A 57,671-nucleotide genomic window follows, 5' to 3' on the forward strand; every position below is an offset into this window, starting at 1 on the left:
AAATCAATCCTTCGGCCGCAACTTCTCGATTTCGGCATCGCTGGGCAGATAGTCCGAGCCCTTGCGATAGGCTGTGTCCACCATGATGCCCTTGCCGTCCTTCAGCGCGGTCTTGCCGGTGAAGGCACCTAACGTCGACTGGTGATCGATCTTGCGGAAGGTGATCTCGCCGAACGGCGACGGCATCGAGATGCCCTCCGCCGCCGCAATCAGCTTCTCCGGATCGCTCGAGCCGGCTTTCGCGAGAATCGCCGCCGCCGCCTTGATGGTCTGGTAGCCGACGATCGAGCCGAGCCGCGGATAGTCGTTGTACTTGGCCTGGTAGGCCTTCAGAAACGCGTCGTGCTCCGGCGTCTTGATCGAATACCAGGGATAGCCGGTGACGATCCAGCCCTCCGGCGTCTCGTCCTTCAGCGGATCGAGATATTCCGGTTCGCCGGTCAGGAAGCTCACCACCGTGCGGCCCTTGAACAGGCCGCGGGTGTTGCCTTCGCGCACGAGCTTGACGAGATCGGCACCGAAGGTGACGTTGAGGATCGCCTCGGGGTTCGCCGCGGCAACCGCCTGTATCACTGGGCCGGCGTCGATCTTGCCCTGCGGCGGCCACTGCTCGTCGACCCACTGGATGTCGGGCCGCTTCTCCGACATCAGCTTCTTGAACACCGCGACCGCGGACTGGCCGTATTCATAGTTCGGTGCAATCGTCGCCCAGCGTTTTGCGGGAAGCTTCGCCGCCTCCTCCACCAGCATCGCGGCCTGCATGTAGTTGGAGGGACGCAGGCGGAAAGTATAGCGGTTGCCCTTCGACCAGGTGATGGCATCCGTCAAAGGCTCGGCAGCGAGAAAGAACACCTTCTTCTGATTGGCGAAATCGCTGACGGCGAGGCCAATATTGGAGAGGAACGTGCCGGTGAGCATCGCGACGTTCTCGCTCGACACCAGTTCGTTGGCCGCAGTCTGCGCATCCGCCGGCTTGCCGCCGTCATCCTTGGAAATGACGACGAGCTTCTTGCCGTTGATTCCGCCGGCCGCGTTGATTTCCTCCACGGCGAGCTGCCAGCCCTTGCGATAGGGCTCGGTGAACGCCGGCAGCAAGGAGTAAGAGTTGATCTCGCCGATCTTGATTTCGCTCTGCGCCAACGCCCGTGTCGTCATGGCGCTCGTTGCCATGGTCGCGACCGCGATCGCCAATCCCGCCCCTACGAAATAACCACGCATCCCGTCCTCCAGTTTTTCTTCAAAGAGATTATCGCAACCCGTCTTCGCCTTTGACTTCAGAAACCGTCAGCCCGCCGACGCGCGGCAGCGGCCGTCCGCTGTCGGTCACCGCCACCGCGACCATGATCTCGTTGGCCCGCGGCGCGTCGTTGATCTGCACCTCCATGCCGTCGAAGTGGCTACGCACGAAGGCTGCGTCCTTGTGCCCGAGCGGAATGTCCAGCGTGGTGCCGGGACCCGAGCGCTTCTTCGACGACGGGATCAGCGCCGCGCCCTTGGAGAGCACCTTGCGCACCGGTGCGCCCATCTTCGGATGCAGGATCGCTGCCGCGTGCTCGAGCTCGCCATTTTCGCCGACGGCGGCGGCCTTGCCGTAGCTGTGCGCCTTGGCGCCGTCGATGCCGAGCGCGGCGACTGCCCGCTTCGAAAGCAATTCGCCGAGTTCCTCGCCGATCGCGATCAACGGCGACAGATCCTCGACATACCGGCCGGCAAAGGGATTTTCGATCACCGCGATCGCGGCAGCACGCCGGGTCGGCGGCGCGATGGTCTTGCCCATCTCCAAATGGGTCTCCTCGACCACGGTGACGATCTTGCGAATGACGGCACTCATCTTGGCTCGCTCCCGGTCATGCCTGCAGCATGTATTCTGTCGTTGTTGCCTGAAACGTGTGCGACACTGGCGTCCCGTTCCCAGTTGCGCCGACAAGCCGCGTTTCGCCCAGTAGACGCAATGCCGCGCCCTCGATCAATCCCGACGTCAGGAGCATGCGCGCCCGCGCCGCCCCCGCCTCGAGCGCCTGCTCGATCTCATGTTCCGTCAGATGTCCGACATCGCGGGTCACGAGCCGTGCGCCGAGGTCGCTGTCGGGTTGCAACTCGCTCGCGGGAATGCGGAGGATCGCGGGATGACTGGGCAGATCGACCGCATTGGCGATCACGGTCGCGGCGGCATCGGCCTGTGAGGCCGTCCGCGCCAGCACGGTGACGGCATCGGCAATGCCGAGCGAGAAGCTGCGGCCATGCCGGCCGCTGGTCGCGATGCCGCGGACCGGCATATCGGCATCGACGGTCATGGTGCGCATCACACCACGGCGGTCCGGCCGGTCCATCAGGCCGACGGTGAACTGTTCGCCATCGCCGAGATGCAGCGCGATGTCACCGCCATTGTTGACATAGGCGCGGTCGAGCGCTGCTGCTCTCAGCATCGCGCCGAGAATTTCCTCAGCGACCGAGCCTGCGACCGCCGCCATCGGCGTAATGAAGCGATCGGCAGCAAACGGCGCGACCGCCGCATGCATACGCCGCGCGACCACGCCCTTCAGCACGCAGTGCTGCGGATCGGCCGCGCTCCGCAGCAACGCGAGTTCGCCGCAGAGCTCGTCAAGCAAGCCAGTGAAGCGTTCCGCCGCCGCCTGATAGGCGGCGCTGACGTCCCGGTCCGTGCCCTTGGCCTCGACAATGAGATCAATGGGGCCGTCCTGCAAATGCAGCCGCTTGCCGTCAGGAAGAAGCGCGATTTGCGGGAGCCGCCTCATGCGCGCCGCCCTGGAAGATGAGGCATCGGCCGGACTTCGGCGCTGTCGCGCAGCGACGACAGCGGCCGGACAAAATCCATATGGCCGCCGAGCGCCGCATAATCCGACAGCCGCATCGTGAACTCGATTGGCGCCACCAGGGCCGGCGTCGGCACGTAGCCGAAGGCGCCGGCCGGCATCTGCGTGACATCGACCATGAAGGTGATGCCGCCGCCCGGCCAGACATAGACCGGCGCGCCGCCGCTGGTCACCCGCGTCAGCGCGTCCTTGACCGAGCGGGTCAGCCGCACCGGATTGTCGGTGACGCCGGCGCGCAGCGAGCCGCCGGCGCCGCCCATGAACAGCACGGTGCACAGCGCCGGCTCGCAATTCTCCTGGATGCGCTCGACCGAGAATTTGAGGTCCGCGGGCATCTCGGTCTCGATCGGCTTCAGCGCTTCGTCCAGCACGTAGTAGGAGGCATGCTCGCCGGTGGTCGAGACCATCAGCATGGTGAGCCCGGGCCGCGCTTCCTTGGCATTGAAGGGGCCGAGGATCGACAGCGGATCGGAGATGTTGGTGCCGCCCCATCCGGTGCCGGGATCGGCGACCTGGAAATAGCGGCCTGGCGTCGAACGGCGGCCCTTCATCTTGATGCCGGTGTCGGCGATATCGAGCAGCTTGCCGGCCTGGTGCTCGCTGAGCACCCCGGTGATGTGGTCGTCGACCACCACGACCTCATCGACCTTGCCGTGCCACTGCTTCGCGAACATGCCGATGGTCGCCGAGCCGCAGCCGACCCGCATCCGCTCTTCCGCCATCCCATTGACGATCGGCGGCTTGCCCGCCTGCACCACCACGGTGGCGCCGCCGTCGATGGTCAACTCCACCGCCTTGCAGTTGGACAGATCCATCAGCGTGTCGCAGGTGACGCGCCCCTCTTTCTTGGAGCCGCCGGTCAGATGATGCACGCCGCCGAGCGAGAGCATCTGCGAGCCGTATTCGCTGGTCGTGACATGGCCGACCGCCTCGCCCTCGGCGCGGACGATCGCGGTCTCCGGCCCGAGATAGCGGTCGGTGTCGATCTTCAGCTTGACGCCGCAATAGGAGAAAATGCCCTCGGTCACCACGGTGACCATGTCGACGCCGTCGACTTCCGACGACACGATGAAGGGCGCCGGCTTGTAGTCCGGATAGGTGGTTCCGGCGCCGATCGCGGTGACGAAAAGTTCGGGATGACGGACGATCTTGCCGTCCCAGTCGCCGCTCGCCTGGAACGGCACCAGCTTGCCGCCATGCGAGACTGTGCGCTCCAGCACGACATGCGGATCGACGCGCACCAGCGTGCCGTCGTGATTGGCATAACGGTCGCACGCGCCGGCCGCGCCCGGCTTGATGTAGCACATCACCGGACAGGCATCGCAGCGAATCTTGTCGCCGGCGGCGACGGTCATTGTGTCAGCCATCGTGACCAAGCCTGGACTTGTGGCGGCGGTCGATCATACTGCGCTTCCGCCTCCCTGCCTATATCGTTCGTATACGAATGATCCTGCGCGCAGGTCTCAAACCTGTCAAGCGGGCTTTGCGATCAAAAGCTGCCATTCGCTTGCGCACCCTGTTCATAAAGCGTGCACTCGCTGCAGCGCGGCATGCCGCCGCTTGCACGTTTGTATACAAACGTTATCCTCATCGGCGAATTTGACGCTGACATTGCAGCGCAAACATCAGGGGAGAACCGGAGCAATGCGCCTGACCGTGAACGGCAGGAATCATGATGTCGACGCCGCTCCCGACACCGCATTGCTTTACGTGCTGCGCAACGATCTCGCATTGAACGGACCGAAATACGGCTGCGGGCTCGGCGAGTGCGGCGCCTGCGCGGTGCTGATCGACGGCGTCGCCGCGCGCGCCTGCGTGATTCCGATCGAAGGCTGCGCGGGGCGCAACATCGTCACGCTCGAAGGGCTCGGCAGCCGCGAGCATCCCGATCCGGTGCAGGATGCCTTCATTCGCGAACAGGCCGCGCAGTGCGGCTACTGCCTCAACGGCATGATCATCACCACCAAGGCGCTGCTGACGCGCAATCCCTATCCGTCCGAGCATGAGGTGCTGGAAGCGCTGCGCTACAATCTCTGCCGCTGCGGCGCGCATATCGAAATCATCCGCGCGGCGATGCGCGCTGCCGGCCACGTGTTCGAGGCGCGCGATTGATGTCGGGCGTACGGCCTCCAGAGCAACGCAAGCGCGGCTCGCTGTCGGTCGTTCGCCCTGCCGTGCTGGGCGCGGAAGGAGCGTTCGAGACCTTCATCACCATCACATCAGACGGTTCGGTCAACGCCTATAACGGCCATGTCGATCTCGGCACCGGCATCCGCACCGCGCTCGGGCAGATCGTCGCCGAAGAGCTCGACGTCTCCTTTGCCCGCGTGGTCGTGATCCTCGGCGACACCGCCGTGGTACCGAACCAGGGCGCGACGATCGCAAGCGAAACCATTCAGATCACCGCCGTTCCCTTGCGCAAGGCCGCCGCACAGGCGCGGCACTTTTTGCTCTCGCGCGCGGCGGAGCGGCTTGAGCTGCCCGCCGATGAGCTCACGATCGAGGACGGCCTGATCCGCGGCCATGACAATCGCAGCATCAGCTATGGCGAGCTGATCGCGGACGAGACCATCCGGCTCGAACTCGCCGACGACGTTCCAGTCAAGGCGGTGAACGCTTATTCCGTGGTCGGCAAGTCGGTGCCGCGGGTCGACCTGCCGGCGAAAGCCACCGGCGAACTTGTCTACGTCCACGATGTGCGCGTGCCCGGCATGCTGCACGGCCGCGTCGTCCGTCCGCCCTATGCCGGCGTCGACGCCGGACCGTTCGTCGGCACCAGCCTGATCGCGATCGATGAAGCTTCGGTGCGCGATATTCCTGGCCTTGTCGCGGTGGTACGGATCGGCGACTTCGTCGGCGTCGTCGCCGAGCGCGAGGAGAACGCGATCAAGGCCGCCGCGCAGCTCAAGGTGAGCTGGAAGCCGGGACCTGTTCTGACCGACCTCTCCGACATCGAGCAGGCGCTGCGCGCCAATCCCTCGACGCCGCGGCAACTGATCGACAGAGGCGACGTCGATGCCGCGATCAAGGCGGCGGCCAAACCGATGCAGCGAACCTACGTCTGGCCCTACCAGATGCACGGCTCGATCGGCCCTTCTTGCGCAGTCGCCGATTTCGGCGACGGAGCCATCCGGGTGTGGTCCGGCACGCAGAACCCGCACATCCTGCGCGGCGATTTGGCACTCTTGATCCAGCGGCCGGAATCCGAGATCGACATCATCCGGATGGAGGCCGCCGGCTGCTACGGCCGCAACTGCGCCGACGATGTCTCCGCCGATGCGCTGCTGCTGTCGCACGCAGTCGGCCGCCCGGTGCGCGTGCAGCTCACCCGCGAGCAGGAACACGCGTGGGAGCCGAAGGGCACCGCGCAGCTGATGGACGTCAATGGCGGGCTCAATGCCGACGGCAGCGTCGCCGGCTACGACTTCGTTACGCGCTATCCCTCGAACGGCGCGCCGACCTTGGCGCTATTGCTCACCGGACGGATCGCACCTGAAGCCACCGTGTTCGAGATGGGCGACCGCACCGCGATCCCGCCCTACGACTACGAGAACATACGCGTGGTCGCCAACGACATGGCGCCGATCGTGCGCGCCTCCTGGCTTCGCGGCGTCTCGGCACTGCCCAATACGTTCGCGCATGAATCCTACATCGACGAGCTTGCCGCCGAGGCCGAGGTCGATCCGATCGAATACCGGCTGCGCTACCTCAGGGATAAGCGCGCGATCGATCTCGTCAATGCGGTGGCCGAGCGCGCCGGCTGGACGCCGCGCCCGGTGCGGAAGGAGCCCGAGGCCGAAGGCGATATCGTGCGCGGCCGCGGCTTTGCCTATGCGCTCTATGTGCACAGCAAGTTTCCCGGCTATGGCGCGGCATGGTCGGCCTGGATCGCCGACGTTGCGGTCAACAAGGCGACCGGCGATGTCAGCGTGACCCGCGTCGTCGCGGGACAGGATTCCGGATTGATGATCAATCCGGAGGGCGTGCGGCACCAGATCGAAGGCAACGTCATTCAGTCGACCAGCCGCGCGCTGATGGAGCAAGTCTCGTTCGAGCGCGGCGCGGTGACGGCGCGGGAATGGGGCGCCTATCCCATCATCAAATTCCCCGATCTGCCTGCGATCGACGTCCTGATGCTGCCGCGGCAGGACCAGCCGCCGCTCGGTGTCGGCGAGTCCGCCTCGGTGCCCAGTGCGGCTGCGATCGCCAATGCGATCTATGATGCGACCGGCGTCCGCTTTCGCGAGCCGCCGTTTACGCCGGAGCGCATTTTGAAGGGATTGCACGGCGAGCAACCCGCAGCGCCCGCGGCGCTTCCCTCACCCGCGCCGCCGGCCGATCTCAACAGGTGGCAAAACCCGTTTGCGAAACGCGGCGGCGTACTCGCCGGCATTGCCGCGCTCTGCGCCGCGGCGATCGGCATCGGCGCGGCGGTGCTGCCGTGGCGCGCTATTGCGCCGATCGCGCCGCCCGATGCCTCGGTCTATTCCGCCGCGACGATCGCGCGGGGCAAGGAGCTCGCCGCGCTCGGCGCCTGCGCGGTCTGCCATACGTCGGAGCACGGCACCCTGAACGCCGGCGGTCGGCCGCTCGAGACACCGTTCGGCACGATCTACACGACCAACATCACGCCCGATATCGACACCGGCATCGGCGCCTGGTCCTATCCCGCGTTCGAGCGCGCGATGCGCGAGGGCATTCATCGCGACGGGCGCCATCTCTATCCAGCGTTTCCCTACACGCATTTTGCGAAGACCACCGATGCCGACCTGCAGGCGCTGTACGCCTATCTGATGGCGCAAGCGCCGGTGCGCGCCGAGACGCCGCCGAACGCGCTGGCCTTTCCGTTCAACCTGCGCCCGCTGCTCGCGGGATGGAATGCGCTGTTCCATCAGCCCAGCACATTCCAACCCGATCCATCGAAGTCGGCGATCTGGAATCGCGGCGCCTATCTAATCGAGGGTCTCGGCCATTGCAGCGCCTGCCACTCGCCGCGCAATGCGCTGGGCGCCGAACGGCAAGCGGCCTATCTCGCCGGCGGCTTCGCCGAGGGCTGGGAGGCGCCGGCGCTGACGTCGCTGTCGAAGGCGCCGATCCCCTGGAGCGAGGACGAGCTCTACGCCTATCTGAGCACCGGCGAGTCCCGCCTGCACGGCGTTGCCGCGGGACCTATGGCGCCGGTCGTGCAGGAGCTCACTGTACTGCCCGACCAGGACATCCGCGCGATGGCGGTCTACCTCGCCTCGTTCAACGAGCCCGCCGATCGGCCCGCGCACGATGCCGTGGCCGCCAAACTCGAGGCCGCCACGGCCGTAACCACCGCGGCCTCGGCCGGCGCGCGGATCTATCAGGGCGCTTGCGCCGTCTGTCACGAGGTCGGCGGCCCGCCGCTGTTCGGCACCCGACCGTCGCTGGCGCTGAACAGCAATTTGCACAGCGACGTGCCGGACAATCTGATCCAGGTGATCCTGCACGGCATCGCCAAGCCGGCCGTGACAGATCTGGGCTACATGCCGGCCTTCAAGGACAGCATGAGCGACGGCCAGGTCGCCGAGCTCGCCTCCTTCCTGCGGCAGCAATTTGCCCCGGGCAGACCGGCCTGGACCGATGTCGCCGCCACGGTCGGCCGTATACGGCAGACCATAGCGCGCTGACCTGCCATGTTCCGCCCGATACCCACTGGGCGGGCGGCGCGGGGCAGGTTAAGGTTCCCGCATGACCGTGACAGACATCGCGACCCGGACCTACAACCACGGCTGGCGGCTCGACCCGATCGTGCGCAGCCTGCTGGACACCGATTTCTACAAGCTGTTGATGCAGCAGATGATCCGGGAAAGCTATCCGGACACACGCACGACCTTTTCGGTGATCAACCGGTCGACCCATATCCGGCTTGCCGAGGTCATCGACGAGGGTGAGCTGCGCGCCCAGCTCGACCACGCCCGCACCATCCGCTTCACCAAGAAGGAACTGATCTGGCTCGCCGGCAACACGTTTTATGGCAAGACCCAGATGTTCTCGCCCGATTTCATCAACTGGCTCTCGACCTTCCGCCTGCCCGAATACGAGCTGCACAAGGTCGACGGCCAGTATGAGCTGCATTTCCACGGGCCGTGGACCCACACCACGATGTGGGAGATCCCGGCGCTCGCAATCCTCAACGAGCTCCGCTCCCGCGCCGCGACCAAGACCTACGGCCGCTTCGCGCTCGATGTGCTCTACGCCCGCGCCAAGGCCAAGCTGTGGGCCAAGGTCGAGCGGCTGCGCAAGCTTGACGGCTTGCGGCTGTCCGATTTCGGCACGCGCCGCCGCCACGGCTTCCTGTGGCAGCGCTGGTGCGTCGAGGCGGTGAAGGAAGGCCTCGGCCCGTCCTTCACCGGAACGTCGAACGTGCTGCTCGCGATGGACAACGACCTCGAGGCGATCGGCACCAATGCGCATGAGCTGCCGATGGTGGCCGCGGCACTCGCCAACGACGACCAGGAGCTGCGCTGGGCGCCCTATCGCATCCTCGACCAATGGCGCCACGCTTATGGCGGCAACCTCCTGATCGCCCTGCCCGATGCGTTCGGCACCAAGCCGTTCCTGCGCGACGCGCCGGATTGGGTCGCCGACTGGACCGGCTTTCGTCCCGACAGCGCGCCGCCGATCACCGCCGGCGAAGACATCATCAAGTGGTGGAAGCAGAAGGGCCGTGACCCCAAGGAGAAGCTGTTGGTGTTCTCCGACGCGATGGATGTCGGCTCGATCGAGGAGACGTTCCATCACTTCAAGGGACGCGTGCGCGTCAGCTTCGGCTGGGGCACCAACCTCACCAACGATTTCGTCGGCTGCGCGCCTGATGGCACCGCCGAGCTCGATCCGATCTCGATCGTCTGCAAGGTGACGTCGGTCGACGGACGCCCGGCCGTGAAGCTGTCCGACAATCCGGAGAAGGCGACCGGCATCCCCACAGAGGTCGAGCGCTATCTGCGCGTGTTCGGCAATGTCGGCCGCGTTCGCACCGCAGTTCACGTTTAAATTCGCGGACCAACCATTTCCCATCGACTGACCTGACGAGCTTCGCATGCCCGCACCCAAGCCGCCTGCCTTCGAAACCCTGAGCCTGCACGCCGGCCAGCGCCCCGATCCCGCGACCGGCGCGCGCGCGGTGCCGATCTATCAGACCACGTCCTACGTCTTCCAGGACGCCGATCATGCGGCGGCGCTGTTCAACCTGGAACGTGCCGGCCACATCTACACCCGCATCTCGAACCCGACGACTGCGGTTCTGGAAGAACGCATCGCGGCGCTCGAATGCGGCGTCGGCGCGATCTGCACCGCCAGCGGCATGGCCGCGATGCATCTCGCCATCGCGACGCTGCTCAATGCCGGCGACCATATCGTCGCCTCCGCCTCGCTCTATGGCGGCACGATCAACATTTTGGCGCACACGCTGCCGCGCTTCGGCATTACCACGACCTTCGTGAAGCCCCGTGCGCTCGACGAGTTTCGTGCCGCGATCAAGCCGAATACGCGGCTCGTGATCGGCGAGACCATCGGCAACCCCGGCCTCGAAGTGCTCGACATCCCGGCGGTGGCACAAATCGCGCATGATGCGAAGATTCCGCTGCTGATCGACAACACCTTTGCAACGCCCTATCTGAGCCAGCCGATCGAGCTCGGCGCCGACATCACGATGAATTCGGCGACCAAATGGATGGGCGGCCACGGCATCGCGATCGGCGGCGTCATCGTCGATGGCGGCCGGTTCGACTGGCGCGCCTCCGGCAAATTCCCGCAGCTCACCGAGCCCTATGCCGGCTATCACGGCATCGTCTTCGACGAGCAATTCGGCAAGGCCGCCTTCATCATGCGCGCCCGCACCGAGGGCCTGCGCGATTTCGGCGCCTGCCTGTCGCCGACCAACGCCTTCCAGCTCTTGCAGGGTATCGAGACGCTCGGCGTCCGCATGGATCGCCACATCAGCAACACCCATGCAGTGCTGGATGCCCTCACCGCGAACAAGGCAGTCGACTGGGTGCTGCATCCGTCGCTGGAGACGCATCCGGACTACGCGCTGGCGAAGAAGCTGTTGCCGCGCGGCGCCGGCTCGATCGTCAGCTTCGGCATCAAGGGCGGCCGCGCCGCCGGCAAGAAGTTCATCGAGCAGCTGAAGCTGATCAGCCACCTCGCCAATGTCGGTGACGCCAAGACGCTGGTGATCCATCCCGCCAGCACCACGCACCAGCAGATGGATGCTGATCAGCTCAAGGCCGCCGGCATCGGCGAGGAGCTGGTGCGGCTGTCGGTCGGCATCGAGACCGCGCAGGACATCATCGACGATCTCGGCCAGGCGCTGCGCGCCTCGCAAAGGACTTGAGGCCATGCAGCTTTCCGTCAACGGGTCAGACACCTTCATCGCTACCGGCGGCAAGCCGTTCGATCCGCAGCTCGCCACGGTGGTGATGATCCACGGCGCCGGCTTCGACTCTTCGACCTGGGCGCTGCACAGCCGCTGGTTCGCCCATCACGGCTATTCCGTTCTGGCGCCCGACCTCCCCGGCCATGGCCGCTCCGCCGGCAAGCTGCTCGCGACCGTCGCCGAGATGGCTGACTGGACCGCCGCGCTGATTACTGCGGCCGGCGCGTCGAAGGCGCGGCTGATCGGTCATTCGATGGGCTCGCTGATCGCGATCGAGACCTCGGCGCGACATCCCGACAATGTCTCCGGCCTCGCGCTGATCGGCACCGCCGCGACCATGACGGTCGGCCCCGATCTGTTGAAGGCGGCCGAGGCCAATGACGTGGCCGCGATCGACATGGTCTCGATCTGGGGACTCGGCTTCAGGGCCGAGCTCGGCGGCAGCCTCGCGCCCGGCCTGTGGATGCACCAGGGCGCGCAGCGGGTGCTGCAGGAGGCCAAGCCCGGCGTGCTGTACAACGACCTCAACGCCTGCAACGCCTACCAGAACGCACTCACCGCCGCGGCCGCGGTCAAGGTGCCCGCGACCTTCGTCCTCGGCGAGCGCGACATGATGACCCCTGCCAAGGCCGGCAAGGCGCTCGCCGCGGCGACGCCGAATGCGCGCGTTGTGGTGTTGCCGGGCGCCGGCCACATGATGATGGTCGAGCAGCCCGACGAGCTGCTGGCGGCGCTGCAGTAATAGCGCTTGAGGTCCCTCTTCCTTCTCCCCTTGTGGGAGAAGGTGGCGCGGATGCAATCCGCGCCGTTGTCTCCGCGGATGGAGACGCCTCAGCCGGCTCCGATGCTTTCGCATTCGAGGTGCGCCGCCAAAATATCGAAAACAACCCCATGCACAGTAACAGGGCTGCCGCCGGCCCTCGGACGAGCAACTTGACACGTCGGGCAACTCAGCGATATCTTCTATTATTCCGAATTTTCGCAAGTACCACCGATCCTTCAGGAAATCCGACTCGCCATCACCAGCAAGGCAGCGAAGCAACCGATCGGTGCGAGATGGGAAAACTCCCGATGTCGCAGGACGGTCAAAGCTGCTGCTGCGAGAATGACGGCGCAGAGGATCAAGCCTGCTGCGCGGGTTGCCGGTAGTGCAACCAGGATGGCGGCCGATATCTCCAATCCGCCGGTGACCCGGCACCACCACGCGGGATACCCCCATCGAACAAAGTCGCTCCGCGTCGTCGACGTCGCGATCGCATTGAACAGACCAGCACTGGCGAAGGCAGCGGCAAGCAGCCTGATGAATATCAGGTGCATGACTTAAGCGACCGCCAACGCATAGGCCCGTAACTCGTCGATGATCGATCCCCGCGAAGGATTCCAGCCGAGTTCGCGCTTTGCCTTCTCGCTCGAGATGATCTGATCGGAGGCGATCGCATCGGCGAAACCCCAGAGGACCTTGCGCGCTTCTTCGAGCGGCCATGCCGCTACTCGGCCCCCGGCACCGCCCAGCTCGCTCGCTGCGCGTGCGATCTCGATGAGCCGCGGCGCCGAACCGTGCGCGCCATTGAAGACGGATCCCGCCGGTGCCCGCGCGAGCGCGAGCGCATAGAGATCGGCCAGATCGTCGGCATGCACGGTCGACCAGCGATTTTGACCGTCACCGACATGAAGCGCCGCACCGTGTTCCTTGGCCGTTGCGACCATCATCATCGCGGCGCCGCCCCAGTTGCCATACACCCAAGCAGGCCGGATAACGACCGGATGGACGCCCTCGGCTTCGGCCGCGAGGATCTCGCGTTCCAGGGCCTGGCGCCAGCGGACCATCTCGACCGGGTTCAGTGGAGTGCGCTCGGTCACTGGCGTGTCACCCGTGGAGCCGTAGACCAAACTGCCACTGGTATAGATGAAGCGCTTACCCGTTCCGCGCTGGGCTTCGAGGATCGCGCGCGTCGCAATCTCATCGAGCGACGCAGCGTTCTGATCGTTGGGCGAAGCGGCATGGACGACGGCGTCCACGCCTCGCACCGCCGAGATCAAGCTCACCGGGTCGGCGAGCTCACCCATCTCCGCTACGAAGCCTCGGTCGAGCAGCTTGGCCGCGCTGGCTTCCGACCGGGCGAGTCCCACGACTTCATGGCCTGCCTCTTTCAATCGGTGCGCTACCGCACCGCCGATCAAGCCAGTCGCGCCTGTTACCAAAACTCGCATGTCGATCACCCTTCAATTTCGGTGAATCCAACAAAGCGGAACGGCAATGCGGATGGAAATCGCGAGTTCTGATGTGGCGCTATCGATCGCGCCGATGGCGTCAGGCCGAGGCGGCGATTCTGGTGATGATGCCGCGCAGCCAGGCAATGGCCCCATGGGTATCCGCCCGCCGGTGCCACATCAGGTGGAGTGGCCAGGTCGGCAGTTCGAGCGGCGGATCATAAATCGCTATGCCTGCTCCGGTACCAGCGAACCTTCGTGCGACCCGGGAGGCCAGCGTCGCGACGAGGTCGGTCCCGGCGATCACGAAAGGGGCGGCCAGGAATTGCGGCAGGCTCAGCACGACCCGCCGTTCGAGACCGAGATCGGCAAGCCTCAGATCGACGATCCCGGAGCGGTCGCCTTCCGGAGAGACCAGAAGATGCGGCGCCGCTGCGAAAGCCTTCAGGCTTGGACCATCCGCGAACGCCGGGTGTCCCTCCCGCACGACGCAGGCGAAACTCTCAAGAAAGAGCGGGCTGCTGATAATGCGCGCCGACGTCTCGACGGGGAAACCGATCGCCAGGTTCGCCTCGCCGCTGTCGAGCAGCGTGATGGCTTCGTCTCGTCCGAAGATCCCGCAGACCCGCACATTGATGTGCGGGGCGTCGATGCTGAGGCGGGCCATCAGCGACGGCAACAAAACGAACGCCGCATAGTCGCTCATCGCGAGCGTGACGGTATTGTCGGCCGTCGCGGGGTCGAAGCTATCGGCCTGTAGCGCGCTCCGGAGCAGCCGGAGCGCATCCGAGACGGGACCAGCAAGGTCATGGGCGCGGGGCGTCGGCTGCATGCCTGAAGGCGTTCGCACGAACAGCTCGTCCCCAAGAAGCTCTCGCAAGCGCGTGAGTGCTCCGCTCATCGCCGACTGGCTGAGGCCGATCCGCGATCCGGCGCGCGTCACGTGGCGCTCCGCGTACAGCGCATCAAAGGCCTTCATCAAATTAAGGTCGAAGCCGGCTATATCCATGTGGCCGACCATAAGCGAATGCGCCGAACGGGCATAGCGGCCATACGTCAAGCGCACGCCGGCGCCGTCTGCAAAAGGTCAATAGGCGCCGTCCTCCTTCCAATCTATGCTAATGTGGTGCGTCATTTGGCGCAGATGGAGCGTGCACTCTCAGGTTAGGAGGCCGATGCATGAAGATGAAGATTGTGACCGTCGTGGGCGCTCTCGGAGCGGCCTTGGTGCTGTGTAGCCTCGGAGCGTCCGACGCTGAAGCCCGGGCGCGGAAGGCACAAGTCGTTCATGAACGAGCGAGGGTCGTTATCTCGACGCCCGTGATAACGCCGACTCCGTGGGACTATTATATTGTTCCACGATATCGCTATCGCCCAGAAGACGACCGCGTCGATCCATATGGGCCGCCTCTGGTGTCGTCTTGGCTCCTCTATGAAGGGTGGCGGTGGCCATACTGGTGATGAACAGCGACCACGCCAAACGGATCGCATTCGGAGAGAAGCCGGTGATGGCCCCCTGACGGACGCGGCGGTGGAGCGTAGCGCCCGGCCGCGCGACGGGAGGGTTCCTTTTTGCTCGCCGCCGGTGTTTCCTCTGTCACGGCGGAGAACGGGCATGCAGGGATCGCTGGGAGAGAAGATCGGCGATGGGCTTTTCGCTGATGTCTACGCCTGGGCGCCCGGTCAGGTCGTCAAGTTGTCCAAGCCAGGTATCCCGCAATGGGTCGTCCAGCACGAGACGCAAATGACCCGCGCGGTCTTCGCCGCCGGCGGCCCAGCGCCGGAGGTGCTCGGCGAAGTCACCCTGGACGGCCGCTTTGGCATCGTGCTGCCGCGGTTCGATGGGCCGACCCTGACGCAGGCTACGCGCACCGGCGCCATCACGCGTGAACAAGCGGGCGCAATCCTTGCGACGCTCTGCCTTGCCGTTCACAAGACGCGACCGCCGCCGGACGCACTCTCGCTGCGCGAGGCGATGGACGCCAGATTGCGGTTCGGCGGCAAAGTGCTTCCAGAGCGCATCACGACCGGCGTCCTCGCGCTGATCGAACACCTCGCGCCCGATGACGTTCTGTGCCATTCCGATCTTCACCCCAGCAACGTGATCATGACGGCGCAGGGTCCGAGACTGATCGACTGGCTCGGCGCGGCTCGTGCGCCCGCCGCCTACGAGATTGCACAGTGCCATATCCTGCTTGCCGAGATTGGCCCGGAACACGCCGACGATCCGGATCGGGCCACGGTCAATTCGGTTCTGCAGGCGGAGTATGCGAGGCTGGCCGGCATAGCCCCTGCGGCGCTGACGGCGGCGATGCAGCCCTATTTGCCGATCGTCCGCGTCTTCCTCCTGCTCGGCGGGGCGATGCCTGACATGCGGGAGCGGCTGATCCAGCGCGTCGAGGCGGCCCTGCGCTCCGTGGGGTGATTACTCTCGGTCATCGCGCTCCGCCTATGGTGATTGACCGTCACAGCAACACGGAGGCTGAAGATGCAGGGATCGCTGGGGGACAAGATCGGTGAAGGCGCCTACTCCGAAGCCTACGCCTGGGCGCCGGGGCAAGTCGTTAAACTGTTCAAGCCCGGCTTGCCGCGACGGATGCCCTGGTTCGAGGTGCAGATGATCCGCGCCATCCACGCCGCCGGCGCTCCGGTGCCGGAGGTGTTCGGCGAGGTGACCCTGGACGGGCGCTTCGGCATCGTGCTGCAGCGCCTCGATGGACCGACCCTGCTGCAGCTAACCCGAACCGGCGCGGTGACGTTCGAACAGGCCGGCGCGATCGTCGCGGCTCTTGCCATGTCCATTCACAAGACACCCCTGCCGCCGGAGGTCCTCTCCATGCGCGAGTACATGGAGGCTCAGCTGGGGCACGACGACGGCAAGCTCCCGAAGCACATCGCGACTGAAATCCTCGCGCTGATCGATCGCCTGCCGCCGGGCGACGGGCTTTGCCATACCGACCTGAGCCCCGGTAACGTGATCATGACAGCGGAAGGCCCAAAGCTGGTCGACTGGATCAGCGCGATGTGCGGGCCCGCCGTCCTCGAGCTTGGGTTCTTGCGCGTGATCCTGTCCGAGCTCGGGCCGGAAGTCGCCGACAATCCGGAGCGGCCGCGCGCGACCAATGCGGCGGCGCAATCCGAATATGCGCGGCTGGCCGGCATGTCTCTCGCGGAGCTAACGGCGGCAATGGAGCCGTATTTGCCCATCGTCCGCACCTTCGCCGTTCTCGGCAACGCGGTGCCTTCGCTGCGGGAGCGGCTGATCCAGCGCATCGAAGCGGCACTGCGCTCGGAAGACTGAATTGCTTTGGTTGCGCGCGCGCGAGCCCAAGTGGCCTGTCGAAGCGAGCCGTCAGCGTCCTCTCGGGCTCACTGCTTCGCGGGCTTCCTCTCGATCGGGTGGATGTCGATCGCGCGCAGGCGGCCGAGACGAAGCACGTCCAGCGACAAAGTGCGGTCGATCCGGCTGTGATCGAGTGCGCGGATCAGGTCGTCGACACCGTGGATCTCGACGCCGTCGAGCCTGATCACGACGTCGCCGGGCAACAGGCTGGCGCGCGCGGCCGGGCTGTCCGGCTCGATCTGCATCAGGAGCGCACCCATCTTGTTCTCGATGCCGGCGAGCACTGCATGCCGCCGCGGCACCGGCGCGGTCTGGCCCGCGACGCCGATATAGGCGCGGCGGACATAGCCGTGGCGGATGATCTCCGACAGCACGAACTGCGCGGTGTTAGAGGCGACCGCAAAGCAGATGCCCTGCGCGCCGTTGATGATTGCGGTGTTGATGCCGATCACCTCGCCGTTCGACGACACCAGCGGGCCACCGGAATTGCCGGGATTGAGCGCTGCGTCGGTCTGGATCACGTCCTCGATCGTGCGCCCGCTGACGGAGCGGATCGAGCGGCCCAGCGCCGACACCACGCCGGCGGTGACCGTCGATTCGAAGCCGAGCGGATTGCCGATCGCGACCACGAGCTGGCCGCGCCGCAGCGTCTTGGAGTTGCCGAGCGAGGCATAGGCCAGATCGCGCGCGCCGTCGGCCCGCAGCAGCGCGAGGTCAGTGTCGGGATCGACGCCGAGCACATGGGCATCGGTGTCGAAGCCCTCGGTGTCGCGCAGGCGGATCTCCTTGGACGATCCGACCACATGGCTGTTGGTCAGCACGAGGCCGTCGGGCGAGATTACGATGCCCGAGCCGAGCCCGCCGCGCTCGCGCCCATTGCGCACCTTGGGTCCGGTTTCGACACGAACCACAGCGGGGCCGACGCGATCGGTGACGTCGATCACGGCATTGGAATAGGCATCCAGCAACGCCCGGTCATCGGTTTGAGCAGCATCAGCCGCCCGCGATGACGGCGTGTCAGCGGCGGTATCTGAGGTAAAATCCAGCATGGCGAGAGTCCTTTGGTCCCCTCAGATGGTGACCTGCTCCCGCCGCCGCAAGTGGTTACGCCTGCACCTGCCCGATCGGCTAGGTCGCCCCGCGCAGCGTGCCGCCGCGCGCCTTGACCGGATCGAGCAGCGACCAGTCGCCGTCCGGCAGCACGTAGCCCTTCGGGAACGGCGCGCGCAGCTCGAGCCCGAGCGAGCGCAGCACGCGGTCGTCGCGGTAGTAGCATTGCAGCACGACGCGGACGAGCGTGGCTGCGGCGGCGCCACGGCTCCGAAACTCCAGCGCGACCGTATCGCGCCTGGCCTCGTCGAGCTCGGCAAGCGGCTTGCCCGCAAGCTGAGCCAGATGATCCAGCGCCTGCGCGACCAGCGCGGTGTCGCGGCCGAGCGTTGCCAGCATGTCAGCCTGGATCACGGCATCATCAGCCCCCGGCACCTTGTACTCTTCACTGGCGGGCACGATCATCGCGGCGACGGTGCGCAGATCGGCGCGCTGGGCTGCGGTCAGTTGTTTGTTTTCGGACATGTCGGTCTCAATCGAACAGATTGGCGAGGCGCTGCTTCATCTGGTCGGCGATGTAGAGCGCAAGGGCCTGGATGGTGGAGGTCGGATTCACGCCGCCCGAGGTGACGAAGATGCTGCCGTCGACGATGAACAGGTTCTTCACGTCGTGCGAGCGGCCCCATTCGTTGACCACGGAGCGTGCGGGATCGGTGCCCATCCGCGCGGTGCCGAGCAGATGCCAGCCGCCCCAGGGGATCGGCGCATTGACGCAAAGGTCGGTGGCGCCGCCGGCTTCGAGAACTTCGCGGCCGCGCGCCAGTGCATGGTCCATCATCTTGCGGCTGTTCTCGCTGATCGTGTAGTCGATCCGCGGTGCCGGAATGCCGTGGCTGTCCTTGCGCACCGGATCGAGTGTGACGCGGTTGTGCTCTTCCGGCAGATCCTCGCAGATCGCCGAGAAGCCGAGCCGATGACCGTTCAACTTGCGGAAAACGCGGTGATGATCCTTGCCCCAGGGCAAGATGCCCTTCTGCTCGCTCGACACGGCCTCGAACACCGGTCCCGCCCCGCGGACGAACTGGACACCATAGCCGCGGACGAAGCCGCGCGAGAGGTCCGTGTCATACCACTCCTTGCTCCACAGGCAGGTCGGCGGCGCGCGGTTGGAATCGGTCGGCTCGGCGACATAGCCGTAGATCTGCGCATAGGGATGGAACATCAGGTTCTTGCCGACCAGGCCGGACGAGTTGGCGAGGCCGTTCGGGAATTTCCCCGACACCGAATTGAGCAACAGCCGCGGCGTGCCGACGCCGTTGCAGGCGACGATGACGACCTCGGCCGGCTGGAATTGCTCGACGCCGTCCTTGTCGTAATAGACGACGCCGGAGGCCATGCCGTGTTCGTTGGTCAGTATCTCGCGCACCCGGCAATGCGTCTTGACCTCGACCCCGGCGCGGATCGCGTGCGGCCAGTAGGTAATGTCGGTCGAGGACTTGGCGCCCTGCGCGCAGGCCGGCGTGCAATGGCCGAGATTGATGCAGCGCGCCCTGCCCTCGTAATCCGTCGTCGCAACCGTCGTGTCCGACGGCCACCAGTGCCAACCGAGCTCGTTCATCGCCTTGCCTATCATCGGGCCGGACAGGCCGAGCGGCTGCGGCGGCATCGGCGGATGCGACAGCGGCGACAGCGGATCGCCGGACAGGCCCGACGTGCCCATCATGCGATCGTTCTCCTCGAAGAACGGCGTCAGTGCGTCGTAATCGATCGGCCAGTCATCAGCGACGCCGTCGAGCGTCCTGACCTTGAAGTCGGAGGGGTGCAGCCGCGGCCAATGCGCGGTGTACATCACGGTCGAGCCGCCGACGGCGTTGAAGTTGACGACCTTGATCGGCGAATTGTCGTCGTTGATCGGATAGTCCTCCGGCCGCTTGCGGATGTTGGGGCTGGACGACCACTCGCCGTAGAATTTCGCCTCCCAGTCACGCCCGGTGCTCGGATACTCGGCAGGGTTCATCCAGCCGCCCTGATCGAGGCAGAGGATATGCATCTTGGTATCGGCGAGGCTCCAGGCTATCGCGGCGCCGGAGGCCCCGGCGCCGATGATCAGGACGTCAACGGGATCGTTCTTCATTCTTGTTTCCTGGTATTGCCTTCATCGTCATTGCGAGGAGCGACAGCGACGAAGCAATCCATCTCTCCACTTGTGGCTCCATGGATTGCTTCGCTTCGCTCGCAATGACGGGGTGATGCGGCTCAATTCACGATTCTCACCGGCAAGCTTCGTATACCGCGGATGAAATTGGAATAGAGCCTTTGCGGCGGGCCCATCAGCTTAAAACGCAGATCGCGCGCCAACACCTCCTCCCAGAGGATGCGCAATTGCTGCTCGGCGAGGCGGTCGCCGACGCAGCGGTGAATGCCGGCGCCGAAGGCGAGGTGCTGGCGCGGCTTGGCGCGGTCGATGATGAATTCGTCGGCCCGTTCGATCTTGTCCTCGTCGCGGTTGCCGGAGATGTACCACATCACCACCTTGTCGCCCCTCCTGATCCGCTTGCCGGCGAGCTCGACGTCGTTGCGCGCGGTGCGGCGCATGTGCAGCACCGGCGTGTGGTAACGGATGGTCTCGGAGACGAGGTTCGGGATCAGCTCGCGCCGGGCGCGGACCAGCCCGAATTGCTCGGGGTTTTCCACCAGCGCCATCAGCCCGGCCGACATCGAATTCCGCGTCGTGTCGTTGCCGCCGACGATCAGGAGCCCGATGGTGCCGATGAACTCGCGCGGCTCCAGATTCCGCGTCGCTTCCGAATGCGCCAGCATCGAGATCAAATCGAAGGTCGGCGGCGCATCGACCCGCGCGTCCCATAGCTTGCGGAAATATTCTCCCATCTTGATCAGCTCGGCGGTGCGTTCAGCCTCCGAATGCACCACCGCGTCGGGGGACTCGATATTGGCGATTGCGACATCCGACCACCAGGTCAGCTTGGCGCGGTCTTCTGCGGGAAAGTCGAACAGCGTCGCCAGCATCATGTTGGTGAGGTCGACTGAGACCCGCTCGGCCCAGTCGAAGGTCTCGTTGCGCGGCAGCGCGTCGAGTACGGCCGCGGTGCGCTGGCGGATCAGCGCATCGAAATTGGCGAGGTTCGACGGCGCCACGATCGGCGCGACCGTGCGGCGCTGCGCGGTGTGGCCGGGCGGGTCCATGCGGATAAAGCTCGGCCGCTCCTGTCCTTTCGGCTGGTCAGCGACCTGGATACCGCCGAGTTCGGAGGCCGAGGAATAGTTCTGATGATCCAGCTCGACCGCGAAGATGTCGTCGTAGCGCGTTACCGACCAATACGGGCCGTAAGGCGAAGCCTCGCAATAATGCACCGGGTCGTCGCGGCGAAGCTGCGCAAACAGCGGCCGCCAGGTGTCGTCCTGATAGAGCCGGGGGTTACTGACATCTGTCGACGTCGGCCTGCGCAGCGCCTCTCCCATCGCCTCACTCCCGCTGGTTCCGTCGCCGCTTGGCGGGCGATCGTCTTGTCGAAGCGACGATAGAGGAAATTCTGCCGCCGAGTAAAGCCGCGGAACGGACCGTCCGCCGCGCGGAATGCGCGCAGGCCGGCGCACCCGGCAAATCGCGATAGCTGCCCCGCTGCTCGATGTTTGTCGGCAGCGGCAAGACCGGCTAGCCTTGCCGGCAATCAACCGATCAGGGAGCGACGACAGGTGGCCGCAACGCGCCAGGACAACAGCCCCGAGAACGCCGCGCTGGACTACGACGTCATCATCATCGGCGCCGGCCTGTCCGGCATGTATCAGCTCTACCGGCTGCGCGAGCTCGGCCTCACGGCGCGCGTGTTCGAGGCCGGCACCGGCGTCGGCGGCACCTGGTACTGGAACCGCTATCCCGGCGCACGCTTCGATTCCGAAAGTTACTCCTACGGCTATTCGTTCTCGAAGGAGCTGCTCGCGGAATGGGAGTGGTCGGAGCATTTCGCCGGCCAGCCCGAGACCCTGCGCTACTGCAACTACGTCGCCGACAAGTTCGATCTGCGCCGCGACATCCAGTTCGAAAGCCGCGTCACATCGGCGATCTACCAGGACGATACACGAAGCTGGCAGGTCACGCTGGAAAGCGGCGCGTGCCACTCGTGCCGTTTCCTGATCACCGCGATCGGCCCGTTGTCGACCCCGACCCTGCCGCGCATCGAGGGCCGCGACGATTTCAAGGGGCAATCCTTCCACACCGCGCGCTGGCCAAAGGAGAAGGTGGATTTCGCCGGCAAGCGCGCCGCCGTGATCGGCACCGGCGCGACCGGTATCCAGACCATCCAGACCATCGCCGGCGAGGTCGGCCACCTCACCGTGTTCCAGCGCACCGCCAACTGGGCCGCGCCGCTGCACAACGGCAAGATCGACGCCGAGACGCAAGCCAGGATCAAGGCCGGCTATCCCGAGATCTTCGCGCGCTGCAAGGAGACCTTCGCCTGCTTCGTCCATACGCCTGACCCGCGCGGCGCGTTCGAGGTCAGCGACGCCGAGCGCGAGGCGTTCTACGAAAAACTCTATGGCGAGCGCGGCTTCGGCATCTGGCAGGGCAACTTTAGGGACATCCTGATCGACCGCAAGGCGAATGCGACGATCAGCGACTTCGTCGCGCGCAAGATCCGCCAGCGCGTCAAGGATCCGGAGGTCGCCGAGAAACTGATCCCGACGAACCACGGCTTCGGCACGCGGCGGCTGCCGCTCGAGACCTTCTATTACGAGGTCTACAACCGCGACAATGTCGAGCTTGTCGATCTCAAGGCGACGCCGATCGAAAAGATCACGCCCGAGGGCATCCGGACGACAGAGAAGGACTACGCCTTCGATATCATCATCTACGCCACCGGCTTCGACGCCATCACCGGCAGCTTCGACAACATCGATCTCCGCGGCGCGCACGGCGTGCGGCTGAAGGAGAAATGGACGCACGGCCCGGAGACTTATCTCGGGCTGATGGTCGACGGCTTCCCCAACATGATGATGCTGATGGGCCCGCACACCGCGCTCGGCAACATCCCGCGCAGCATCGAGTACAGCGTCGACTGGGTCACCGGCCTGATCCGCTTCGCCCAGGAGAGAGGCCTGACCTTACTCGACGCCACGCCCGAGGGCACCGCCGACTGGACCGATCATGTCAAGGCGCTCGGTGTCGGGCTGCTCTCCAACGAGGTCGATTCCTGGATGACCGGCATCAACCGCAACGTCGACGGCAAGCAGACCCGCATCGTCGCCCGCTACAGCGGCAGCGCGCCGGCGTATCGCGCACGGTGCGATGAGGTGGCTGCGAAGGGTTATGCGGAGTTGAGGTTGGGGTGAGCTTGGTCGCTCTCTTGGTGAGACGAGGCGCCTGCCCATCCACCACCGTCGTCCTGGCGAAAGCCAGGACCATAACCACCGCATTCAGTGATGAACGGGATCGTGGCCCCAGCATCGCGCAACGATCAATTTTGGGGTAAGGGGTCCTGGCCTTCGCCAGGACGACGCCGCTGGATCGTTCCCGATTCAAGATGTCAAAGATGCGGTGTCATCACCCGCGAAGCGGGTGATCCAGTATTCCAGAGACAGTAGTTATCGAGCCGAGAGGCCGCGGCGTACTGGATCGCCCGGTCGAGCCGGGCGATGACAGTTGGGGTGGGAACGCAGCCTCGTCCTCCCTACCACGCATCAATGCACGGCCGCTTGCGGTGCGTGCGCGGCTCTACCTTCGGCACCGAGCGCAAGCCCGCCATGATCCAGTGGCGTGTGTCGGCGGGGTCGATCACCTCGTCGATCTCGAGCACCGAGGCGATCGAGACGGCCTTGCCGTTGGCGTAGAGCTCGGCGACCTTGGTCTGGAAATACTTCTCGCGCTCGAGGGGGTCCGCGATCCCCTCCATCTCCTTGCGGAAACCGAGGCGGACATAGCCCTCGAGGCCCATGCCGCCGAATTCGCCGGTCGGCCATGCCACCGTGAAGAACGAGGCGTGGAAGCCGCCGCCGATCATCGATTGAGCCCCTAAGCCATAGCCCTTGCGCAGCACGACGCCGAACAGCGGCACCGTGATGCTGGCGCCGGTGACGAACATCCGTGCGACGTGACGCACGATCGCGGTCTTCTCGGCCTCCGGCCCGACCATGAAGCCCGGCGTGTCGCACAGCGAGACGATCGGGATGTCGAAGGCGTCGCACAGCTGCATGAAGCGCGCGGCCTTGTCGCCGGCGGCAGCGTCGATCGCGCCGCCGAGATGCTTTGGATTGTTGGCGATCAGGCCGAACGGCTTGCCTTCGATGCGGATGAAGGCCGTGATCATGCCGACGCCGAAATCGCGCCGGATCTCCAGCACCGAGCCCTCGTCGGCCATCAGGTCGATCACGTTGCGGATGTCATACACCCGCAGGCGATTTTCCGGGATCGCGCGGCGCAGCAGCCGCTGGTCCGGCGCTTTCCAGTCGGCCACCGCGCCCTGGAAGTAGGACAGATATTTCTGCGCCACCGCGGTCGCCTCTTCCTCGTCCTCGACCAGGATGTCGATCACGCCGTTCGGCGACTGGAACGAGACCGGGCCGACCTCGGCCGGATGATAGACGCCGAGCCCGCCGCCCTCGATCATCGCCGGACCGCCCATGCCGATCGAGGCGTTTTTGGTCGCGATGATGACGTCGCAGACGCCGAGCATCGCGGCGTTGCCGGCGAAGCAATAGCCCGAGACCACGCCGACGACAGGCACGAGGCCGGAGAGTTTTGCGAACTGCACGAAGGACGGGCCGTCGAGGCCGGTCATGCCGAGCCGGTCGGTATCGCCGGGACGGCCGCCACCGCCCTCGGCATAGAACACCAGCGGCATCCGCCACTGCTCGGCGAGGCCAAGCATGCGGTCGATCTTCTTGTGGTTCATATGGCCCTGGGTGCCGGCGAGCACGGTGTAGTCGTACGAGATCACCATGCAGCGCGCGCCGTCGGCGCCAAAATCCTTCGCGTTCACGGTGGCAACGCCCGCGATCAGGCCGTCGGCCGGCGTGTTCTTGATGAGGTCCTCGACCTTGCGGCGGCGGCGCTGTGCCGCGATCGCGAGCGAGCCGTATTCGACGAACGAGCCCTCATCGACCAGCTGCGCGATGTTCTCGCGCGCGGTGCGCTGGTTGGTCTTGCGGCGGCGCTCGACCGAGGCCGGACGGTTCTCGTCCAGCGTGATCGCCTTGCGCGCGATCAGTTCGCCCAAGTCTGCACGGATGTGATCGAGATCGATCGCCGCGGCTTCCTCCGCGGTATGGCCGTCGACCTCGGCCGGTTCGAGGAACAGGATCGGCTCGCCATGCATCAGGGTGAGGCCGGGACCGCCCGCGATCTTCGTCACCCGGCCGCCATGCGGTGCCGTGACGAGATGCTCCATCTTCATCGATTCCAGCACGGCAATCTGCTGGCCGGGACGGACCAGATCACCCTCCGCGACCTCGATCGCCACGATCGTGCCCTGCAACGGCGCCGGCACCGGCAGCGAGCCCTCGGGCGCCGCCTCGATGGCGACGGACTTGGTTACGGCCGCCTCGCTCACCTCGAGGAGCGGCGCAGCATGCTCCTTCGCGGCGCCGACCAGCGCCGCGACATGGGTATCGATGAAGTTGGTGCTGATCTTGTTCCGCGCAAAACTCTGGTGCGCCAGGATCGCGCCGAGGAACGGGATGTTGGTGGCGACCCCGCCGATGCGAAACTCGCGCAAGGTGCGCGATGCCTTGTGCACCACGTCGGTCCATTTCGGGCTCGGCGAATGCACGATGACTTTTGCCAGCAGCGAGTCGAACGCGGCCGAGGTCCTGTAGCCGGAATAGCCGAACGTATCGACGCGGACGCCAGGGCCGGACGGCAGGTCGAACACGCTGAGCGTGCCGCCGGTCGGCTTCGTCACGCCCTTCTCGTCCATCACCTCCATGTTGACGCGGAGCTGCATGGCATAGCCGCGCGGCAGCGGCACGGCTGATTGCGCCAGCCCGAGCGAAGCCAGCGTCGCGCCGGCGGCGACCGCGAGCTGCGAACGGACGAGGTCGAGGCCGAGCACCGCCTCGGTGACGGTATGCTCGACCTGGAGCCGCGGATTGGCCTCGATGAAGGCGAAGGCGCCCTCGCCCTTGCTTTCCTCCGCCTCGTCATCGACAAGAAATTCGAAGGTGCCGAGATTGTCGTAGCGCGCGGCGGAGGCGAGCTGCTTTGCCGCCTCGATGATGCGGGCGCGCAGGCTCTCACTTAATGACGGGCTCGGCGCCACCTCGATCAGCTTCTGGTTGCGGCGCTGGATGGTGCATTCGCGCTCCCAGAGATGGCTGATCGCACCATGACGATCGCCGATGATCTGCACCTCGATGTGGCGCGCTTTCCGGATCAGCCACTCGACGTAGACCGCGTCATTGCCGAACGCCGCCTTGGCCTCCGACTGGCAGCGCGCATAGGCTTCATCCAGCTTGGCCAGGTCCTCGACCACGCGCATGCCGCGCCCGCCGCCGCCGGCGATCGCCTTGACCATCACGGCGGCATTGGCGCCGAGCGAGGCGAAGAAGGCCTTTGCCTCGTCGAGCGTCGTTGCGCCCGAGGTGCCGGCAATGATCGGCACGCCGCACTTTTTGGCCAGCGCCTTTGCCTTGGCCTTGTCGCCGAACAGATCGAGCGCCTCCGGCGACGGGCCGACGAAGGTGATCTTCTCCTCGGCGCAGCGCCGCGCCAGCTGGGTATTCTCGCTGAGGAAGCCGTAGCCCGGATGCAGCGCGTCGCAACCCGTGGCCTTGGCTACCGCAATCACCGCCTCGATGTCGAGATACGCCCGCGCGCCGCGGCCGGGGAGCTCGTGGCACGCATCGGCGGATCGGACATGCAGCGAGGCAGCATCGTCGGCGGGATAGATCGCGACCGTCGCGATGCCGCTCTCTGCCGCGGCGCGGGCAATGCGGATCGCGATCTCACCGCGGTTGGCAATCAGCAATTTCTTGAACGACATGATCATTCCACCAAAGGTCAACGATCCTTCATGGTCGGATCGAGCACGACACGCAAGGATTCCCCAAGCGCATTGAACGCCAGGGAGACGACGAGAATGGCAAGGCCCGGCGCATACATCTGCTCCGGGGCGATTTCCATGTATTGGTAGGCGCGCGCCAGCATGGCGCCCCAGCTCGGGTCCGGCGGCTGGATGCCGAGGCCGAGGAACGACAGGCTGGCCTCGGCCAGGAGCGCCGCAGCGAGCAGCAGCGTCACCTGCACGATGACTGGCTGCAGCGTGTTCGGCAGCACGTGGCGCCACAGCACATGCCAGGTCGGCGCCCCAAATCCCCTCGACGCGTCGACATAGAGCTCCTGCCGCACGATCAGCGTGCGGGCGCGGACGATGCGCGCCAAGGCCGGGAACATCGTGATGCCGATCGCGATCATGCCGTTGGTCAGGCCGATGCCGAGCGCACCGGTGACCGCGATCGCCAGCACGATGGCGGGAAACGACAGGAACGTGTCGATGATGCGGCTGATGATGTCGTCGATCCAGCCGCCGAAATAGCCGGCGATCAGGCCGACCGGCAGCCCGATCAGAACCGCGACGCCGACCGCAAGCAGGCTGGCATAGACGGTGGCCGGCGCGCCGTAGATCAGGCGGGAGAAGATGTCGCGGCCGAGATCGTCGGTGCCGAGCAGATGCAGCGGCCCCGGCGGCGCTAGCATGTTGTTGACGTCCTGCGCGGTCGGCGCATAGGGCGCGATCCAGGGCGCGCCGATCGCGACGACAACCAGCACCGACAGCACCAGGATCGACAGCGCGGCGCGGAGATCGCCGGCGAGCCAACGCAGGAAACGCCGCAGCCGGGTCGGCTTTGCTGATATCTTCAGCGGAGCGAGCGCGGTGTCGGTCATTGCTCGATCCTCGGATCGACCGCGGCACAGAGCAGATCCGTGATCAGATTCACCGCGATGACGACGACCACCATGGTGAAGACGACACCCTGCACGATCGGGAAATCGCGCTGGATCGCGCCGCGCACGATCAGGCTGCCGAGGCCGGGAATGGCGAACACCGCCTCAATCACGACGGTCGCCGCCAGCATGCGGTTGACCAGCAGGCTGATGATCGTGAGCAGATTGACGCCGACATTCTTCAGGCCGTGCTGCCAGAGGATGCGGGACATCGACAATCCCTTGGCATGCAGCGTGCGGACATATTGCGACGACAGCACCTCCAGCAGCGCACCGCGCAACTGGCGCGCGACCTCGGCCATGCCATAGGCCGCGATCGCGATGGCCGGCAGCAGCGCGTGCCGGATCGCGTCGATCGGCGAGACGCTGAAGGATTTCGCGCCGGTCGCCGGCAGCCAGTTCAGCTTCAGCGAGAACTCCGCCACCAGGATCATCGCGAGCCAGAAGCCGGGCACCGCGACGCCGAGCGACGCAATCATGCTGATCAGCTTGTCGACCCAGCCGTTCGGCTTGATCGCGGCCATCACGCCCATCGGAATGCCGGTGACCAGCGCCAGCACCAGCGCGATCACGACGATCAAGAGTGTGTTCGGGAAGGCGCGGCCGATCGAGACCGCGACCTTCTCGCCGGTCAACAGCGATTGCGAGAGATCGCCCTGCGCGACATGGCCGAGCCAGGCGCCATATTGCACCAGGAACGACCGATCGAGGCCGTAGATCTGCCTGATCTCGGTGATCCGCGCATCGGTCGCGTTGTCGCCCGCCAAGGTCACGGCGATGTCGCCTGGCACCAGCTTGAGCAGCGCGAACACCATGAAGGTCGCGAGCAGGATCACGGGCAGCGCCTGCACGAGGCGGCTGCCGATGACCTTGACTGGTGACCGTCGTGCCATGGTTCAGCCTTCGAGCCAGACGTCGTCGTATTTCGGCTTGCCAAGGAGATTGGGCCGATAGCCCTGCACCTTCTTGTTCATGGCGACCAGCTCGAACTGGAACGCCAGCGGCACGACGAAGGCGTTTTCCATCACCAGCCGTTGCACGGTGGCGAACGCCTTGCGCCTGACCTCGATGTCTTCCGATGCGCGCGAGTCCTTGATCGCGGCTTCGAGCTCAGGAGGCACCGGCGCGCGGCCGGCATTGTAGTAGGCGTCCTTGGTGAACATCAGCGAGTAGGTCAAGCTCGGATCGGGCCGCCCGGTCCAGGCCGACAACAACCCGGCCCCCTTCTTCTCCGCACCGAAGAAGGCAGCAGAGGCTTCCGCGACCGTGCCGTTGACAAAACGCACGTTGATGCCCGCCTTACGCAATTGCTCGATCAGGATCTCCTCACGCTGCACCGAATCTTGATCGGTGTAACCGCCGATCTCGATCGGGGTGCCTTCCTTGAAGCCCGCCTCGGCGAGCAGCTTGCGGGCCTTGTCGGGATCATAGGGATAGAGCTTGGCAACCTCGGCATCATAGGCCCAGTGCGACTTCGGCAGATTCATGTAGGCCGGCTCCGCAAGGCCCGCGAGCGCGGCTTTGGCGAAGGACTCGCGGTCGATCGCAAAGTTCAGCGCCTGGCGGACCTTGATGTTGTCGAACGGCGGCTTGGCCCAGTTCAGGAAGATCTGGAACACATAGAGCGTCGGGCCATGCACGACCTTGACGCTGGAAGCACGCTCGATGATCGCCTTCTGCCGCGGCGGCAATTGATAGATCAGATCGTTCTGCCCGGCGGTAACCGAGCGCGCGCCGGTGGTGAGCTCGGGAATGATCGAGAACTCGATGCCGTCGGGACAAGGACGGTCCGGCTTCCAGTATTTCTCGTTGCGCTTGACCACGATCTTCTCGCCGTCGGCCCAACTCACGAAAGCATAGGCGCCGGCGCCGACCGGCTTGCGCGTCACGACGCCACCCTCGGCGACCTTCAGCGCCGTCGGCGACACCATCATGCCGGCGCGATCGGACAGAATGCCCGGCAGCGCCGTATCCGGCGTCTTCAGCTTCAAGGTCACCTGCTGCGGCCCGGTAACCTCGACCGAGGCGACCGAGAGCAGATCGGCCTTGATGTTCGACTTGGCATCGCCCCGGTTGCGATCGAGATTGAACTTGACCGCCTCGGCATCGAGCGGCGTGCCGTCATGGAAGGTGACGCCGGCGCGGATGTTGAGCACCAGCGTATTGGGATCGGTGAACTTCCAGCTTTCGGCGAGCGCCGGCTTCGGCTTCAGCGTCTCGAACTCCCATTCCACCAGCGTGTCGTACATCGTGAACAGGAAGGCGTGATCGGAGCCAGCGCCGCCGGTTGCCGGATCGAGGCTCGACGGATTGGCCGGCGCTGAGATCCGCAAGGTGCCGCCCTTCTTCGGCGTGCCTTGCGCGAACGCACGGCCGCCGAGCGTGGTGCTGGCGAGTGCGCCCGAGAGCAGCGCCATGGCCTCGCGTCGTGTCGTCATCGTCATGGCGTTGTCTCCGGTATGTTTGTCGAAAAATTCGGGCGGTCGGCGAAATGGCAGGCCACCCAGTGATCGGGCTTCAGCTCGCGCCACTCCGGCACACGCTCGGTGCAGAGCGGCTGCACGTGCGGGCAGCGGGTGCGGAACCGGCATCCCGACGGCGGATCGATCGGGCTCGGCACCTCGCCCTGCAGCACGATCCGCTGCGCCTCGCGCATCGTCGACGGCAGCGGCCGCGGCTCGGCCGACAGCAGCGCAATGGTGTAGGGATGCAGCGGCCGCTCGGCGACCTCTTCGGTCGGCCCGAGTTCGACGAACTGGCCGAGATACATCACCGCGACGCGCTCGCTGATATGCGAGACCACGGCGAGATCATGCGTGATGAAGACGTAGGTCAGCCCGAGATCGCGCTGCAGATCGGCAAACAGGTTGAGCACGTCGCCACGGATCGACATGTCGAGCGCAGCCACCACCTCGTCGCAGACGATCAGTTTCGGCTTGAGCGTCAGCGCACGAGCGATCACGACGCGCTGCTTCTGGCCGCCGGACAGCTGATGCGGATAGCGCTCGCCGAATTCCTGCGGCAGCCCGACGCGCTCCAGCGCCTCCCGCCCCAGCCGCTCCCGCTCGGCGCGGCTGCCGACACGGGCGAGTTCCAGCGGCTCCAGCACCGAGGCCAGGATGGTCATGCGCGGATTCAACGCGGCGTTGGGATCCTGGAAGATGATCTGATAGTCGCGGCGATGACTTTGAAACTCCCGGCGCGGCAGCGCCAGCGGGTCGATGCCGTCATGCAGGATGGCGCCGGCACTGGGATTGAGCAGAAACACCAACGCGCGGCCAATCGTCGTCTTGCCCGAGCCGGATTCGCCGATGATGCCAAAGGTCTCGCCGCGCCGGACATCGAAATTGACGCCATCGACCGCCTTCACGGTGGCGCGGCGGTCCGTGGTCTGGAAGCGGACCTGGAGATCGCGCACCGAGATGATGGGTTCGCGGCGGGGCTCGGCTGTAGTTGCGGTCATTGCGTCGCGACCTTCGCAGCCGCCGGCGCATCGGGCGGATGCAACGCGCCCGGCAGATTGAGCTCGGCAAAGCGCCAGCAGCGCACCTTGCGGCCGCCGCCGGCGTCCTGCAGCTTCTGTTCGGCCTCGCAGCCCTTGGTCGCATGCGCGCAGCGGGCGCGGAAGCGGCAGCCCGCAGGCATCTCCGCGATCGACGGCACCCGGCCCGGGATCGACGGCAATCGGCCGTGGCGCGGGCTCAAATGCGGCAGCGAGCGCAAGAGCCCCGACGTATAGGGATGCAGCGGCCGCACCAGCGCCTCGTCGACGGTGGCGTCCTCGATCACCTCGCCGGCATACATCGTGATCATCCGCGTGCAGGTCTCGGCGACGACGCCGAGATCGTGGGTGATCAGCATCAGCGCGGTCTTCGAGGTCTCGCTGATGTCGCGCAGCAGCTCGAGGATCTGCGCCTGCACGGTGACGTCGAGCGCGGTGGTCGGCTCGTCCGCGATCAGCAGCTGCGGGCCGCAAATCAGGCTCGCCGCGATCATCACGCGCTGGCGCATGCCGCCGGAGAGTTGGTGTGGATAGTCGTCGATGCGCCGCTCGGGCGACGCGATGCCGACGTGGCGGAGCATCTCCAGCGTTTTGGCGCGGGCTTCCTCATAGGAAACGTCCGTATGGACGCGCAGCGTCTCCGCGATCTGGTGACCGACGGTGAAGACCGGATCGAGCGCGCTCATCGGCTCCTGGAAGATCATCGCGATCCGCTTGCCTCTGATGGCGCGCATCTGCCGCGCACTGCAGGAGGCGAGATCGGTGCCGTCGAACAGGATCTTGCCGTCGAGCCCGGCAAAATTGCCCGGCAACAGCCGCAGGATCGACAGGCCGGTGATGGTCTTGCCGCAGCCACTCTCGCCGACGATGCCGACCCGCTCGCCCGGCGCGATGTCGAAATCGATCCGGCGCGTCGCCTGCCAGATGCCCTGCGACGTCTTGAAACGGATGCCGAGCCCGCGCACGGACAGCAGCGGCCGCGCGCCGCCGCGCGCACCCTCCGCCTTGCGCTGTGCCGGCTGGCCTGTCTCCATCAACCCGCCGCCCGCTTCTTCTCTTTCACCAGCTGCTCCTCCATCAGCATCTCGGTGCCGATGATGCCTTCGCGGGTGAGCTCCTCCAGCTCGGCGTCGGAGAGGCCGAGCATGCCGGACAGGATCTCGCGATTGTGCTCGCCGAGCGTCGGCGGCACCGAGCGGATCGCAAACGGTGCATCGCCCTCGCGGAACGGCATCGACGGCTGCGGATGCTTGCCGATGAACGCGCGATCGACCTGCTGGATGAAGCCGCGGGCGTCGAGCTGCGGGTCGTCAAGGAGGTCGATCGGCAGCCGCGCCACGCCGGAGGCGACGCCAGCAGATTGCAGCACGGCCATCGCCGCGTCGGGATCGCGTGCTGAAGTCCAGGCCGTGATCGCAGCCTCGATCTCAGCCTCGATGGCGCGGCGGCCCGCGGCCGTCTTGAGCGTCGCGTCCGTCGCCCAGTCCTCGCGGCCGAGCAGCCGCGCGAGCCTTGGCCACATCGCGTCGTCGGACACCGCGACCACGATCCAATTGTCCTCGCCATCGCAGCGAAAGCAGCCATGCGGCACGAAGTCAGGATGGCGGTTGCCGTATTTCACGGGAGGCTTGCCGTCGATCGAATGCGCGACGATCCAGGGCGCGGCGAACGGCATCATGCATTCGATCTGCGCGAGATCGATGAATTGGCCCTGCCCCGTCAGCTTTGCGTGGATCAGCGCGGACAGCACCGCGGCAGCGCCGTTGAGGCCGCCGACGGCATCGCCGAACGCGGTATGGCTCATCACAGGCGGGCCGTCGGGATCACCGACCACGCTGGGCAAGCCGGAGCCCTGCTCCAATGTCGAGCCGTAAGCGCGGCAGTCGCGATGCACGCTGCCGGCGCCGAACGCCGACATCGACATCATCACGAGCTTCGGATTGATCTTGCTCAACACCTCGTAGCCGAGGCCGAGCTTGGGCAGCACCTCGACCGAATAATTGTCGACCACGAGGTCGGCATCGGCGAGCAGGCGCTTCGCCAGCGCAAGCCCCTTCGGCCGGGTCAGGTCGAGCGTGATGCCGCGCTTGTTGCGGTTCATGATGCAGTAGCGCACCGACTTCTCGTACATCTGCTCCAGCACATAGGCCGGGCGGCGGTCGACGCCGCGCCACCAGTCCGGATATTGGGTCGCCTCGATCTTGATCACATCGGCGCCGAGATCGGCGAGCGTGCGGGTGCAGATCGGCCCGGCCCAGCCCATCGAGAAATCGACGACGCGGATGCCCTCGAGCGGCAGGCGATTGGTCGGAGCCGGCTTCGGCGCTGGCACGCGCGGCGCGGCATCGCGCCTCGCCTGCTGCTCGCCGAGATCAGGCACGCGGCCGCCGCGAAGTGGCGGCGTCCCCGTCAGCCGCTGCATCGTGCCGGCGGAAAAACCGGTCTCGTCGCCGACCCTGATCGGGACGATGGCGCCGCGGGCGCGCTTCTCTTCATCGGCGATGAGATCCGCAATCTCCGGCACCGGCACGATCGGGATCTTGCGCTTGAGACCCTCTGCGAACCAATCCTGCGCGGTGCGCTGCTTCAGCTTCGGCAGGATCTTGCCTTCGATCTCGGCGACGCGCTGCAGCCGGTCGACGCCCATGACCAGCGTCGGATCGTCGCGCAGATCGGTGAGTCCGAGCATCTCGCAGAACGCGCGCCATTGCGCCGGGGTCACCGTGGTGACGCCGAGCCAGCCTTGTTTGGTCTCGTAGATGCCGACCGGAAAGGTCGGCCAGAACCGGTTGACACCGATCCGCCGCATGATGTCGCCGCGCTGGAACGCCTCGAACATGATGTATTCGGTGACGGCGATAGAGGCCTCGAACAGGCTGAGATGGTTTTCGCGCCCGCGCCCATCCTGCATGCGGCCCAGCACCGACGAGGCGGCCGCGATGAAGCCCCACAGCCCGCCGAGAATCCCGGTCTGGAAGTCAGGTGCGTGCATCGGCGGTCCCTGCTCGGGTCCGACCAGCTTCACAAGCCCGGTCAGTGCACGGATCGTGGAGTCGGTCGCGGCGAAATTGGCATAGGGACCGCGATCGCCGAACCAGGTGAGGTCGAGATGGATCAGGCCCGGATTGTTCCGCTTGATCGCATCGAGATCGATGCCGGGACAATTGGCCGCATCGATACCGCGCCCATCGAGCAGGATTTCGCAGCCGGCAATCAGCTCATGCAGGCGCGACGTGGCGCTCGCGCCGCTCTGGTCGAGCACGACACTCGATTTATTGAAGTTCAGAAACGCAAACCACGCGCTGTGCCCCTGCGGCGTCAGCGGCTCCGCGCGGCGAAGCGGATCGCCCGCCGGTGGCTCGATCTTCTGCACATCGGCGCCGAAATCGGCGAACAGCCGCGCGCAATAGCTCGTCGCCGCCGCACTTCCGATCTCGACTATCCGCAGATGCGACAACGCGCCCATCACGCTTCCTCGCGACAAAATGACCAGCCGACGACATCGGCTGATTCAGTTTCTTGTTGCGTGAACTTGAAGCCGCGCCGACTGTGTGATGCAAGTGGAATTTTCTTCCGTTTGACGGAATTCACGCGATTGCCGCAGCACTTTGCAACAAGCGTGCGTTGACGGTCTGCCGCCGTGCGGTTGACGCATTGCTCGATCCGCTATTGTGCTCCCTTCAACACCAACAAACGCCGGGCAGGAAACCATGAGCAAATCCACCAACATCAAAAGCGTCGAGACGCTCGCCTGCGATGCCGGCTGGCGGAATTATCATTTCGTCAAGGTGACGACGTCAGACGGGCTGGTCGGCTGGAGCGAATATGACGAGGGCTTTGGTGCGCCCGGCGTAACCGCCGCAATCGAGCGGCTGTCGGCACGCGTGGTCGGCAAGAACGCGTTCGAGCACGAGCGGATCTATGTGGAACTGTTCGCAGCAACACGCCCCGCCGCTGGCGGCGTGGTGGCGCTGGCGTTAGGTGCCATCGAGAACGCGTTGCTCGACGTCAAGGCCAAGGCGCTCGGCGTGCCCTGCTACGATCTGCTCGGCGGCAAGATCCGCGACCGCGTGCGGGTCTATTGGTCGCATTGCGCGACCTGGCGCATCAATCATCCCGATTGGTACAAGCCGGCCATCACCGATCTCGACGGCGTCAAGGCGATCGGCTCCGAGGTGCGCGAGAAGAAATTCTCGGCGATGAAGACCAACATCTTCGTCTACACCGACGGCAAGCCGCAAGGCTGGCGTCCCGGCTTCGGCGCGCCGTTCCAGCCCGAGATCAATGTCGACCGCACCGTGCTGCGCAATCTCTGCATGCATCTGGAGGCGATCCGCGACGGCGCGGGGCCGGATGTCGACCTGCTGCTCGACCTCAACTTCAACGCCAAGACAGAAGGCTATCTGAAGATCCTGCGCGCCATCGAGAAGATGGACATGTTCTGGGTCGAGATCGACACCTTCAACCCGCAGGCGCTCGGCTACATCCGCCGCCGGAGCCCGCATCCGATCTCGTCCTGCGAGACGCTTTTGGGCCTGCGCGAATTCCTGCCCTATTTCACCGAGCAGGCGATGGACGTCGCGATCATCGACACGCCGTGGAACGGCGTCTGGCAGTCGATGAAGATCGCCGCGGCCGCCGAGCATTTCGAGGTCAACGTCGCGCCGCATAATTTCTACGGCCACCTCTGCACCATGATGAATGCGCATTTCTGCGCGGCGGTGCCGAACCTGCGCATCATGGAGACCGACATCGATCGCCTGGCCTGGGACCACGAGCTGTTCACCCATGTGCCGGAGTTCGTCGACGGCCATCTCGTGATCCCGGACCGTCCGGGCTGGGGCACCGAGCCGAACGAGCAAGGCCTCCGCGCGCATCCGCCGAAGAACAAGGGCGGGCTGTTGAATTATGGGCTGAAGAAGTAGGGATTGCGCCCGCTCCCACCCCATCGTCGTCCCGGCGAAGGCCGGGACCCATAACCACCGATCGAGGGTGTGAAAAGGACTGGTGCCCCAGCGGAGCAAAACAATTTCCAGCTGGGGTAATGGGTCCCGGTCTTCGCCGGGACGACGCTAGCTAGAGCGACCTCAGTTATCTTCCCGCACCGGCGTGAATGCGCTCTCGATTACGTCGCCGATCGGCTGCCAGGCGTTGCCGTCGAACTGCACCAGCCGCATCTGCTTGATCGGGCGGAAATCCTTCGGCCCGGTGTTGATCACGATCCCGGGCAGCGCGATCGGGCTCTGGTAGTCCTTCAGCGAGGCCGCCTGCCGCATGATGTTCTCGCGCGACAGGTCGTCGCCGCACTGGCGCAGCACCTGCATCAGCGTGTCGGCGGCGGCATAGCCGAACACGGCATAGATGTCGTCCTTGTCGCCGTCGGGATAGTACTTGTCCATGAAGGCGTCCCACGCCTTGATCTGCGGATCGTTCTTCCAGGAGGCATCGCCGGCATCCTTGAGGAACGAGGTCGAGATCACGCCGAGCGAGTTCTGCAGGCCCGCCGGCCGCAATGCGCTGGCGATCGAGGCCGACGCATTGTCGAGGATGAACACCGGGTGCCAGTCGAGGTCGGCGGCGACGCGAATCGCGCGCGCTGCGATCGCCGGTGCGCCGTCGAACACCAAAATGTCGGCGCCGGAGCCTTTCAGGATTCCGACCTGGTTCTGGATCGCGGTCTCCGATGCGTCGAAGGCGAGATCGGCGACGATCATGCCGGCGGTGTCGCCGAGCCCTTCCTGTAATCCCTTGAACAGATCGCGGCCGAACTGGTCGTTCTGCCAGAGCACCGCGATCTTGCGCGAGGGATACGCCGCCTGGATGTAGTTGGCGTAGATCCGCCCCTCGGCGCGGAAGGTCGGCTGCCAGCCCATGGTCCAGGGAAAGCTCTTCGGATGCGCCCACTCCTCGTCGCCGGAGGCGACGAACAGCTGCGGGATGTTCTTCTCGTTGAGATACTTTCGCACGGCGAGATTGCTCGGCGTGCCGAACGAGCCGAACATCAACAGCACGTCCTGCTTCTCGACGAGATCGCGGGTCTGCTCCATCGCGGTCTTCGGATTGGAGCTGTCGTCGACCGAGACGAATTTGACTTTGCGGCCGTTGATGCCGCCATGCTCGTTGACCATGTCGAAATAGGCCGCTTCCGCCCGCCCGATGGTCGCGAACGCGGCGAGCGGCCCGGTGTATGGCATGACATTGCCGACGCGGATGTCGCTGTCCGTCTTCGCTTCCGGCGCCTGCTGCGCACGCAACGGCGACGCCGCGAGAACAGCTGCGAACGCGAGCGATATCGAAAGCACGGTTTGTCGTTTTGTTTGCATCAACATCGCCACAAACGCCGGCGGCAGCCGGCGCTCCCTCCCAAGGACGCGACCTTATCGCCCAAGCCAATGCCGGGAAAATGAAATGTTGATGGCGGAGGCGGGCCTCAGCGCAATGTTATGTCGAGCCAGCCCAGCGGGTTGACCGCGACGCAGTCGCCGCTGTCGACCAGAACCGTGGTGGTTTCGGCCTCAATGATCGCGGGACCAGCCAGCGTATGGCCGGGCTTGAGATCGTCGAGCGCATAGACCGGCACCTCGCGCCAGGCACCGAACCAGGCCTGCCGCTTGCCGCGCGGTGTGCAGGGTGCGGTCGACGTCACCTCGCCGGCATTGCCGCCGCCGCGCGCCACCTTGCCGACCGCGGCGACGCGGGCGTTGACGAACACCACCTCCTGCCCGCGCGAGGCATAAGTGTAGAGTTCCTCGTGGCGGCGATGGAAGCGCTCCTCGATCTGTGCCACGAGGTCCGTGGCGCCGAGATCGAGGTCGCCGAGCGGCACGTCGATCTCGAACACCTGCTCGCCATAGCGCATCTCGGCCGAACGCTCGATCGCGATGTCGCCCTTGAACCAGTCGCGCAAACGGCCGGCCGCCTGCTCCTCCAGTCCGGCGAACAGCGCCCGCACTTCGTCCGCGGAAATGCGGCCGGTGCCGTAATGGGTGCGGCTGACCTCATAGCGCAGATCGCTGGTCAGCATGCCCCAGGCCGACAGCACGGAGGCGACCGTCGGCACGATGATGCGCTTGATCTCGAGCTCGCGCGCGACTTCGGCGGCGTGCATGCCGGCGGCGCCGCCGAAGCTGAGCAGCGCAAACTTGCGGGGATCGACGCCGCGGCGCAGCGTCATCAGGCGGATGCCATCGGCCATCTTCAGATTGATCATCTTGTAGATGCCGGCGGCGGCCTCGATCCGCGACAGCTCGAGCGCTTCGGCGATCCGGTCGACCGCGGCTTCCGACGCCGCGCGATCGAGCGGCCGCGCGCCGCCCATGAAGGCGCTCGCATCGAGATAGCCGAGCACGACATTGGCGTCGGTGACGGTGGCAGCCAGGCCGCCATTGCCGTAGCACGCCGGGCCCGGCACCGAGCCCGCGCTCTCCGGCCCGACCCGCAGCGTGCGGCCGCCGTCGACACCGGCAATCGAGCCGCCGCCGGCCGCGATGCTGGCGATGTCGAGGCTGCGCAGCGCGATGCGCTGGCCCGCCAGCATGCCGTCGGCCGACAGCGAGGCCTCGCCGTCCGCGATCAGCGAGATGTCGGTCGAGGTGCCGCCCATGTCGAACGGCACGAGATCGGGAATCCCAAGCATCTCGGCGCAGCGGCGGCTGCCGGAAATGCCGCCCGCCGGGCCCGACAGCACCGTGCCCGCGGCGAGCCGCGAGGCCTCTTCCACCGGCGCCATGCCGCCATGCGACAGCACGACGAACAGCGAGCCGTTGAAGCCGGCTTCGTGCAGGCTGCGCTCCAGATTGGTGAGATAGCGCCGCACGGTCGGCGCGACATAGGCGTTCACGATCGTGGTCGAGACGCGCTCATATTCCTTGATCTGCGGCAACACGTCGCTCGAGCGCGACACGCTGACATCGGGCAGCTCCTTCGCCAGCCGCTCGACCGCGGCGAGCTCATGCGCCGGATTGAGATAGGCGTGCAGGAAGCAGACCGCAACCGAATTCGCGCCGGACCGTTTCACCTCGGCAATGACGTCCCCGAGCGCGGCGGCATCGAGTGCAACCGCCGCGCTGCCGTCGGCCTTCAGCCGTTCGCGCACGCCAAACCGGCGTTCGCGCGGCACCAATGGCTCAGGCGGCGGCGTGCGCAGATCGTAGCGATCCGGCTTCAGCCCCTCGCGCATCTCGACGACGTCGCGATGGCCCTCGGTGGTCAGCAGCGCGACTTTGGCGCCCTTGCGCTCTAACAATGCATTGGTCGCAACCGTCGTGCCATGCACCAGGCGATCGGTCGCAGCCAGCATCGCCGTGTGCGTGACGCCGAGGCGTCGGGCCAATTCCTCAAGCCCCGCCATGACACCGATCGACTGATCGGCCGGCGTGGACGGTGATTTTGCGAAAACGGTGCGCCCGGTTTGATCCGTCGCGACCAGGTCGGTGTAGGTGCCGCCGACGTCAACCCCAATCGTGTACATCGCTGCCCTATACCGCCTTCGAAACCAGACCCTGCGCCACGTCGCGCGCCCGCGCTTCCGCCGATCGCTTCTCGGATGGACCCCAGCCGCCCCCACCGGACGAGCGGATCTCCAGACAGTCGCCGGGGCGCAGTTCGATGCCGACCTCCTTGGTCTTTAGCACGCGCGGCGCGCGGCCTTCCGACAACAGGCGATAGTGATGCGGCTCGCCGTCCTTGCCGCCGAGCATGCCGCACGGTCCGTGGCGCGCGCCGTCGCCGGCGGTGTTGCCCTTGGCGGGCTTTGCCGTCTCCAGCACCATGTCGAGCGCGACGCCGAGCCCACCGCGATGCTGGCCGTCGCCACCGGAATCCGGCCGGAACTCGTGCTGGCGGAAATGCAGGGGAAAGCGCACCTCGGCGACCTCGATGCTGCCGAACTTGAGTCCGCCGACCGAATGCCATTCACCGATCGAGGAGTAACCGTCGCCACCCGGCGATGCGCCGCCTCCGGGCCGCGCCTGGAACATGTGCCAGATGAAATTGCGTCCGTTGCGCGGATCCTCGCCCTGGATCGCGATGCGGAACCTGCGACCCCAGCCGCCCATCACGCGATCCGGGCAGGACGCCGACATTGCCTTGACTATGGCTTCGACGATCTCGTTGGAGGGATGGCTGGTGCACAGCGTGACGGGGCGGCCGGGATCGGCCCACACGATGGTGCCCTGTTTCGCCACCACCTTGAGCGGCCGCAGCGCGCCGGTGTTCTTCGGAATGTCGGCGTCGATCAGATAGGCAAAGGCCATCGCCACCGCGGCCTGCGTGTTGGCATGCGACGAGTTGACGAAGCTCGTCGACTGCGGATCGGAGCCGGTGAGATCGACCTCGATGTCGCTGCCCTTTTTCGTCACCTTGGCCGCGATCTTGATGTCGGTGCGGCCATGGCCGTCGTCGTCGAGCAGGGCCTCGCCGTAGAATACGCCGTCCTTCCAGCTCGACACCACGGCGCGGGTCTGCTGCTCGGTCGCGTCAAGAATGGCCTCGATGGCGGCTTCGACCGTCTCGGCGCCGAACTCGCTAAACAGTTTTGCGACGCGACGCTCGCCGAGATGCGCGGCGCCCAGCATCGCCGCGAGGTCGCCGCGGAATTCCCGGGGGTTGCGGATGTTCAGCGCCAGCAGATCCAGCAGGTCCTCACGCGGCTTGCCGGCCTCGTAGAGCTTGATCGGCGGAATCCGGATACCTTCTTGATAGATCTCGGTCGCAGCCGGATTGTAGGCGCCGTGGGTGGCGCCGCCGATGTCGCTCTGATGCGCACGCACGATGGTCCAGAGCAATCGCTTGCCGCCGTCGAACACCGGGACGAAGGCGGTGAGATCAGGAAGATGGCTGCCGCCCTGATAGGGATCGTTGAGCAGGATGACGTCGCCGGGCGCGACATCCTTGAAGCGTTCCTCGACCGCGAGCGTCGCCCACGGCAAGGCGCCGACATGCACCGGGATGTGATCGGCCTGCGCGATCAGCCGCCCGCCGGTGTCGCAGATCGCCAGCGAAAAATCGCGGCTGGAATTGAGGATTTGCGAATAGGAGGTGCGAAGCATGGCTTCGCCCATCTCCTTCACGATCGACGACAGGCGGTGCTGGACGACGGAACGGGTGATCGGATCGATCTTGGCGGACATTTTTGCCCTTGTGGGCGCATGGGACTGCGCAGAGAGGATCGCGGAACCGGTCGATCAGGACCGGAATTCCTTCTTATAGCCAGAGGCTTGCCATTCGCAAACCGGCCGGTTCGGCCGTAATGGGGTATTCCGCCGATCAGCAAGTCGTGATCGACAAGAATCCACCCAGCGACGGAATAGAACTCAGGCCACCGCGTCCCACCCATGCAAGCCGGCCCCAAGGCCCAAACGCCAAGGCCGGACCGCTCGGGCTTCCCCGACAACTCCCAGGGTGACGCAATGCTTCCTCGATTCCTCAAACCCGGCCTCGCGCCGATCGGCGCGGCCCTCCTGCTCGCCGTTGCCGCAGCCGCGTTGGCGCATGACGGCGATCAGCATCCAGCCGAGAGCGCGCTGACGGCCGACGAGAGTGCCTTCCTCGCCGAAAACGATGCCGCGATGACCAAGATGATGAATGACATGGCCGCCAAGCCGAGCGGCGACATCGATCGCGATTTCGTCGCGATGATGACGCCGCACCACCAGGGCGCGATCGACATGGCCGTGATCGAGCTTCGCTACGGCAAGAACGAGCGGCTGCGCCGGATCGCGCAGGAGATCATCGTCGAGCAACGGCAGGAGATCGACGCCATGAAGCTCGCGCTCGGCGAACAGGTCACCGACACGACACCCGCCCCGACGCAACAACCCGGCGCGACACCGGGCTCCGCGACCAGCCACGATCACATGAACATGCACCACGACATGATGAAGCAGGAGACCAAGTGATGACGAGCCAGTTCGTGAAGTGCCTGCTGGCCACCAGCATGATCGTGCTGTCGACGTCGGCATTTGCCGGACAGGCGCCGGGCGCCGTGTCCGCACCCGACATTCCGATCAGCCATCATGACCGGGTCTACGCCGCCGAGCAGTTCTCGAACACGGTATCGGTCACCGATCCCGTCGACAACAAGCTGCTCGGCGTGATCCGGCTCGGCGACCCGCAGCCCGGCAATTTCAGTCCGCTCTACAAAGGACAGGTATTGGTCCACGGCATGGGCTTTTCGCCCGACCACCATACCCTCGCCATCGTCTCGATCGGTTCGAATTCGGTGACCTTCATCGACACGGCAACCAACGCGGTCAAGCACGTCACCTATGTCGGGCGGTCGCCGCACGAGGCGTTCTTCACGCCCGACGGCAAGGAGGTGTGGGTCACCGTGCGCGGCGAGAACTACATCTCGGTGATCGACGCCTCGAGCTTCAAGGAAACGATGCGGATCGAGGTGCCGGCTGGACCGGGCATGCAGATCTTCTCGCCCGACGGCAAGTACGGCTACATCTGCTCCTCTTTCAATCCGGAGACCGACGTGGTCTCGGTCGCCGACCATCAGATCGTCGCCAAGGTGAAGCAGGAAAGCCCGTTCTGCCCGAACATCGCGGCGACCCCGGACGGCGAGCAGGTGTGGTTCACGCTGAAGGATGTCGGCAGGACCCAGGTCTTCAACGCCAAGCCGCCGTTCGACCTGATCAAGACCATCGACACCGGCCCGATCACCAACCACGTCAATTTCGCGAAGACGGCCAAGGGCACCTTCGCTTATGTGACGATCGGCGGCACCAACGAGGTCAAGGTGTTCCGCACCGACGACTTCTCGGAGGTCGCGACCATTCCCATCGGCAACCTGCCGCATGGCATCTGGCCTTCCGGCGACGGCACGCGGGTCTATGTCGGCCTGGAAAATGCCGATGCGCTGGCCGCGATCGACACCGCGACCAACAAGGTGATCGCCAACATCCCGATCGGCCAGGCACCGCAGGCCATCGCCTACGTGCCGAACGCCGCGCCGAATCCTGACGACCGCCAGAACCTGCAGGCGCTTGGCGTCGCCGGCCAGGCCGCCCATCTCACACTCGCGGCGAAGAAGGACGCCAAGAGCGACAAGCCGCCGACCAGCGTTTCGCTGTTCGATCAAGGCCTGATCCAGGTGGTGCAGGCATCGGTCACCGGGCTCGAACCCAAGCAGCACTACGTGCTAGCATTGGCCGAACATGCCGATGGGACTGGATCGGTGCAGCCGCTGGCAGCCTTCATGACCAATCCTGCCGGCTCTGCGATCGTCAACGCCGCGGGTCCGATCCGCCAGATCGTGCAGAGCGCGGCCAAGGCGGAACGGCGCTATCTCGTCATCGCATCAGGCGAACCGGCGAAACTCGGTGCGGTCATCCAGGTGCAAACGCCATGAACGATATGCTGCGCCTCGTCGAGCCCCTGATACCCGCCTTGCGGCGGTATGCGCGGGCCTTGGTCCGCGATCACGCAGCGGCCGACGATTTGGTGCAGGACTGCCTGGAACGCGCCGTCATTCATTGGGAACAGCGGCGATCGGATAATCCGCGACCGTGGCTGTTCGCCATCCTTCATAATCTCGCCATCAACCAGTTTCGCCGCGCAACGACGCGCGGCGTCCACGTCGCGATCGACGAAACCAACGAGGATGCATTCGGCCAGGACGCAGAGCAGGAGCACAAGGTGACGTATCGCGACGTCATGGCGAAGCTCGCAAGGCTTCCGCATGACCAGCGTGCGGTCCTGCTGCTCGTCGGCGTCGAGGACTTGTCCTATGCCGACGCCGCGAAGGTGCTCGGTGTGCCCATCGGCACGGTGATGTCGCGCCTAGCGCGCGCTCGCGAGCGGCTCCATCAAGAGTTGGAGGGCGCTGCCGGCGATCTGAACAATAATATTGTGCAATTGCGGAACAAGACATGAGCAACCGACCCATTACCGAAGACGATCTGCATGCCTATGTGGATCGCGCGCTGGAGCCGGAGCGCGAGGCGGAAATCATGGCCTATCTCGAAAAGCATCCGGACGTCGCCAAGCGCATCGCCGCCTACTCCGATGAGCGTAACCTGCTGCGATCGGCATTGCTGCCGATTGCCGAGGAACCGCTGCCGCCGCAGCTCAACCTCGCCCGGATGATCGAGCGCCCGCGCCGCCGTCCCTCGTCATTGCGCTGGGCCATCGCAGCGATGCTGATGCTCTCGATCGGCGGCCTTGGCGGATGGGTGATCCGCGGCGCGACATCGGCGCCGGCCGGCGGGCTTGCGGCGCTGGCCGAAGAAGCAAGCGATTCCTACAAGGTCTACGCCTCGGACCACACCCGGCCGGTCGAACTCCGCGACAGCTTCGAGCTGGTGCAATGGGTCTCGAACCGGCTGCGTCAACCGGTCAAGCTGCCTGATCTGAGCCAGTCGGGATATCGCTTGATGGGCGGGCGGGTTGTGCCGACGGCGCACGGTCCCGCGGCGATGTTCATGTACGACGATGATCACGGCGAGCGGCTTGTGGTCCTCACCCGTCCGATGACGTCGGATCAGAACGCGCCGATGGCCGCGCATTCGGGTGGCGACATCGCGGGTGTCTCCTGGGCCGACGGCGGCACGGGCTACAGCCTGGTCGGGCCGCGCGGGGTTGATTCCCTGCGGCCGCTTGCCAACGAAATCCGCAAGCAGGCGCAGACGATCTAGGCCGCTGAAGGCCGCGTATAGATCAGGAACAGCACGATCCCGATGACCAGCGCGCCGGCGATGAACAGCAGCACCGCGGGCAGGCCGAACAGCGCCGCGACGCCCGCGGTGCTCGATTGCAGCAGCGCCGCGCCGAGGAAGAACGCGAGATTGACCGACGACAACGCCTTACCGGTGTTCTGGGCGTCGACGAGTTGCCGCGTCATGCCGTAAATCAGCGGCTGCGCCGAGGTCGCAAACCCGATCAGGATCAGCAGCACCAGATCATACTGCACCGGCATCACGGGGACACCTAGCAGGGTCGAGACCGGGAAATGCGGTGCGCCGGCGGCCATCACCACCAGCAGCAGCGCGGCGACGGCATGGGTCGACGCCACCATGGTGCGGCGATGCCCGAACTTGCGATCGATGGCGCCGATACAGGCCGGGCCGATGATCATCGCCAGCGTGAACAGCCCGAGCACATTGCCGGCCTCGATGCGGCTCAGACCCTTCATATCCATCAGCCACGGGCCGCCCCACAGGCCGCGCAGCACCAGCGAGGCACCGAGCGACACCAGCGACAGCGCGATCAGTCCGCGCAGGCCGCGCGACAGGCCGAGCCGCAGCACCTCGGCCATCTGCTGCAAGGGCGAGGAATCATCCGCATGCGCCGCCGGCTGCCGCGGCACCAGCGCGAACACTGCGATCAGCACGACAATGCCGAAGCCGGCCGAGCCCCAGAAGCCGGCGCGCCAGCCGAACTGGTCGACCACGAACGCCAGCGGGCTGGCCGACAGCAGCATGCCGATATTGCCGATCGACAGGATCAGGCCGGACCACAGGCCGAACTTCGCCGCCGACATCTGCTTGGCCGCCAGCGTCATCGGGCACATCAGCATGCCCGAGGTGGCAATGCCGAGCATCAGTTGCCCGAGCACGAAGCTCGCCGGCCCCGTGGCGAGCGCCGAGACCAGCGTCCCGACCACGGTACCTCCGAGCAGGCTCAGCGACACCGGCCGCACGCCGAAACGGTCCATCGCGGCGCCGACCGGGATTTGCGAGGCGGCAAAGGAGAAATGATAGATCGAGGTGAGGCTCGCCAGCGCCTGCGGCGAGGTGCCGAAATCTCGCGCCATCAGATCGAGGCTGATCGCGGGGATCGTGCGCAACAGCGTCGACAGCATGTGGCCGGAGGCCAATGCCAGAAGTGCAAGGACCAGGGCGCGGAACCCGATCCCGGCTGCTTCCTTCGTCACCACGCCGTCCATGAGTAGCCCTCTCCCCGAGCAGTAAGGGGGACGGGCGTAACATTATTGGGACTGGGGCGCCAAGTTTGCGGGCAGAGCGGATTCGTTCTGCCGTCCTTGCCTCTCCCGCTTGCGGGGGAGGCCGGAGCGCATCGTCAGATGCGGTCCGGGTGGGGGTTCTCTCCACAATACGACTCGTGGAGGGAGCCCCCACCCCGGCCCTCCCCCGCAAGCGGGAGGGAGCACACTGTCTCGCGGTCAGACACTTCTACTGCTTATGGAACACCAGCGTGCGGAGCTCGATGCTCTCGCGCGGCGCGGCGTCCGCAGGCGTGGTCGGATCGACGAAGGCGGTATGCGGTCCAAACCGGGTCCGGCCGTCGGTCGCCGAGTCGTAGCATTTCAGCAGGATCGCCTCGTCCGGCGTCATCTCGGGAATGTAGAACCAACGGTGGTTCGGGTTGTACTTCACCGAATAGGTCTCGCCGCTGCGGTTCGGATAGATCAGGTCGGAGGCGATCAGATCCTCCGGCGCGATCGTCGTGCCGTCGGCCATCGCGAGCGGTGAATCGCGCAAGGGACCTCGGATCGGACGCCACAGATTGATCACCTGGACGCGGCCCTTGACGAGTTGCTCGGCCTCGTCAGGCAAATGCTCGAACACCCTGTTGTGGCCGGAAATGGCGGTCTGGTCTACATGGACGCGGGTCGCGGGCTGCCGCGGTCCGCCGCCACGGATATCAGCCGCCCCCTCGACGCGCTTGCGCACGGTGTGATCGAAGATGAAGACGCGATCCGCCTTAAGCGTTGCCTTGAGGAAGGCCTCGACGGCCGGGTAGTAGACGTTGCGCACTTCGTTGTCGTCGTAATAGTCCTTCACGAAGGTCGGATGCTTGACCAGCGCAAAGCCCTCGCGGTCGAGCGAGAAGCTGTCAGCGACCAGGCGCCCGTCAAAGATCGGAACGTTATGGGCTTCGGGCAGCGCGGTGGATTTGGGTTCGCCGGGCGGCGGATCGAAAGCGTAGGTCCGGGGCTTGCCCGGCGTCGGCGCGAGATAATTCAGTTCAGCAGTCACAAACGGCAGCGACTCGATACGAGTTTGTTGAAGGCCCACGGTGATCTCCCGGACTCGATTGTTGGTGTATTTGATCTTGGCAGCGCCGGGAGGGTCGGCAAGGCCGCGGCGAAAATAGCAACGTTGTGGTTTTGGAAGGCGCGGAACGGGGAAAATCCTTGCCGCGCGGCAGCCTGCGGACGAATGGATGTTTTCGAGATCACGGGTTCGTTAGCGGTGCAATCGTGCGACGTTGAACCGCTTCCACGCAGATGGTCCACATCTCCCGCTTGCAGCGGCCGCCTCTTCAGAAGTTGGGTAAGCCCTCCACGCCCGTCGTCCTGGCGAAAGCCAGGACGACGCTGAATGTTTGGCGTCGCTTGCAAATTGCCTACAGCCCCGCGCCCTTCTCGACGGCCGCCGCAAACGAGCGATCGACAACATCGGCGGCGTTGATCTTCTGCCGGATCAGGCCCCAGCGGTCGTAGAGGTCGATGGTCTTCTGCTCGTCGGCCACCACGCTGTCGTCGATCGGCGCGATGCGGATCTTGGCCCGTGTCAGCCAGTTCAGCGGCACCGCGGGCGGGATGTTCATCAGCCTGCCCCAGGTCGCAGCATAACCTTCGACATTGTTCTGCGACCATGCGCGCGCGGCCGCGAGGCGACGCACGAAATCCTCGAGCTCGGCGCGCTTGTCCTTGATCGCGTCCGGATGTGCGACCTGGAAGCCGAGACCCGGCGTGAGGCCGTCGGCCGTGATGACGAGGCGCGACTTGAACAGCACCTCCTCCTGGCTGACGTAAGGCTCCCAGGTCGACCAGGCATCGACCGAGCCTTGCGTGTAGGCGACCTTGGCATCCGACGGTGCCAGGAACACGATCTGGACGTCGCTGGCCTGCCATCCCCTGGACTCCAGCGCCGCGAGGATCAGCTGATGCCCGATCGAGCCGCGGCCGGTTGCGATCTTCTTGCCGCGCAGATCGTCGAAACTTTTCATCGCGGAATTCTCAGGCACCACGATCGCAAGCCCTGCCCGCGATTGCCGCACGGCGGCAATCGCCTTGATCGGGATCTTGGCGGCGGCCGCAAACGTGAACGGCGCGTCGCCGACCAGGCCGGTGTCGATCGCGCCCGCCCCGAGCGCCTCGAGCAGCGGCGCCGCGGCGGCGAACTCCTTCCATTCGATCTTGTAGGGGACGTCCTTGAGCACGCCGGCCGCTTCCATCACGGCCTGCGAATTGCCCTTCTGGTCGCCGACGCGCAGCGTGGTCTGCGCGAAGGCCGGTTCGATGACGGCGAGCGCGAGCGCCGCCGCAACAATGAGACGGATCATTCGGCGGCGATCCCCCGCTGCTGGTCGCGCGCTTCGATCAGCTTGCGGGTCAGCGGGATCAGCTCGCGGCCATAGTCGATGGCATCGACCAGCGGATCGAAGCCGCGGATCAGGAAGTGGCTGACGCCGAGATCGTAGTAGTCGGCGAACACTTCGGCGACCTGTTCGGGCGTGCCGACCAGCGCTGTCGTGTTGCTGTTGGCGCCGGTGAGCTTTGCGATCTCGGTCCACAGCCGCTTGTCGATCCGCGTGCCCTGATCGGCCAGCGCCAGCAGCCGCTTGGCGCCGTCGGTCGCATGATTGGGCCGGCGGTAGCCGGTCTGATCCTGCAACGCAGTGGCGCGCGCGAGGATATGCTCCGCCTTCGCCCACGCCTTCTCCTCGGTGTCGGCCAGGATCGGCCGCACCGACAGGCTGAAGCGCGGCGTCGGGCGGCCGTGCTTGGCCGCGGCCGCGCGCACCCGCGCGGTGACGTCACGCACCTGGGCGTAGGATTCGCCCCACAGTGCGAACGTATCGGCGTGCTTGCCGGCGACCTCGACCGCGGCATCCGAGCCGCCGCCGACGAAGGTGTAGATGCCACCCTTCTGCAGCGGCTTCACCTGGGAGAAGCCGTTCTCGACGTTGTAATACTTGCCGCTGTAGTTGAACGGCTTCTCGCTGGTCCATTCCAGCCGCACCACGTCGAGGAATTCGTCGGTGCGGGCGTAGCGCTCGTCCTTGTCGTCGAGCGTGTTGCCGTCCTGGCGCAGCTCGATGGCGTTGCCGCCGGTGATGACGTGCAGCGAGACCCGCCCGCCATAGAACTGATCCAGCGTCGCAAGCTGGCGCGCCAAGAGCGTCGGCGCGGTGAAGCCGGGCCGCTGCGCGATCATCACCTTGAGCTGCTTGGTGATGGTCAGGACATGCTGCGCGACCTGCAGCGCGTCCGGCGTGGTCGAGTGGAACGCGAGCAGCGCGCGATCGAAGCCCGCCAGCTCATGGGCCTTGGCGACGGTCTCGATATACGGCGGATCGAGCACCGGGCCTGAGCGGACGATGGTCTCGGAGGCATTGTTGTTGGTGATGAAGCCGATGAACTCGACCGGCATGACTGACAACTCCGTTGTTGTTGGCTGTTGTTTCAGACGCCCAGCACGGAACGTCCGGCGGAGACACGGGTGGCATCGTCTTGCGGGGTATGGACACGGCCGCACAGCACGTCACGGTAATGCCGCTCCAGCGGATTGGTGCGCGACAGGCCGTGGTTGCTGGTCAGCGACAAGGCATCCTCCACCACTGCTGCGGCGTTATTGGTCACCGTCAGCTTGATGATGTTAGACTCGATCGCGGACAGCGGGAAGCCGTTATCGAAATCGGCGGCAAAGCTGTCGATCAGGCGGGCATTGACGGCAAGACGCGCTTCGATGCCGCCGACGACCTCCTGCATGCGCAGCAGCGTCGCCAGCGGCGCGCCGAGATTGGCGGGCACCCGCTCCTTGAGGAATTTGACCAGCCAGTCGCGGGCAGCGCGCGCGATGCCGTCATAGATCGCGGCGACGAAGATCGCATGCACGGTGGCCTGGGTGACATCAGGAACCTTCCAGTCGTCGGGCCTGCGAACGTCGATCTCGTAATCCAGCGGAAACACCACGTCGTCGAAGACCACGGTGTGGCTGCCGCTGGCGCGGAGGCCAAGATGATCCCAGGTCTCCTCGATCCGCGTTCCCGGCAGGCCGGCGGGAACCAGAAACAATCCGACACGGGCGTCCTGCTCGTCGGTCTTCGCCCACACCGAATACCATTTCAGGATCGGCGCACCGGTCGAATAGATCTTGCGGCCGGTCAGCCGCCAGCCGGTCTCGGTGCGGCGCGCCGTGGTCGCCGGCAGGCCGCCGCGCGCGGGCGAGCCGAGCTCGGGCTCGACGCGCAACGCATTGATCAGTGCGACGCTCTCGATCGTCTCCTTTGCGAGCTTGCGCGACAGCCGCGCGGGCCAGCGCGTGCTGCGCGCCATCACCAGATGCTGGATGTAGTGCATCGACTGCACCAGCGCGGTCGACGGATCGGCCTTGCCGATGATGCCGAGCACACGCGTGGCATCGCGCGCGCCCGCCCCGCCTCCGCCGAGCGCGACGGGCACGGTCAGCGCCAGCAGGCCTTCGCGCGACAGGTCGGCGAAGTTCTCGAACGGAAAGCTGGCGTCGCGATCATGCGCGGGGGCACGCGCGGCAAACACCTCGGCGAGCCGCAACGCGGGCGCGATGTGTTCAGACTCGTTCGCCGGCGGCAGCTCCCGCGCCGCGGTCGTCACCATGTCGCCTCCAGTCCGAGCAGGCCGAGGATCTGCTTGCGCAGATCGGCCAGATAAGGATCGCCGCGATGCCGAGGGTATGGCCGGGCGACGGCGATGTCGGCCTTGATCCGCGCCGGCCGATCGGAGAGCACGATGACGCGGTTGGCGAGCACCAGCGCTTCCTCGACGTCATGGGTGACGAGCAGCGTGGTGAAACCCTTGCGCTGCCACAGCGCCACGAGCTCGGATTGCATCGCGATCCGCGTCAGCGAGTCGAGCTTGCCGAGCGGCTCGTCAAGCACCAGAATCTTCGGATCATTGACCAGCGCGCGCGCCAGCGCCACGCGCTGCGCCATGCCGCCGGAGAGCTGGTGCGGATAGGCGTTGCGGAACGACGACAGCCCGACCAGCTCGATCACGGCGTCGACCCGATGCCGCTGCGGCTTCAGGATGCCCTGCGCTTCCAGCCCGAGTGCGACATTGTCCCACACCGATCGCCACGGAAACAACGTCGGGTCCTGGAACACGACGACGCGTGACGGATGCGGGCCACTGATGCGGACTTCATCCTCGCGCAACGAACCGCTGCGCGGCTTCTCCAGCCCCGCGACCAGCCGCAGCAAAGTGGACTTGCCACAGCCGGACGGGCCGAGCAGCGCGACGAACTCGCCAGGCGCGATCGACAGGTTCACTTTGTCGAGCACCGGCAGCACGGCGCCGTCGATATCGAAGGCATGGCTGACGCCTTCGATGTCCAGCTCGGCGCCGACCGCGGGATAGGTGATCGCTTCAGCGGCGGACTGCACTACCATTTGACGACACCCTTCTGCCAGACCAGCAGGCGATCACGGGTGCGGAACAGCAGTGTGATCGCACCGGAGCAGAGCAGCGACATCACGATCAGCGCCGCATACATATTGGCATAGGCCGCCCAGCCCTGCGCCCATTGCAGGTACCAGCCGAGCCCGGCCTTGACGCCGATCATCTCGGCGACCACGAGCACGGCAAACGACGAACCGAGCCCCATGAACAGGCCGACGAACACATGCGGCAGCGCGGCCGGGATTGCGACCTTCAGCACCAGGAACGACGGCTTGGCGCCGAGCGTACGCGCGACGTCGTAATAGGCGGTGCTGACGCTCGCCACACCCGACCAGGTCAGCACCGTCACTGGAAATCCGGTGGCGAGCGCGATCAGGAAGGTCGAGGCGCTCCAGCTCGACGGGAAGGTGAAGAACGCGATCGGCAGCCAGGCGGTCGCCGGCAGCGGGCCGATGAAGCGCAGCACCGGGTGCACCCAGTAGCCGATCTTCTGCGACCAGCCGATCGAGACGCCCGTCACAAAGCCGATGGTCGCACCAATGATGTAGCCGCCGAGTTGCAGCTTGATCGAGGCGAACACGCTGTCGAGCAGCTTCGGCAGGTCGTCGGTATAGACCTCGAGGATCGACTGCGGCGGCGGGAAGAACGGCAGCGGCAGCCAGGCGAATTTCGCGGTGGCGACCTCCCACAGCGTGACGAACGCGCCGAACGCCACCAGCCATGGCGCGCGCTTGCGCAACGCCTGCCCGGCGCTGCCGAGATAATCCGCGCTGAATGTGCCGAACAGGATGAAGGCCGCGATGACGATTGCACCGATCGCAAGCGACTCCGTCCGCGACCAGTCGCCGACATCGGGCCAATAGAGGCACGAAAGGCCGAACGCCAGCCAGGCAAGGCTCGCCGCAAGGCCAACGCCATAGCTGCCGGAGAGATTCGCGAACGTGACCGCGGCGCGCGGCGCGGCCGCGGTCGTCGCATCAGACACTGAATACGTCGACATAGATCCGCTCCGCGAATTTGGCCGTGTCGGTGCTCTGCTTGAATACCTGCACCGATTTCAGGTCGTCGGCGTAGCCCTTCAGCTCGCGCTTTAGCACCTCGCCGGTGGGATGATGGTGGTGGGTGTGGTAGCGCGCCATCGCCTCGAGATCTGCGAGGCTCGCCGCCTTCGGCGCATAGGGCTGGAACGATTTTGCCGCCTTGTCCGGATTCTGCGAGGTGAACATCGCGGCATCGAGCAGCGCTTGGGTGATGGCGCGCGCCACATGCGGCTCTTCCCGCACCAGACTGCCACGCAGGCCGACGATGCAGCAGCTCTTGTCGCGGTACTCGCCGTCGAGGTTGGAGGCGACCTCCTTGTACTGCGCGTCCTTCAGCCAGAGATAGGCCAGCGGATCCGACGACAGGAAGGCCTGCACCTCGCCCTTCTCGACCGCAACGTTCAACAGATTGCCGGGATAGGCGCGCCAGTCGACGTCCTTGACCGGGTCGATGCCGAGCTTGGAGAGCTGAATCGAGAAGAAGTTCTTGTCGGGACCTGCGAGATCGCCGACCGCGACGATCTTGCCCTTGAGGTCGGCAAGTTTGCCGACGCCGGAGTTGGTGCGGGTCAGGACGCGCATGCAGCCGCCATGGGTGCCGGCGGCGATCTTGACGTCAAAGCCCTGCTCGAGCGGTTTCAACCAGCGCAGCGCCATGCCGAGCCCGGCGTCGCTCTTGCCGGTGGCGATCGCCTCCAGCAGCTGGTCGGTCGAGCCGGAATAGTTGACGAGCTCGACGTCGAGATTCTGCTTCTGGAAGAAGCCGTGGTCGATCGCGACCGGCAGCGGCGCGAGGCAAACCGCGCCGGCGTTCCAGGACAGCTTCAGCTTGCGCGGCGCGCCGGTCAGCGGCGGCGCATCGGAGGCGGTTTTGCAGATCGGGAATTCGGAGAAATCGATCGCCGATGCGACCGGGCGCGGCGCGAACGCCTGCGCACTATAGGCGCCGATCGGCGCGGCAAAGGCTGCGGCGGCGCCTGCACGCAGCAGGGTGCGGCGATCCATCACCGTCTTCTTGTTCGTCGACATCATCACTCCTGCATTTCGGCAAGGCTCCGCCCCACGCGCAAGACGTGTCCGTCTGCGCGCCCCGTCGTTCGAAGCTCATGGTTTAGAAAAAAGCGGATTTCTCCGGCGCTATTGCCCTCAAAGCAATGCGCAAATGATGCGGCGCGACAAGTTCACCGTCAATGAAATGGAATTTCGAATGTGGCCAGTGCGGCAGCTGATCTCTCCACGATCGCAGCGCACGACGATGAAAGGATTTTCGCTGCTGTCGCGGCGCAGACGTGCAACAGAACGGCATCGATTGCACCAAATTTGAGCGAAACATCGCCGCTTGCGCGATGTCTTCTACGCATGACGGTCCGGCGAGATCATCTTTGCTGCGCGCGGACTGATTTCAGTTTTCCGTTTTGTTGACGGCGAGCGGCTTGCTCATAGACTTGATCGAACGCTGCCGCGCTTTCCGACGAGCAGCGAATGAATCAGGAAGAAAATGCATATGCGCAAACTGACCCGCCCGGGTTCTCCCTGCACTCTCACCCGCCGCACCGCGGCCGCGCTGATCACGGCAGTGATCACGCTGTCGACATCGGCCGCAGCGTTCGCGGCTAATGCGATCGTGCTGCGTGTCGGCGACCAGAAGGGCGGCAACCGCTCGTTGCTGGAGATCTCCGGCCTCGCCAAGGATCTGCCCTACAAGATCGAGTGGTCGGAATTTCCGGCCGCAGCGCCGATCCTGGAGGCGATCAATGCCGGCGCGCTCGATGTCGGCTACACCGGCGATCTGTCCTTCCTCACGGTCTATGCGTCGGGCGCGCCGATCAAGGCGATCGGCGGCACGCGCTCCGATGCGCGGACCCAGGCGATCCTGGTGCGCGGGGATTCGTCGATCAAAACGGCGGTCGACCTAAAGGGCAAGCGCCTCGCCGGCACGCGGGGCGGCTGGGGCCAGTTCCTGATCAATGCGACATTGGAAAAGGCCGGCAGCAGGATCGAGGAGGCGACCTTCGCCCCGCTCGGCCCGGTCGACGCCAAGATCGCGCTGCTCGCCGGTTCGATCGACGCCTGGGCGGTGTGGGAGCCGTACATCTCTTATGCCAAGCTGAAGGACAATGCGCGCGTCGTCGCCGATGGCGAGGGCCTGACGCCGACCATCACCTTCATCGTCGCCTCCGATAACGCGATCGCGACCAAGCGCGCCGCGGTGCAGGATCTGGTGCAGCGGCTCAACAAGGCACGGCTGTGGTCGCTCGACCATCTTGCCGAATACGCGAAGAGCACGGCCGAGCTCACCAAACTGCCGGAAGACGTGCTGCTCGCCGCCTACACCGCGCAAAAGACGAGCCCGATCGCGATCGACGAGGCCGTGGTGAAGGAGGTGCAGGCCGCCTCCGACCGCGCCACGCGCTACGGCATCCTCAGCAAGACGCTGGATGTCGGCAAGGCCGTCGACCGCAGTTTTACGGCAAGCGCAAGCTTGAACTAGCGATCCTCACCTCCCCTCGAAAAGGGGAGGTCGGTTTGCGGAGCAAACCGGGTGGGGATTTTGCCTCCGCGAGCGCTGGCGTTCGTGGAGAGCAACCCCCACCCCGCCCTCCCCCTTTCAGGGGGAGGGAGACGAGCGGCGCAGCTCGCCTCACGGAGTGCGTGCCGCCCCTACAATGGAGATATCCGATGTCCGGCCCGCTCCATCTCGCGATAATCGTCACAGCACACCTGCTCTGCATGACCTTGTTGGTCGCACTGTCGGTTTGATAGCGTTCTCTCAGGGTCAGCCCCAGGGAGAACAACAATGAACCTATCCATGAAGGACCGCGTCGCGGTGGTCACCGGCGGCAGCAAGGGCATCGGGATCGCGGTGGCGCGGCGGTTTGCGGAATCCGGCGCCAAGGTCGCGATCCTCGCCCGTGGCGCGGCCGACCTCGCCGCGGCGCGTGAGGCACTCGCCAAGGACGGCCTCGTGGTACGCGATTATGTCTGCGACGTCGCCAAGGCCGCCGACATCAGCAAGGCCCACGACCAGATCGTCGCGGATCTCGGCAAGGTCGACGTGCTGGTCAACAACGCGGGCACCGCGCGCACGCAGGCGTTCGAGAGCATCAGCGACGAGGCCTGGCAGGAGGACCTCGACCTGAAACTGTTCGCCGCGATCCGCTTCAGCCGGCTGGTATGGCCGGGCATGAAGCAGCGCAAATGGGGCCGCATCATCAACGTGCTCAACACCTTTGCGAAGGCCCCGGCCGCCAATTCCGCGCCGACCTCGGTGTCGCGCGCGGCCGGCATGGCGTTGACCAAAGTGATGGCCAATGAAGGCGGCGAGCACAACATCCTGGTGAATGCGCTGCTGGTCGGGCTGATCATGAGCGATCAATGGGTCAAGCGTCATGCCGCCCAGGCGCCGGACACGGATTTCGGGGAATTCGCCAAGGGCCTTGCCAAGGGCACGCCGCTCGGCCGCATCGGCACGGCGGAGGAATTCGCCAACCTCGCCTGCTTCCTGGCCTCGGAGCAAGGCTCCTATATCACCGGCACCGCCATCAATGTCGATGGTGGCCGATCACCGGTGGTCTAGCACTTCGGCTTCGATCCAGTCGAAGCCGAAGCGCCAGGGTCTTGCTTTGGCAGGCAGCAACCTACGGCAGGAAGCGACGGCTCAAAAGCAAAAGGCCTCCGTCACCGGAGGCCTTCTATTCTTAAACCGCGTCCTTGGCGGCCTTGACCGGCCGTGCGCGGACGATCTTCCGGGCCGGCTTGGCCTTGAACATCATCTCTTCGCCGGTGAAGGGGTTGGTGCCCTTGCGCGCCTTGGTCGCCGGCTTCTTGACCACAACGAACTTGGCGAAGCCGGGGACGAGGAACACCCCGGCCTTCTTCAGCTCCTTGTGGCCGACATCGACGAGCGAGTCCAAAACGTTCTTGACGTCGCGCTTGGAGAGTTCGGTGGTGGTCGCGATCTTCTCGATCACTTGCGACTTCGACAGTTGGGTAGCCATGGTTGCTCCATTGATTCTGGAGTGGGCACGATATGGCGGAAAACGCCGAGAAAAACAGTGTTTTCTGCACTCACCACAGCAATATCGCTGTGGACAGCCCCCGAATCAGGGTTTTTTCCAGTGTTTTTTCCAGTCAAGTCGCTTCCGACCCCTAAAATTACAGCGTTTGCGCGGCTTCGGGGCGCCCGAAACGTCCCCTTGAGAGAATCACCCGACGCATCCCGCACGACCTGTGTGCGACAATATTGCGTGCAATTCGGGTTGCGGCGCACTGCGGCGCGCCACTTCAGGTTTCGGAAACGATCCTTCAAAAAGGCCGAGGCATTAGAAATGACTCGGGTTCCCATTCCATCGTAACATCGCAAAAAGGGGCGCCACGGCCGATCGGCCGGCCACCCCGATGCAAGCCTTTATCTATGTTCCGGAGACCCGCGTATGGATTTGTCCCGCCTTGAGATCAACCGCCGCACGGCCCTTCTGACCTCGGCCGCGATTGCGGCCAACGTCATCAACCCGATGCGGGCATTCGCGCAGGAAACCCCGCGCAAGGGCGGCGTGTTCAACGTCCATTACGGCGCCGAGCAGCGCCAGCTCAACCCCAGCATCCAGGCCTCGACCGGCGTCTACATCATCGGCGGCAAGATCCAGGAAAATCTGGTCGACCTCGACGCCAACGGCCAGCCGGTCGGCGTGCTCGCCGAGAGCTGGGAGGCGACGCCGGACGGCAAGACCGTCACCTTCAAGCTCCGCAAGGGCGTCACCTGGCACGACGGCAAGCCGTTCACTTCGGAGGACGTCGCCTTCACCGCGATGAACATGTGGAAGAAGATCCTCAACTACGGATCGACGCTGCAGCTGTTCCTCACATCGGTCGATACCCCCGATCCGCAGACCGCGATCTTCCGCTACGAGCGGCCGATGCCGCTGAATCTCTTGCTCCGCGCCTTGCCCGACCTCGGCTACGTCTCCGCCAAGCAT

Annotated in this window: 46 protein-coding genes (1 of these 46 cut by a window edge); 16 read left to right on the forward strand and 30 right to left on the reverse strand. The window is 65.5% G+C overall.

What is annotated here, in order from left to right:
* Positions 1-3 precede the first annotated feature (3 nt).
* From BraRD5C2_RS10310 to BraRD5C2_RS10325, 4 genes are read right to left on the reverse strand one after another with little or no spacing between them, the layout of a single operon-like run.
* The gene (locus tag BraRD5C2_RS10310) at positions 4-1,218 is read right to left on the reverse strand and encodes an ABC transporter substrate-binding protein (RefSeq protein ID WP_223968162.1); all 1,215 of its coding nucleotides are present in this window, start codon (positions 1,216-1,218) and stop codon (positions 4-6) included.
* Between the two features lie 28 nt (positions 1,219-1,246).
* The gene (locus BraRD5C2_RS10315; RefSeq protein WP_223968163.1) at positions 1,247-1,831 is read right to left on the reverse strand and encodes an amino acid synthesis family protein; all 585 of its coding nucleotides are present in this window, start codon (positions 1,829-1,831) and stop codon (positions 1,247-1,249) included.
* 16 nt (positions 1,832-1,847) lie between these two features.
* Positions 1,848-2,756 (reverse strand): UPF0280 family protein, encoded by a 909-nt coding sequence (locus BraRD5C2_RS10320; RefSeq protein ID WP_223968164.1) that lies wholly within the window; start codon positions 2,754-2,756, stop codon positions 1,848-1,850.
* The gene (locus BraRD5C2_RS10325) at positions 2,753-4,201 is read right to left on the reverse strand and encodes a 6-hydroxynicotinate reductase (protein WP_223968165.1); all 1,449 of its coding nucleotides are present in this window, start codon (positions 4,199-4,201) and stop codon (positions 2,753-2,755) included. The genes BraRD5C2_RS10320 and BraRD5C2_RS10325 overlap by 4 nt, the downstream gene beginning before the upstream one ends.
* 277 nt (positions 4,202-4,478) lie before the next feature.
* Here BraRD5C2_RS10325 and BraRD5C2_RS10330 point away from each other — a divergent pair, with 277 nt between their 5' ends.
* The 5 genes from BraRD5C2_RS10330 (at position 4,479) to BraRD5C2_RS10350 (ending at position 11,980) form a co-directional block, all read left to right on the forward strand.
* A complete protein-coding gene (locus BraRD5C2_RS10330) occupies positions 4,479-4,946 on the forward strand; it encodes a (2Fe-2S)-binding protein (RefSeq protein WP_223968166.1) in 468 nt (155 codons plus the stop codon).
* Positions 4,946-8,488 (forward strand): molybdopterin cofactor-binding domain-containing protein, encoded by a 3,543-nt coding sequence (locus BraRD5C2_RS10335; RefSeq protein ID WP_223968167.1) that lies wholly within the window; start codon positions 4,946-4,948, stop codon positions 8,486-8,488. Before BraRD5C2_RS10330 ends, BraRD5C2_RS10335 begins: the two co-directional genes overlap by 1 nt.
* A gap of 61 nt (positions 8,489-8,549) precedes the next feature.
* Complete coding sequence (gene pncB, locus BraRD5C2_RS10340) at positions 8,550-9,854, forward strand: nicotinate phosphoribosyltransferase (RefSeq protein WP_223968168.1); 1,305 nt, start codon at positions 8,550-8,552, stop codon at positions 9,852-9,854.
* A 46-nt stretch (positions 9,855-9,900) separates the two neighbouring features.
* A complete protein-coding gene (locus BraRD5C2_RS10345; RefSeq protein ID WP_223968169.1) occupies positions 9,901-11,196 on the forward strand; it encodes an O-acetylhomoserine aminocarboxypropyltransferase in 1,296 nt (431 codons plus the stop codon).
* A gap of 4 nt (positions 11,197-11,200) precedes the next feature.
* Positions 11,201-11,980, forward strand: a complete 780-nt coding sequence (locus BraRD5C2_RS10350) for an alpha/beta fold hydrolase (RefSeq protein WP_223968170.1) — start codon at positions 11,201-11,203, stop codon at positions 11,978-11,980.
* Positions 11,981-12,237: 257 nt separating this feature from the next.
* Here the strand turns inward: BraRD5C2_RS10350 and BraRD5C2_RS10355 are convergent, their stop codons facing one another.
* From BraRD5C2_RS10355 to BraRD5C2_RS10365, 3 genes are all read right to left on the reverse strand, one after another.
* Entirely contained in the window at positions 12,238-12,555 is a 318-nt protein-coding gene (locus tag BraRD5C2_RS10355) for a DoxX family protein (RefSeq protein ID WP_223968171.1), read from the reverse strand.
* 3 nt (positions 12,556-12,558) lie between these two features.
* Positions 12,559-13,449, reverse strand: coding sequence for an NAD-dependent epimerase/dehydratase family protein (locus BraRD5C2_RS10360; RefSeq protein WP_223968254.1), 891 nt, complete (start codon positions 13,447-13,449; stop codon positions 12,559-12,561).
* Positions 13,450-13,549: 100 nt separating this feature from the next.
* Positions 13,550-14,458: a LysR family transcriptional regulator gene (locus BraRD5C2_RS10365; RefSeq protein ID WP_223968172.1), complete on the reverse strand. Its 909-nt coding sequence runs from the start codon at positions 14,456-14,458 to the stop codon at positions 13,550-13,552.
* A 606-nt stretch (positions 14,459-15,064) separates the two neighbouring features.
* Between BraRD5C2_RS10365 and BraRD5C2_RS10370 the strand changes: the two genes are divergently transcribed.
* Entirely contained in the window at positions 15,065-15,874 is an 810-nt protein-coding gene (locus BraRD5C2_RS10370) for an aminoglycoside phosphotransferase family protein (protein WP_223968173.1), read from the forward strand.
* A gap of 63 nt (positions 15,875-15,937) precedes the next feature.
* Positions 15,938-16,750, forward strand: a complete 813-nt coding sequence (locus BraRD5C2_RS10375; protein ID WP_223968174.1) for an aminoglycoside phosphotransferase family protein — start codon at positions 15,938-15,940, stop codon at positions 16,748-16,750.
* Positions 16,751-16,818: 68 nt separating this feature from the next.
* Here BraRD5C2_RS10375 and BraRD5C2_RS10380 read toward each other — a convergent pair whose 3' ends face one another.
* From BraRD5C2_RS10380 to BraRD5C2_RS10395, 4 genes are all read right to left on the reverse strand, one after another.
* Entirely contained in the window at positions 16,819-17,841 is a 1,023-nt protein-coding gene (locus tag BraRD5C2_RS10380) for a S1C family serine protease (RefSeq protein ID WP_223968175.1), read from the reverse strand.
* Positions 17,842-17,920: 79 nt separating this feature from the next.
* Positions 17,921-18,367 (reverse strand): hypothetical protein, encoded by a 447-nt coding sequence (locus BraRD5C2_RS10385; protein ID WP_223968176.1) that lies wholly within the window; start codon positions 18,365-18,367, stop codon positions 17,921-17,923.
* A 7-nt stretch (positions 18,368-18,374) separates the two neighbouring features.
* A complete protein-coding gene (locus BraRD5C2_RS10390) occupies positions 18,375-19,976 on the reverse strand; it encodes a GMC family oxidoreductase (protein WP_223968177.1) in 1,602 nt (533 codons plus the stop codon).
* 122 nt (positions 19,977-20,098) lie between these two features.
* Entirely contained in the window at positions 20,099-21,322 is a 1,224-nt protein-coding gene (locus BraRD5C2_RS10395) for a cytochrome P450 (protein WP_223968178.1), read from the reverse strand.
* Positions 21,323-21,556: 234 nt separating this feature from the next.
* Here BraRD5C2_RS10395 and BraRD5C2_RS10400 point away from each other — a divergent pair, with 234 nt between their 5' ends.
* The gene (locus BraRD5C2_RS10400; RefSeq protein WP_223968179.1) at positions 21,557-23,191 is read left to right on the forward strand and encodes a flavin-containing monooxygenase; all 1,635 of its coding nucleotides are present in this window, start codon (positions 21,557-21,559) and stop codon (positions 23,189-23,191) included.
* A 338-nt stretch (positions 23,192-23,529) separates the two neighbouring features.
* Here BraRD5C2_RS10400 and BraRD5C2_RS10405 read toward each other — a convergent pair whose 3' ends face one another.
* From BraRD5C2_RS10405 to BraRD5C2_RS10435, 7 genes are read right to left on the reverse strand one after another with little or no spacing between them, the layout of a single operon-like run.
* Entirely contained in the window at positions 23,530-26,838 is a 3,309-nt protein-coding gene (locus tag BraRD5C2_RS10405; RefSeq protein ID WP_223968180.1) for an acetyl-CoA carboxylase family protein, read from the reverse strand.
* A 17-nt stretch (positions 26,839-26,855) separates the two neighbouring features.
* On the reverse strand, positions 26,856-27,740 hold the full coding sequence (locus BraRD5C2_RS10410; RefSeq protein ID WP_223968181.1) for an ABC transporter permease: 885 nt from the start codon (positions 27,738-27,740) through the stop codon (positions 26,856-26,858).
* Positions 27,737-28,693, reverse strand: coding sequence for an ABC transporter permease (locus tag BraRD5C2_RS10415; protein WP_223968182.1), 957 nt, complete (start codon positions 28,691-28,693; stop codon positions 27,737-27,739). The genes BraRD5C2_RS10410 and BraRD5C2_RS10415 overlap by 4 nt, the downstream gene beginning before the upstream one ends.
* Positions 28,694-28,696: 3 nt before the next feature.
* Entirely contained in the window at positions 28,697-30,244 is a 1,548-nt protein-coding gene (locus BraRD5C2_RS10420) for an ABC transporter substrate-binding protein (RefSeq protein WP_223968183.1), read from the reverse strand.
* A complete protein-coding gene (locus BraRD5C2_RS10425) occupies positions 30,241-31,263 on the reverse strand; it encodes an ABC transporter ATP-binding protein (RefSeq protein WP_223968184.1) in 1,023 nt (340 codons plus the stop codon). The genes BraRD5C2_RS10420 and BraRD5C2_RS10425 overlap by 4 nt, the downstream gene beginning before the upstream one ends.
* Positions 31,260-32,336, reverse strand: coding sequence for an ABC transporter ATP-binding protein (locus BraRD5C2_RS10430; RefSeq protein ID WP_223968185.1), 1,077 nt, complete (start codon positions 32,334-32,336; stop codon positions 31,260-31,262). The genes BraRD5C2_RS10425 and BraRD5C2_RS10430 overlap by 4 nt, the downstream gene beginning before the upstream one ends.
* Positions 32,336-34,768 (reverse strand): CaiB/BaiF CoA transferase family protein, encoded by a 2,433-nt coding sequence (locus BraRD5C2_RS10435; RefSeq protein ID WP_223968186.1) that lies wholly within the window; start codon positions 34,766-34,768, stop codon positions 32,336-32,338. Before BraRD5C2_RS10435 ends, BraRD5C2_RS10430 begins: the two co-directional genes overlap by 1 nt.
* A gap of 244 nt (positions 34,769-35,012) precedes the next feature.
* On the opposite strand from BraRD5C2_RS10435, the gene BraRD5C2_RS10440 reads away from it, so the two are divergent.
* Positions 35,013-36,227, forward strand: coding sequence for a mandelate racemase/muconate lactonizing enzyme family protein (locus tag BraRD5C2_RS10440; protein WP_223968187.1), 1,215 nt, complete (start codon positions 35,013-35,015; stop codon positions 36,225-36,227).
* Positions 36,228-36,389: 162 nt separating this feature from the next.
* Here BraRD5C2_RS10440 and BraRD5C2_RS10445 read toward each other — a convergent pair whose 3' ends face one another.
* The 3 genes from BraRD5C2_RS10445 to BraRD5C2_RS10455 all read right to left on the reverse strand — a co-directional run bounded on the left by BraRD5C2_RS10445 (position 36,390) and on the right by BraRD5C2_RS10455 (position 41,432).
* Complete coding sequence (locus BraRD5C2_RS10445; RefSeq protein WP_223968188.1) at positions 36,390-37,625, reverse strand: ABC transporter substrate-binding protein; 1,236 nt, start codon at positions 37,623-37,625, stop codon at positions 36,390-36,392.
* 107 nt (positions 37,626-37,732) lie between these two features.
* Positions 37,733-39,772: a hydantoinase/oxoprolinase family protein gene (locus BraRD5C2_RS10450; protein WP_223968189.1), complete on the reverse strand. Its 2,040-nt coding sequence runs from the start codon at positions 39,770-39,772 to the stop codon at positions 37,733-37,735.
* Between the two features lie 7 nt (positions 39,773-39,779).
* Positions 39,780-41,432 (reverse strand): hydantoinase B/oxoprolinase family protein, encoded by a 1,653-nt coding sequence (locus BraRD5C2_RS10455; RefSeq protein WP_223968190.1) that lies wholly within the window; start codon positions 41,430-41,432, stop codon positions 39,780-39,782.
* 279 nt (positions 41,433-41,711) lie between these two features.
* Between BraRD5C2_RS10455 and BraRD5C2_RS10460 the strand changes: the two genes are divergently transcribed.
* Genes BraRD5C2_RS10460 through BraRD5C2_RS10475 form a run of 4 tightly spaced genes read left to right on the forward strand, consistent with a single transcriptional unit; the run spans position 41,712 to position 44,942 of the window.
* Positions 41,712-42,200 (forward strand): DUF305 domain-containing protein, encoded by a 489-nt coding sequence (locus BraRD5C2_RS10460; protein ID WP_223968191.1) that lies wholly within the window; start codon positions 41,712-41,714, stop codon positions 42,198-42,200.
* Positions 42,200-43,657, forward strand: coding sequence for a YncE family protein (locus BraRD5C2_RS10465; RefSeq protein ID WP_223968192.1), 1,458 nt, complete (start codon positions 42,200-42,202; stop codon positions 43,655-43,657). Before BraRD5C2_RS10460 ends, BraRD5C2_RS10465 begins: the two co-directional genes overlap by 1 nt.
* Positions 43,654-44,181, forward strand: coding sequence for an RNA polymerase sigma factor (locus BraRD5C2_RS10470; RefSeq protein ID WP_223968193.1), 528 nt, complete (start codon positions 43,654-43,656; stop codon positions 44,179-44,181). Before BraRD5C2_RS10465 ends, BraRD5C2_RS10470 begins: the two co-directional genes overlap by 4 nt.
* Positions 44,178-44,942, forward strand: a complete 765-nt coding sequence (locus BraRD5C2_RS10475; protein ID WP_223968194.1) for an anti-sigma factor family protein — start codon at positions 44,178-44,180, stop codon at positions 44,940-44,942. Before BraRD5C2_RS10470 ends, BraRD5C2_RS10475 begins: the two co-directional genes overlap by 4 nt.
* Here the strand turns inward: BraRD5C2_RS10475 and BraRD5C2_RS10480 are convergent.
* From BraRD5C2_RS10480 to BraRD5C2_RS10515, 8 genes are all read right to left on the reverse strand, one after another.
* Positions 44,939-46,192: an MFS transporter gene (locus BraRD5C2_RS10480; protein WP_223968195.1), complete on the reverse strand. Its 1,254-nt coding sequence runs from the start codon at positions 46,190-46,192 to the stop codon at positions 44,939-44,941. The two genes, BraRD5C2_RS10475 and BraRD5C2_RS10480, sit on opposite strands and share 4 nt — an antisense overlap.
* 247 nt (positions 46,193-46,439) lie before the next feature.
* Entirely contained in the window at positions 46,440-47,285 is an 846-nt protein-coding gene (locus BraRD5C2_RS10485) for a CmcJ/NvfI family oxidoreductase (protein ID WP_223968196.1), read from the reverse strand.
* A gap of 331 nt (positions 47,286-47,616) precedes the next feature.
* On the reverse strand, positions 47,617-48,558 hold the full coding sequence (locus BraRD5C2_RS10490) for an aliphatic sulfonate ABC transporter substrate-binding protein (RefSeq protein ID WP_223968197.1): 942 nt from the start codon (positions 48,556-48,558) through the stop codon (positions 47,617-47,619).
* The gene (locus BraRD5C2_RS10495) at positions 48,555-49,649 is read right to left on the reverse strand and encodes an LLM class flavin-dependent oxidoreductase (protein WP_223968198.1); all 1,095 of its coding nucleotides are present in this window, start codon (positions 49,647-49,649) and stop codon (positions 48,555-48,557) included. Before BraRD5C2_RS10495 ends, BraRD5C2_RS10490 begins: the two co-directional genes overlap by 4 nt.
* Positions 49,650-49,681: 32 nt before the next feature.
* A complete protein-coding gene (locus BraRD5C2_RS10500) occupies positions 49,682-50,854 on the reverse strand; it encodes an acyl-CoA dehydrogenase family protein (protein WP_223968199.1) in 1,173 nt (390 codons plus the stop codon).
* Positions 50,848-51,645, reverse strand: a complete 798-nt coding sequence (locus BraRD5C2_RS10505; RefSeq protein WP_223968200.1) for an ABC transporter ATP-binding protein — start codon at positions 51,643-51,645, stop codon at positions 50,848-50,850. Before BraRD5C2_RS10505 ends, BraRD5C2_RS10500 begins: the two co-directional genes overlap by 7 nt.
* Positions 51,639-52,655, reverse strand: a complete 1,017-nt coding sequence (locus BraRD5C2_RS10510) for an ABC transporter permease (protein WP_223968201.1) — start codon at positions 52,653-52,655, stop codon at positions 51,639-51,641. The genes BraRD5C2_RS10505 and BraRD5C2_RS10510 overlap by 7 nt, the downstream gene beginning before the upstream one ends.
* Positions 52,633-53,724, reverse strand: a complete 1,092-nt coding sequence (locus BraRD5C2_RS10515; RefSeq protein ID WP_374707975.1) for an ABC transporter substrate-binding protein — start codon at positions 53,722-53,724, stop codon at positions 52,633-52,635. The genes BraRD5C2_RS10510 and BraRD5C2_RS10515 overlap by 23 nt, the downstream gene beginning before the upstream one ends.
* Before the next feature lie 475 nt (positions 53,725-54,199).
* Here BraRD5C2_RS10515 and BraRD5C2_RS10520 point away from each other — a divergent pair, with 475 nt between their 5' ends.
* On the forward strand, positions 54,200-55,186 hold the full coding sequence (locus BraRD5C2_RS10520) for an ABC transporter substrate-binding protein (protein ID WP_223968203.1): 987 nt from the start codon (positions 54,200-54,202) through the stop codon (positions 55,184-55,186).
* 306 nt (positions 55,187-55,492) lie between these two features.
* Positions 55,493-56,272: an SDR family oxidoreductase gene (locus BraRD5C2_RS10525; protein WP_223968204.1), complete on the forward strand. Its 780-nt coding sequence runs from the start codon at positions 55,493-55,495 to the stop codon at positions 56,270-56,272.
* A 121-nt stretch (positions 56,273-56,393) separates the two neighbouring features.
* Here BraRD5C2_RS10525 and BraRD5C2_RS10530 read toward each other — a convergent pair whose 3' ends face one another.
* Entirely contained in the window at positions 56,394-56,693 is a 300-nt protein-coding gene (locus BraRD5C2_RS10530; RefSeq protein ID WP_021077434.1) for an HU family DNA-binding protein, read from the reverse strand.
* Between the two features lie 435 nt (positions 56,694-57,128).
* Here BraRD5C2_RS10530 and BraRD5C2_RS10535 point away from each other — a divergent pair, with 435 nt between their 5' ends.
* Positions 57,129-57,671, forward strand: the start of a protein-coding gene (locus BraRD5C2_RS10535; RefSeq protein ID WP_223968205.1) for an ABC transporter substrate-binding protein. The gene runs 1,071 nt beyond the window's last position; the window shows 543 of its 1,614 coding nt (coding positions 1-543); its start codon is at positions 57,129-57,131; the stop codon falls past the right edge of the window.

This window comes from Bradyrhizobium sp. RD5-C2, from assembly GCF_019972155.1.
GTDB lineage: Bacteria > Pseudomonadota > Alphaproteobacteria > Rhizobiales > Xanthobacteraceae > Bradyrhizobium.

Bases quoted from the DNA above. Each gene is read 5' to 3' on its own strand.
- BraRD5C2_RS10455 (WP_223968190.1), bottom strand. From the start codon at position 41,432: ATGTCCGCCAAGATCGATCCGATCACCCGTTCCGTCGTCCAGCACCGC.
- BraRD5C2_RS10520 (WP_223968203.1), top strand. From the start codon at position 54,200: ATGCGCAAACTGACCCGCCCGGGTTCTCCCTGCACTCTCACCCGCCGC.
- BraRD5C2_RS10525 (WP_223968204.1), top strand. From the start codon at position 55,493: ATGAACCTATCCATGAAGGACCGCGTCGCGGTGGTCACCGGCGGCAGC.
- BraRD5C2_RS10375 (WP_223968174.1), top strand. From the start codon at position 15,938: ATGCAGGGATCGCTGGGGGACAAGATCGGTGAAGGCGCCTACTCCGAA.
- BraRD5C2_RS10460 (WP_223968191.1), top strand. From the start codon at position 41,712: ATGCTTCCTCGATTCCTCAAACCCGGCCTCGCGCCGATCGGCGCGGCC.
- BraRD5C2_RS10345 (WP_223968169.1), top strand. From the start codon at position 9,901: ATGCCCGCACCCAAGCCGCCTGCCTTCGAAACCCTGAGCCTGCACGCC.
- BraRD5C2_RS10365 (WP_223968172.1), bottom strand. From the start codon at position 14,458: ATGGATATAGCCGGCTTCGACCTTAATTTGATGAAGGCCTTTGATGCG.
- BraRD5C2_RS10530 (WP_021077434.1), bottom strand. From the start codon at position 56,693: ATGGCTACCCAACTGTCGAAGTCGCAAGTGATCGAGAAGATCGCGACC.
- BraRD5C2_RS10310 (WP_223968162.1), bottom strand. From the start codon at position 1,218: ATGCGTGGTTATTTCGTAGGGGCGGGATTGGCGATCGCGGTCGCGACC.
- BraRD5C2_RS10500 (WP_223968199.1), bottom strand. From the start codon at position 50,854: ATGGTGACGACCGCGGCGCGGGAGCTGCCGCCGGCGAACGAGTCTGAA.
- BraRD5C2_RS10415 (WP_223968182.1), bottom strand. From the start codon at position 28,693: ATGGCACGACGGTCACCAGTCAAGGTCATCGGCAGCCGCCTCGTGCAG.
- BraRD5C2_RS10505 (WP_223968200.1), bottom strand. From the start codon at position 51,645: ATGGTAGTGCAGTCCGCCGCTGAAGCGATCACCTATCCCGCGGTCGGC.
- pncB (WP_223968168.1), top strand. From the start codon at position 8,550: ATGACCGTGACAGACATCGCGACCCGGACCTACAACCACGGCTGGCGG.
- BraRD5C2_RS10370 (WP_223968173.1), top strand. From the start codon at position 15,065: ATGCAGGGATCGCTGGGAGAGAAGATCGGCGATGGGCTTTTCGCTGAT.
- BraRD5C2_RS10360 (WP_223968254.1), bottom strand. From the start codon at position 13,449: ATGCGAGTTTTGGTAACAGGCGCGACTGGCTTGATCGGCGGTGCGGTA.
- BraRD5C2_RS10405 (WP_223968180.1), bottom strand. From the start codon at position 26,838: ATGTCGTTCAAGAAATTGCTGATTGCCAACCGCGGTGAGATCGCGATC.
- BraRD5C2_RS10450 (WP_223968189.1), bottom strand. From the start codon at position 39,772: ATGTACACGATTGGGGTTGACGTCGGCGGCACCTACACCGACCTGGTC.
- BraRD5C2_RS10495 (WP_223968198.1), bottom strand. From the start codon at position 49,649: ATGCCGGTCGAGTTCATCGGCTTCATCACCAACAACAATGCCTCCGAG.
- BraRD5C2_RS10330 (WP_223968166.1), top strand. From the start codon at position 4,479: ATGCGCCTGACCGTGAACGGCAGGAATCATGATGTCGACGCCGCTCCC.
- BraRD5C2_RS10470 (WP_223968193.1), top strand. From the start codon at position 43,654: ATGAACGATATGCTGCGCCTCGTCGAGCCCCTGATACCCGCCTTGCGG.
- BraRD5C2_RS10465 (WP_223968192.1), top strand. From the start codon at position 42,200: ATGACGAGCCAGTTCGTGAAGTGCCTGCTGGCCACCAGCATGATCGTG.
- BraRD5C2_RS10475 (WP_223968194.1), top strand. From the start codon at position 44,178: ATGAGCAACCGACCCATTACCGAAGACGATCTGCATGCCTATGTGGAT.
- BraRD5C2_RS10390 (WP_223968177.1), bottom strand. From the start codon at position 19,976: ATGAAGAACGATCCCGTTGACGTCCTGATCATCGGCGCCGGGGCCTCC.
- BraRD5C2_RS10320 (WP_223968164.1), bottom strand. From the start codon at position 2,756: ATGAGGCGGCTCCCGCAAATCGCGCTTCTTCCTGACGGCAAGCGGCTG.
- BraRD5C2_RS10515 (WP_374707975.1), bottom strand. From the start codon at position 53,724: ATGTCGACGAACAAGAAGACGGTGATGGATCGCCGCACCCTGCTGCGT.
- BraRD5C2_RS10410 (WP_223968181.1), bottom strand. From the start codon at position 27,740: ATGACCGACACCGCGCTCGCTCCGCTGAAGATATCAGCAAAGCCGACC.
- BraRD5C2_RS10325 (WP_223968165.1), bottom strand. From the start codon at position 4,201: ATGGCTGACACAATGACCGTCGCCGCCGGCGACAAGATTCGCTGCGAT.
- BraRD5C2_RS10445 (WP_223968188.1), bottom strand. From the start codon at position 37,625: ATGCAAACAAAACGACAAACCGTGCTTTCGATATCGCTCGCGTTCGCA.
- BraRD5C2_RS10355 (WP_223968171.1), bottom strand. From the start codon at position 12,555: ATGCACCTGATATTCATCAGGCTGCTTGCCGCTGCCTTCGCCAGTGCT.
- BraRD5C2_RS10490 (WP_223968197.1), bottom strand. From the start codon at position 48,558: ATGATCCGTCTCATTGTTGCGGCGGCGCTCGCGCTCGCCGTCATCGAA.
- BraRD5C2_RS10350 (WP_223968170.1), top strand. From the start codon at position 11,201: ATGCAGCTTTCCGTCAACGGGTCAGACACCTTCATCGCTACCGGCGGC.
- BraRD5C2_RS10510 (WP_223968201.1), bottom strand. From the start codon at position 52,655: ATGTCGACGTATTCAGTGTCTGATGCGACGACCGCGGCCGCGCCGCGC.
- BraRD5C2_RS10425 (WP_223968184.1), bottom strand. From the start codon at position 31,263: ATGACCGCAACTACAGCCGAGCCCCGCCGCGAACCCATCATCTCGGTG.
- BraRD5C2_RS10420 (WP_223968183.1), bottom strand. From the start codon at position 30,244: ATGACGATGACGACACGACGCGAGGCCATGGCGCTGCTCTCGGGCGCA.
- BraRD5C2_RS10385 (WP_223968176.1), bottom strand. From the start codon at position 18,367: ATGTCCGAAAACAAACAACTGACCGCAGCCCAGCGCGCCGATCTGCGC.
- BraRD5C2_RS10380 (WP_223968175.1), bottom strand. From the start codon at position 17,841: ATGCTGGATTTTACCTCAGATACCGCCGCTGACACGCCGTCATCGCGG.
- BraRD5C2_RS10430 (WP_223968185.1), bottom strand. From the start codon at position 32,336: ATGGAGACAGGCCAGCCGGCACAGCGCAAGGCGGAGGGTGCGCGCGGC.
- BraRD5C2_RS10440 (WP_223968187.1), top strand. From the start codon at position 35,013: ATGAGCAAATCCACCAACATCAAAAGCGTCGAGACGCTCGCCTGCGAT.
- BraRD5C2_RS10435 (WP_223968186.1), bottom strand. From the start codon at position 34,768: ATGGGCGCGTTGTCGCATCTGCGGATAGTCGAGATCGGAAGTGCGGCG.
- BraRD5C2_RS10480 (WP_223968195.1), bottom strand. From the start codon at position 46,192: ATGGACGGCGTGGTGACGAAGGAAGCAGCCGGGATCGGGTTCCGCGCC.
- BraRD5C2_RS10335 (WP_223968167.1), top strand. From the start codon at position 4,946: ATGTCGGGCGTACGGCCTCCAGAGCAACGCAAGCGCGGCTCGCTGTCG.
- BraRD5C2_RS10395 (WP_223968178.1), bottom strand. From the start codon at position 21,322: ATGGGAGAGGCGCTGCGCAGGCCGACGTCGACAGATGTCAGTAACCCC.
- BraRD5C2_RS10315 (WP_223968163.1), bottom strand. From the start codon at position 1,831: ATGAGTGCCGTCATTCGCAAGATCGTCACCGTGGTCGAGGAGACCCAT.